54 protein-coding genes and 1 pseudogene (2 of these 55 cut by a window edge) are annotated in these 56,072 nt (G+C 72.6%); 33 read left to right on the top strand and 22 right to left on the bottom strand.

Annotated elements, in window-relative coordinates; genetic code table 11:
* From GGQ69_RS10600 to GGQ69_RS10585, 4 genes are all read right to left on the bottom strand, one after another.
* Nucleotides 1-457: the start of a YihY/virulence factor BrkB family protein gene (locus GGQ69_RS10600; protein ID WP_183527828.1), read on the bottom strand. It extends 683 nt beyond the left edge of the window; the window shows 457 of its 1,140 coding nt (coding positions 1-457); it begins with the start codon at nt 455-457; its stop codon lies beyond the left edge, outside the window.
* A gap of 28 nt (nt 458-485) precedes the next feature.
* Nucleotides 486-1,280, bottom strand: coding sequence for an amino acid ABC transporter ATP-binding protein (locus GGQ69_RS10595; protein ID WP_255459478.1), 795 nt, complete (start codon nt 1,278-1,280; stop codon nt 486-488).
* Between the two features lie 34 nt (nt 1,281-1,314).
* Nucleotides 1,315-2,079, bottom strand: coding sequence for an amino acid ABC transporter permease (locus GGQ69_RS10590; protein WP_183528575.1), 765 nt, complete (start codon nt 2,077-2,079; stop codon nt 1,315-1,317).
* A 119-nt stretch (nt 2,080-2,198) separates the two neighbouring features.
* Nucleotides 2,199-3,017 (bottom strand): ABC transporter substrate-binding protein, encoded by an 819-nt coding sequence (locus GGQ69_RS10585; RefSeq protein WP_183527826.1) that lies wholly within the window; start codon nt 3,015-3,017, stop codon nt 2,199-2,201.
* Between the two features lie 250 nt (nt 3,018-3,267).
* Between GGQ69_RS10585 and clpB the strand changes: the two genes are divergently transcribed.
* The gene (clpB, locus tag GGQ69_RS10580) at nt 3,268-5,871 is read left to right on the top strand and encodes an ATP-dependent chaperone ClpB (RefSeq protein ID WP_183527824.1); all 2,604 of its coding nucleotides are present in this window, start codon (nt 3,268-3,270) and stop codon (nt 5,869-5,871) included.
* A 3-nt stretch (nt 5,872-5,874) separates the two neighbouring features.
* On the opposite strand, the gene GGQ69_RS10575 is transcribed toward clpB, so the two are convergent.
* Entirely contained in the window at nt 5,875-6,519 is a 645-nt protein-coding gene (locus GGQ69_RS10575; RefSeq protein WP_183527822.1) for a hypothetical protein, read from the bottom strand.
* A 234-nt stretch (nt 6,520-6,753) separates the two neighbouring features.
* On the opposite strand from GGQ69_RS10575, the gene GGQ69_RS10570 reads away from it, so the two are divergent.
* Both GGQ69_RS10570 and GGQ69_RS10565 read left to right on the top strand, forming a co-directional pair.
* Nucleotides 6,754-6,963 (top strand): DUF3073 domain-containing protein, encoded by a 210-nt coding sequence (locus GGQ69_RS10570; RefSeq protein WP_029138985.1) that lies wholly within the window; start codon nt 6,754-6,756, stop codon nt 6,961-6,963.
* A gap of 77 nt (nt 6,964-7,040) precedes the next feature.
* Complete coding sequence (locus GGQ69_RS10565; RefSeq protein ID WP_183528574.1) at nt 7,041-7,964, top strand: Sir2 family NAD-dependent protein deacetylase; 924 nt, start codon at nt 7,041-7,043, stop codon at nt 7,962-7,964.
* Nucleotides 7,965-8,025: 61 nt separating this feature from the next.
* On the opposite strand, the gene purM is transcribed toward GGQ69_RS10565, so the two are convergent.
* The 6 genes from purM to GGQ69_RS10535 all read right to left on the bottom strand — a co-directional run bounded on the left by purM (nt 8,026) and on the right by GGQ69_RS10535 (nt 13,080).
* On the bottom strand, nt 8,026-9,225 hold the full coding sequence (purM, locus tag GGQ69_RS10560) for a phosphoribosylformylglycinamidine cyclo-ligase (protein WP_183527820.1): 1,200 nt from the start codon (nt 9,223-9,225) through the stop codon (nt 8,026-8,028).
* Nucleotides 9,222-10,799, bottom strand: a complete 1,578-nt coding sequence (gene purF / locus GGQ69_RS10555) for an amidophosphoribosyltransferase (protein ID WP_183528572.1) — start codon at nt 10,797-10,799, stop codon at nt 9,222-9,224. Before purF ends, purM begins: the two co-directional genes overlap by 4 nt.
* Nucleotides 10,789-11,214 carry a hypothetical protein gene (locus GGQ69_RS10550; RefSeq protein ID WP_183527818.1) on the bottom strand — a complete coding sequence of 142 codons (426 nt, stop codon included), beginning with the start codon at nt 11,212-11,214 and terminating at the stop codon, nt 10,789-10,791. The genes purF and GGQ69_RS10550 overlap by 11 nt, the downstream gene beginning before the upstream one ends.
* Before the next feature lie 75 nt (nt 11,215-11,289).
* On the bottom strand, nt 11,290-11,676 hold the full coding sequence (locus GGQ69_RS10545; RefSeq protein WP_183527816.1) for a sterol carrier family protein: 387 nt from the start codon (nt 11,674-11,676) through the stop codon (nt 11,290-11,292).
* A gap of 4 nt (nt 11,677-11,680) precedes the next feature.
* Nucleotides 11,681-12,733 carry an asparaginase gene (locus tag GGQ69_RS10540; RefSeq protein ID WP_183527814.1) on the bottom strand — a complete coding sequence of 351 codons (1,053 nt, stop codon included), beginning with the start codon at nt 12,731-12,733 and terminating at the stop codon, nt 11,681-11,683.
* 74 nt (nt 12,734-12,807) lie between these two features.
* The gene (locus tag GGQ69_RS10535) at nt 12,808-13,080 is read right to left on the bottom strand and encodes a hypothetical protein (RefSeq protein WP_183527812.1); all 273 of its coding nucleotides are present in this window, start codon (nt 13,078-13,080) and stop codon (nt 12,808-12,810) included.
* A 36-nt stretch (nt 13,081-13,116) separates the two neighbouring features.
* On the opposite strand from GGQ69_RS10535, the gene purD reads away from it, so the two are divergent.
* Nucleotides 13,117-14,406: a phosphoribosylamine--glycine ligase gene (gene purD / locus GGQ69_RS10530; RefSeq protein WP_183527810.1), complete on the top strand. Its 1,290-nt coding sequence runs from the start codon at nt 13,117-13,119 to the stop codon at nt 14,404-14,406.
* A complete protein-coding gene (locus GGQ69_RS10525; protein ID WP_183527808.1) occupies nt 14,406-15,317 on the top strand; it encodes a phosphoribosylaminoimidazolesuccinocarboxamide synthase in 912 nt (303 codons plus the stop codon). Before purD ends, GGQ69_RS10525 begins: the two co-directional genes overlap by 1 nt.
* On the opposite strand, the gene GGQ69_RS10520 is transcribed toward GGQ69_RS10525, so the two are convergent.
* Nucleotides 15,281-16,591: a condensation domain-containing protein gene (locus tag GGQ69_RS10520; protein ID WP_183527806.1), complete on the bottom strand. Its 1,311-nt coding sequence runs from the start codon at nt 16,589-16,591 to the stop codon at nt 15,281-15,283. The genes GGQ69_RS10525 and GGQ69_RS10520 overlap by 37 nt on opposite strands.
* A gap of 54 nt (nt 16,592-16,645) precedes the next feature.
* Between GGQ69_RS10520 and GGQ69_RS10515 the strand changes: the two genes are divergently transcribed.
* Nucleotides 16,646-17,422 (top strand): alpha/beta fold hydrolase, encoded by a 777-nt coding sequence (locus GGQ69_RS10515; protein ID WP_183527804.1) that lies wholly within the window; start codon nt 16,646-16,648, stop codon nt 17,420-17,422.
* A gap of 46 nt (nt 17,423-17,468) precedes the next feature.
* Here the strand turns inward: GGQ69_RS10515 and GGQ69_RS10510 are convergent, their stop codons facing one another.
* The 4 genes from GGQ69_RS10510 to GGQ69_RS10495 form a co-directional block, all read right to left on the bottom strand.
* The gene (locus GGQ69_RS10510) at nt 17,469-19,310 is read right to left on the bottom strand and encodes an ABC transporter ATP-binding protein (RefSeq protein ID WP_183527802.1); all 1,842 of its coding nucleotides are present in this window, start codon (nt 19,308-19,310) and stop codon (nt 17,469-17,471) included.
* The gene (locus tag GGQ69_RS10505) at nt 19,307-21,193 is read right to left on the bottom strand and encodes an ABC transporter ATP-binding protein (RefSeq protein ID WP_183527800.1); all 1,887 of its coding nucleotides are present in this window, start codon (nt 21,191-21,193) and stop codon (nt 19,307-19,309) included. The genes GGQ69_RS10510 and GGQ69_RS10505 overlap by 4 nt, the downstream gene beginning before the upstream one ends.
* 83 nt (nt 21,194-21,276) lie before the next feature.
* Entirely contained in the window at nt 21,277-22,212 is a 936-nt protein-coding gene (locus tag GGQ69_RS10500; RefSeq protein ID WP_183527798.1) for a metallophosphoesterase, read from the bottom strand.
* 11 nt (nt 22,213-22,223) lie between these two features.
* A complete protein-coding gene (locus GGQ69_RS10495) occupies nt 22,224-24,437 on the bottom strand; it encodes a transglycosylase domain-containing protein (protein WP_183527796.1) in 2,214 nt (737 codons plus the stop codon).
* Between the two features lie 64 nt (nt 24,438-24,501).
* Between GGQ69_RS10495 and GGQ69_RS10490 the strand changes: the two genes are divergently transcribed.
* The 3 genes from GGQ69_RS10490 to GGQ69_RS10480 are packed head-to-tail and all read left to right on the top strand — an operon-like array spanning nt 24,502 to nt 26,103.
* Nucleotides 24,502-24,654: a hypothetical protein gene (locus GGQ69_RS10490; protein ID WP_010143091.1), complete on the top strand. Its 153-nt coding sequence runs from the start codon at nt 24,502-24,504 to the stop codon at nt 24,652-24,654.
* The gene (locus GGQ69_RS10485; RefSeq protein ID WP_183527794.1) at nt 24,651-25,124 is read left to right on the top strand and encodes a RidA family protein; all 474 of its coding nucleotides are present in this window, start codon (nt 24,651-24,653) and stop codon (nt 25,122-25,124) included. Before GGQ69_RS10490 ends, GGQ69_RS10485 begins: the two co-directional genes overlap by 4 nt.
* 19 nt (nt 25,125-25,143) lie before the next feature.
* A complete protein-coding gene (locus tag GGQ69_RS10480) occupies nt 25,144-26,103 on the top strand; it encodes an NUDIX hydrolase (RefSeq protein ID WP_183527792.1) in 960 nt (319 codons plus the stop codon).
* A gap of 4 nt (nt 26,104-26,107) precedes the next feature.
* Here GGQ69_RS10480 and GGQ69_RS10475 read toward each other — a convergent pair whose 3' ends face one another.
* Nucleotides 26,108-26,785 carry a Crp/Fnr family transcriptional regulator gene (locus GGQ69_RS10475; RefSeq protein WP_010143094.1) on the bottom strand — a complete coding sequence of 226 codons (678 nt, stop codon included), beginning with the start codon at nt 26,783-26,785 and terminating at the stop codon, nt 26,108-26,110.
* Between the two features lie 160 nt (nt 26,786-26,945).
* On the opposite strand from GGQ69_RS10475, the gene GGQ69_RS10470 reads away from it, so the two are divergent.
* From GGQ69_RS10470 to GGQ69_RS10460, 3 genes are all read left to right on the top strand, one after another.
* Nucleotides 26,946-28,136: a MarP family serine protease gene (locus GGQ69_RS10470; RefSeq protein WP_298044146.1), complete on the top strand. Its 1,191-nt coding sequence runs from the start codon at nt 26,946-26,948 to the stop codon at nt 28,134-28,136.
* 171 nt (nt 28,137-28,307) lie between these two features.
* Entirely contained in the window at nt 28,308-29,951 is a 1,644-nt protein-coding gene (locus tag GGQ69_RS10465) for a sodium-dependent transporter (protein ID WP_183527782.1), read from the top strand.
* Nucleotide 29,952: 1 nt separating this feature from the next.
* Nucleotides 29,953-30,093, top strand: a complete 141-nt coding sequence (locus GGQ69_RS10460; RefSeq protein ID WP_083843252.1) for a methionine/alanine import family NSS transporter small subunit — start codon at nt 29,953-29,955, stop codon at nt 30,091-30,093.
* A gap of 60 nt (nt 30,094-30,153) precedes the next feature.
* Here GGQ69_RS10460 and GGQ69_RS10455 read toward each other — a convergent pair whose 3' ends face one another.
* On the bottom strand, nt 30,154-32,190 hold the full coding sequence (locus tag GGQ69_RS10455) for an acetate--CoA ligase (RefSeq protein WP_183527780.1): 2,037 nt from the start codon (nt 32,188-32,190) through the stop codon (nt 30,154-30,156).
* Nucleotides 32,191-32,387: 197 nt separating this feature from the next.
* On the opposite strand from GGQ69_RS10455, the gene GGQ69_RS10450 reads away from it, so the two are divergent.
* The 10 genes and pseudogenes from GGQ69_RS10450 to GGQ69_RS16865 all read left to right on the top strand — a co-directional run.
* Nucleotides 32,388-33,404, top strand: a complete 1,017-nt coding sequence (locus GGQ69_RS10450; RefSeq protein WP_183527779.1) for a hypothetical protein — start codon at nt 32,388-32,390, stop codon at nt 33,402-33,404.
* Nucleotides 33,401-34,180, top strand: a complete 780-nt coding sequence (gene nth, locus GGQ69_RS10445; protein WP_183527777.1) for an endonuclease III — start codon at nt 33,401-33,403, stop codon at nt 34,178-34,180. The genes GGQ69_RS10450 and nth overlap by 4 nt, the downstream gene beginning before the upstream one ends.
* Nucleotides 34,177-34,959 (top strand): CoA pyrophosphatase, encoded by a 783-nt coding sequence (locus GGQ69_RS10440; RefSeq protein WP_183527775.1) that lies wholly within the window; start codon nt 34,177-34,179, stop codon nt 34,957-34,959. Before nth ends, GGQ69_RS10440 begins: the two co-directional genes overlap by 4 nt.
* Before the next feature lie 102 nt (nt 34,960-35,061).
* Complete coding sequence (locus GGQ69_RS10435) at nt 35,062-36,039, top strand: hypothetical protein (RefSeq protein ID WP_183527773.1); 978 nt, start codon at nt 35,062-35,064, stop codon at nt 36,037-36,039.
* Nucleotides 36,036-37,277, top strand: a complete 1,242-nt coding sequence (locus GGQ69_RS10430; protein ID WP_298045139.1) for a TadA family conjugal transfer-associated ATPase — start codon at nt 36,036-36,038, stop codon at nt 37,275-37,277. Before GGQ69_RS10435 ends, GGQ69_RS10430 begins: the two co-directional genes overlap by 4 nt.
* Entirely contained in the window at nt 37,261-37,872 is a 612-nt protein-coding gene (locus tag GGQ69_RS10425) for a type II secretion system F family protein (RefSeq protein ID WP_183527771.1), read from the top strand. Before GGQ69_RS10430 ends, GGQ69_RS10425 begins: the two co-directional genes overlap by 17 nt.
* Nucleotide 37,873: 1 nt before the next feature.
* Nucleotides 37,874-38,278, top strand: coding sequence for a type II secretion system F family protein (locus tag GGQ69_RS10420; RefSeq protein ID WP_183527769.1), 405 nt, complete (start codon nt 37,874-37,876; stop codon nt 38,276-38,278).
* Between the two features lie 196 nt (nt 38,279-38,474).
* On the top strand, nt 38,475-38,744 hold the full coding sequence (locus GGQ69_RS10415; protein ID WP_183527761.1) for a DUF4244 domain-containing protein: 270 nt from the start codon (nt 38,475-38,477) through the stop codon (nt 38,742-38,744).
* Nucleotides 38,745-38,819: 75 nt separating this feature from the next.
* The gene (locus GGQ69_RS10410; RefSeq protein WP_183527759.1) at nt 38,820-39,191 is read left to right on the top strand and encodes a TadE family type IV pilus minor pilin; all 372 of its coding nucleotides are present in this window, start codon (nt 38,820-38,822) and stop codon (nt 39,189-39,191) included.
* Nucleotides 39,116-39,460, top strand: a pseudogene (locus GGQ69_RS16865) (Rv3654c family TadE-like protein); the annotation flags it as partial. The gene GGQ69_RS10410 and the pseudogene GGQ69_RS16865, both read left to right, overlap by 76 nt.
* An 8-nt stretch (nt 39,461-39,468) precedes the next feature.
* Here the strand turns inward: GGQ69_RS16865 and GGQ69_RS10405 are convergent.
* Nucleotides 39,469-41,832 (bottom strand): DEAD/DEAH box helicase, encoded by a 2,364-nt coding sequence (locus tag GGQ69_RS10405; protein WP_183527757.1) that lies wholly within the window; start codon nt 41,830-41,832, stop codon nt 39,469-39,471.
* Nucleotides 41,833-41,915: 83 nt separating this feature from the next.
* On the bottom strand, nt 41,916-42,629 hold the full coding sequence (locus GGQ69_RS10400; RefSeq protein ID WP_183527755.1) for a GNAT family N-acetyltransferase: 714 nt from the start codon (nt 42,627-42,629) through the stop codon (nt 41,916-41,918).
* Between the two features lie 136 nt (nt 42,630-42,765).
* On the opposite strand from GGQ69_RS10400, the gene GGQ69_RS10395 reads away from it, so the two are divergent.
* From GGQ69_RS10395 to proC, 7 genes are all read left to right on the top strand, one after another.
* Nucleotides 42,766-43,662: a rhodanese-related sulfurtransferase gene (locus GGQ69_RS10395; protein ID WP_183527754.1), complete on the top strand. Its 897-nt coding sequence runs from the start codon at nt 42,766-42,768 to the stop codon at nt 43,660-43,662.
* A 5-nt stretch (nt 43,663-43,667) separates the two neighbouring features.
* Complete coding sequence (locus tag GGQ69_RS10390) at nt 43,668-45,245, top strand: methyltransferase (RefSeq protein WP_183528568.1); 1,578 nt, start codon at nt 43,668-43,670, stop codon at nt 45,243-45,245.
* Between the two features lie 45 nt (nt 45,246-45,290).
* On the top strand, nt 45,291-45,938 hold the full coding sequence (locus GGQ69_RS10385) for a MarR family transcriptional regulator (protein WP_183527752.1): 648 nt from the start codon (nt 45,291-45,293) through the stop codon (nt 45,936-45,938).
* Nucleotides 45,939-46,013: 75 nt separating this feature from the next.
* Nucleotides 46,014-48,761, top strand: coding sequence for a type I DNA topoisomerase (gene topA, locus GGQ69_RS10380; protein ID WP_183527750.1), 2,748 nt, complete (start codon nt 46,014-46,016; stop codon nt 48,759-48,761).
* A 2-nt stretch (nt 48,762-48,763) separates the two neighbouring features.
* Nucleotides 48,764-49,792 (top strand): Ppx/GppA family phosphatase, encoded by a 1,029-nt coding sequence (locus GGQ69_RS10375; RefSeq protein ID WP_183527748.1) that lies wholly within the window; start codon nt 48,764-48,766, stop codon nt 49,790-49,792.
* A gap of 208 nt (nt 49,793-50,000) precedes the next feature.
* Entirely contained in the window at nt 50,001-50,864 is an 864-nt protein-coding gene (locus GGQ69_RS10370; protein ID WP_221243722.1) for a sugar phosphate isomerase/epimerase, read from the top strand.
* 8 nt (nt 50,865-50,872) lie between these two features.
* Complete coding sequence (gene proC, locus GGQ69_RS10365; protein WP_183528564.1) at nt 50,873-51,682, top strand: pyrroline-5-carboxylate reductase; 810 nt, start codon at nt 50,873-50,875, stop codon at nt 51,680-51,682.
* On the opposite strand, the gene GGQ69_RS10360 is transcribed toward proC, so the two are convergent.
* Both GGQ69_RS10360 and GGQ69_RS10355 read right to left on the bottom strand, forming a co-directional pair.
* Entirely contained in the window at nt 51,679-52,350 is a 672-nt protein-coding gene (locus tag GGQ69_RS10360) for a TrkA family potassium uptake protein (RefSeq protein ID WP_010143119.1), read from the bottom strand. The genes proC and GGQ69_RS10360 overlap by 4 nt on opposite strands.
* Nucleotides 52,343-53,767 carry a TrkH family potassium uptake protein gene (locus GGQ69_RS10355; protein ID WP_370577168.1) on the bottom strand — a complete coding sequence of 475 codons (1,425 nt, stop codon included), beginning with the start codon at nt 53,765-53,767 and terminating at the stop codon, nt 52,343-52,345. Before GGQ69_RS10355 ends, GGQ69_RS10360 begins: the two co-directional genes overlap by 8 nt.
* Nucleotides 53,768-53,939: 172 nt before the next feature.
* Here GGQ69_RS10355 and GGQ69_RS10350 point away from each other — a divergent pair, with 172 nt between their 5' ends.
* From GGQ69_RS10350 to GGQ69_RS10335, 4 genes are all read left to right on the top strand, one after another.
* Nucleotides 53,940-55,169 carry an acetoin utilization protein AcuC gene (locus tag GGQ69_RS10350; protein ID WP_183527744.1) on the top strand — a complete coding sequence of 410 codons (1,230 nt, stop codon included), beginning with the start codon at nt 53,940-53,942 and terminating at the stop codon, nt 55,167-55,169.
* Nucleotides 55,170-55,338: 169 nt separating this feature from the next.
* Complete coding sequence (locus GGQ69_RS10345; RefSeq protein ID WP_050813571.1) at nt 55,339-55,530, top strand: helix-turn-helix domain-containing protein; 192 nt, start codon at nt 55,339-55,341, stop codon at nt 55,528-55,530.
* Between the two features lie 137 nt (nt 55,531-55,667).
* Nucleotides 55,668-55,766, top strand: coding sequence for a 30S ribosomal protein bS22 (locus tag GGQ69_RS10340; RefSeq protein WP_005504750.1), 99 nt, complete (start codon nt 55,668-55,670; stop codon nt 55,764-55,766).
* 77 nt (nt 55,767-55,843) lie between these two features.
* Nucleotides 55,844-56,072, top strand: partial view of a glutaredoxin family protein gene (locus tag GGQ69_RS10335; protein ID WP_298045142.1) — the 5' portion only. Its footprint extends 26 nt past the window's final position; 229 of the gene's 255 nt are visible here — the first part of the coding sequence; the start codon lies at nt 55,844-55,846; its stop codon lies off the right edge, out of view.

The following is a 56,072-nucleotide window of genomic DNA, read 5'->3' as shown; positions in this document are numbered from 1 at the left end:
CGAAGATCACGGTCCGGAACCACAGGAACCTGCGGCCCTCGCGGGTGTCGTGGATGCGGTGCATGGCCCGGTGGAAGGAGGCGAACACGTTGGAGGCGGCGATGATCGAGCCGACCAGCCCGAGCACCACGCCCGGCACGCCGCCGTCGGTGTTGGCCAGGGCCAGCAGCGCCGCCGTGACCACGTCCGGGTTCAGGCCCGGCAGCAGCTCGTGCAGCAGCTCGGCACCGGTGTGCACCGTCTCGTCCTCGAGGCCCAGCAGGGACACGATGGACACCACGGCGATCGCGGCCGGCACCACGGACAGCAGCGAGTAGAAGGCCATGGACCCGGCCACGTCCCAGACCTGCATGTCCACCAGCTTCATGACGGTGCGCCGGACCACGTGGAACAGGGTCACCCGGGGGCGCCGGTAGGTGCGCTCCGGCGCCGGGCGGCGGAACAGGTGACTGGGCATGGGACGAGCGTAGCCCGCCGAAGCCCGCTCAGAACTCGACGTCGGTGGGATTCAGCACGCGGGCCAGGAAGTCCTGGGTGCGCGGCTGCTGCGGGTTCCCGATGACCTGGGCGGCCGGGCCCTGCTCGACCACTACGCCGCCGTCCATGAACACCACGCGGTCGGCCACCTCGCGGGCGAAGCTCATCTCGTGGGTGACCACGAGCATCGTCATCCCCACGCCGGCCAGCCGGCGCATCACCGCCAGAACCTCGCCGACGGTCTCGGGGTCCAGCGCGGAGGTCGGCTCGTCGAAGAGCATCAGCTGCGGGTCCATGGACAGCGCGCGGGCGATCGCCACGCGCTGCTGCTGGCCGCCGGAGAGCTGGTCCGGGTAGCGTCCCTCCATCCCGGCCAGCCCCACGCGCTCGAGGTTGGTCCTCGCGACGTCGGCGGCCTCGGCCTTGCCCCGGTGCAGCACCTTGACCTGGGCGACGGTGCAGTTCTCCAGGACGGTCAGGTGCGGGAAGAGGTTGAAGTGCTGGAAGACCATGCCCACGTGCCGGCGCATGGCGTTGAGGTCCACGTCCTCGTCGGTGGCCTCGAACCCGCCCACGGTGACGGTCCCGGAGTCGGGGACCTCCAGCAGGTTCACGCAGCGCAGCAGGGTGGACTTGCCGGAGCCGGACGGGCCGATCAGGCAGACCACCTCGCCGGGGGCGACCGTCAGGTCGATCCCCTTCAGCACGTGGTTGGAGCCGAAGGACTTGTTCAGTCCGGTGATGGAGACGCCGGAGGCGTGGACGGTGCCGGCGGCCGGGGAGGCGGGGGAGGGATTCGTCATGGGATCGGCTTTCTCGGGATCGTCGTCCGGGCCGTCAGGACCGGGAGCGGCGAGCCCCGCGGGACTCGAAGCGGCGGGCGAGCAGGGACAGCGGCACCGTGATGATGAGGTACATCAGCCCGGCCACCAGCACGGGGGTCAGGCCGGCGCCCAGGGCGGTGATCCCGTCCCGGCCGAACTTGGTCAGCTCGAACTCGTGGGCGGCCAGGCCCAGGACGTAGACCAGGGAGGAGTCCTTGGTGAGCAGGATGACCTCGTTGGTCAGCGGCGGCAGCACGAGGCGGAAGGCCTGCGGGATGACGATCGTGACCATGGCCCGCCAGCCCGGCATGCCCAGCGAGCGGGCGGCCTCGTACTGGCCCTTCGGCACGGCCTGCAGGCCGGCCCGCAGCGTCTCCGAGATGTAGGCGGCGGACACCAGGCCCAGCGAGGCCATGACGACGACCGGGATCGGCCACTGCACCCCGAAGGCGAAGGGCACGCCGTAGCCGAAGGCCAGGAACACCAGCAGGGCGGGCACGCCGCGGAAGAACTCGGTGTAGACGGTGGCCAGCCAGCGGTAGGGCGGGAACGCGGACATCCGCATCAGGGCCAGCACGATGCCGCCCACCAGGCCCACGGCGAACGAGGTCGCGGTGTAGAGCAGCGTGTTGCCGAACCCGATGAGGATGATGTCCGGGAACATCGGGGCCACCGCGGCGAAGTTGAACACCGACTCGCCCACGGTCTGCCAGTCGACGGCCAGCAGGACGACGATGATCGCCGCCACGAAGACCGCCGCCTGGATGCCCAGGGAGATCCGGCGACGGCGGCGCGCGCCACCCGGCCGGGCGGCGTCCGGGTCCCGGGACGTCGCCGGGGCGGAGCCGGCGCCGGGCTCCGGCTGCGGGACCGGGGCGTGCCCGGGCTGGTTCTCACTCACTGCGCGGCCTCCTCGCCGAACCAACGGACCCGGGACTCGTTCAGGGTGCCGTCCTCTTCCATGTCGAGCAGCGTCTGGTTGACGAAGCTCAGCAGCAGTGCGTTGTCCGGGGAGATGCCCATGCCCAGCTGCTCACCGGTCTCGAAGGTCTCCACGACCTCGTAGGCCGGGTCGTCCTTGAGCTGGTAGAGCAGCACCGATCCGTTGCCGAGCACGGCGTCCGCGCTGCCGGAGCGCAGGCCCTCGACCTGCATGCCGCCGTCCTCGAACTGCACGATGTCCAGGCCGTTCTCCTCGGCGAAGAACTCGCCGGTGGTCGCCTGCTGGACGCCGATGCGCTTGCCCTGCGCGGACTCCAGGTCCGTGATGCCCGAGTCGACCGGGGCCACGAGTACGAGGTCGTCGTCCAGGTAGGGGATCGAGAAGGCCATCGTCTGCCGGCGCTCGTCCGTGATGGTGATCGAGGAGATGTTCACGTCGCAGCCGGTCAGCGAGGCGCCGGACTGGATGGCCTCGAAGGAGGAGTCCACGATGCTCAGCTCCGCGCCGAGGTCGTCGGCGATGCGCTGCACGATGTCGATGTCGTAGCCCACGGTCTTGCCGCCCTGCTGGAACTCGAACGGGGGGTAGGGGATGTCCGAGCAGACGGTGAGCTGGCCGGGGTTCAGCAGCGGGACGGACTCGTTCACGGCGACCTCGCCGCCGTTGCCGGTGCCGCCGGAGTCGGCCGGACCGAGCACCGCGCACCCGGACAGGGCCAGGGTGCCGGCGCAGAGGGCGGTCGCGGCGAGTCGCCGGACGCGTGAGGGGGGCATGATCGGCCTTCCGTGGAGCGGGGATGGTCCAAGGCAGTCAGGATAGTGCCCAGTGGGTCCGCCGTCGACGCGCACCGCCGTCGGGGACCCCGGGACAGCCCGGTACCGCGCGCGTACGGTGGTGCCGATGGCCGCCTGAACCGGGGAATAGCGCGGTGCGCGGCAGGGTTGAGTCAAGTACACTCAAGTTCGAGTAGGAATCCACGTTCCGCCAGTGACCGCCCGGGGGACCGGGAGGGAGGAGTACGCCATGGACGCGAAGTTCACCACGAAGAGCCAGGAGGTGCTGTCCGCCGCGGCCATGCACGCCTCGACGGCCGGCAATCCGCAGATCGAGCCGGCCCACCTGCTGAAGGCGCTCATGGACCAGCGCGGCTCCGTCGCCGTCGCGGTCCTCAAGGCCGCCGGCGTCGACCCGGACGTGGTGTCCACCGCCGCGTCCACCGCCATCAAGCAGATGCCCGCCACCTCCGGCACCTCCGTGGCCCAGGCGCAGCTCTCCCGCCAGGGGCTGCTCGCGGTGCAGGCCGCCCAGCAGCAGGCCGAGGCCCTTGGGGACGACTACGTCTCCACCGAGCACCTGCTCCTGGGCCTGGCCGCGGACGCCGGCCGGGCCGGGGCGGCCCTGCGGGACGCCGGTGCGAGCCTCGAGGCCCTGTCCGCCGCGGTCAAGGAGGTCCGGGGGGACACGCGCGTGACCACCCCGGACCCGGAGAACACCTTCCAGGCGCTGGAGAAGTACGGGACCGACCTCACGGAGATCGCCCGGGCCGGCACGCTGGACCCCGTCATCGGCCGTGACGCCGAGATCCGCCGCGTGGTCCAGGTGCTCTCGCGCCGGACCAAGAACAACCCCGTGCTCATCGGCGAGCCGGGCGTGGGTAAGACGGCCGTCGTGGAGGGCCTGGCCCAGCGGATGGTGGCCGGGGACGTCCCGGAGTCGCTGCGCGGCAAGTCGCTGATCAGCCTGGACCTGGGATCCATGATCGCCGGGGCCAAGTACCGCGGTGAGTTCGAGGAGCGGCTCAAGGCCGTGCTGGAGGAGATCAAGGCCTCGGACGGGCAGATCGTCACGTTCATCGACGAGATCCACACCGTGGTCGGCGCCGGGGCCTCGGAGGGCGCCATGGACGCCGGCAACATGCTCAAGCCCATGCTGGCCCGCGGCGAGCTGCGCCTGATCGGCGCCACCACCCTGGACGAGTACCGGGAGAACATCGAGAAGGATCCGGCCCTGGAGCGCCGTTTCCAGCAGGTCTACGTGGGCGAGCCCTCCGTGGACGACACGATCGCCATCCTGCGCGGCCTCAAAGAGCGCTACGAGGCGCACCACAAGGTGGCCATCGCCGACTCGGCCCTCGTGGCCGCGGCGAACCTCTCCGACCGGTACATCTCCGGCCGGCAGCTGCCGGACAAGGCGATCGACCTGGTCGACGAGTCCGCCTCCCGGCTGCGCATGGAGATCGACTCCGCCCCGGAGGAGATCGACCAGCTGCGCCGCTCGGTGGACCGCCTGACCATGGAGGAGCTGGCCCTGCAGGACGAGACCGACCCCGCCTCGGTGGAGCGCCTGGCCGCGCTGCGCGAGGAGATGGCCAACCAGAAGGAGCAGCTCGCCGCGCTCAACGCCCAGTGGGAGTCCGAGAAGGCCTCCCTCAACCAGGCCGGTGACCTGCGCGTGCGGCTGGACGAACTGCGCTCGGCCGCGGACAAGGCGCAGCGCGACGGCGACCTGGCCGAGGCCTCCCGCATCCTCTACGGCGAGATCCCGGCGCTGGAGAAGGCACTGCAGGCCGCGGTGGAGGCCGAGTCCGGCGCGCCCAGCGGCGAGCAGGCGATGGTCTCCGAGGAGGTCACCGCCGATGACATCGCCGAGGTCATCTCCGCCTGGACCGGGATCCCGGCCGGCCGCATGCTCCAGTCCGAGCAGGACAAGCTGCTGACCATGGAGGACCACATCGGCGAACGGCTGATCGGCCAGCGCCAGGCGGTGAGCTCGGTGTCCGACGCGGTGCGCCGCTCCCGGGCCGGGATCTCCGACCCCGACCGGCCCACCGGCTCGTTCCTGTTCCTCGGCCCCACGGGCGTGGGCAAGACCGAGCTGGCCAAGGCGCTGGCGGAGTTCCTGTTCGACGACGACCACGCCATGGTGCGCATCGACATGTCCGAGTACTCGGAGAAGCACACCGTCTCCCGGCTCGTGGGTGCCCCTCCGGGGTACATCGGCCACGAGGAGGGCGGCCAGCTGACCGAGGCCGTGCGGCGCCGCCCGTACTCGGTCATCCTGCTGGACGAGGTGGAGAAGGCCCACCCCGAGGTCTTCGACATCCTGCTGCAGGTGCTCGACGACGGCCGCCTCACCGACGGCCAGGGCCGCACCGTGGACTTCCGGAACGTGATCCTCATCCTCACCTCGAACCTGGGGTCCCAGTTCCTGGTGGACCCGGCGCTGGACGACGCGGCCAAGCGCGCGGCGGTGATGAAGGTGGTGAACGCGTCCTTCAAGCCGGAGTTCCTCAACCGGCTGGACGACATCATCATGTTCGACGCGCTGTCCATCGAGGACCTGACCCGGATCGTGGACCTGCAGGTCGCCTCGCTCGCGCGGCGGCTGGCCTCGCGCCGGCTGAGCCTGGAGGTCTCGGACGCGGCCCGGGAGTGGCTGGCGCTGACCGGCTTCGACCCGGCCTACGGCGCCCGCCCGCTGCGCCGGCTCGTGCAGCGGGAGATCGGCGACCAGCTGGCCCGCGCCCTGCTGTCCGGAGAGATCGCGGACGGGGACACGGTGACGGTGGACCGGACCGGGGACCAGGGCTCGGAGCAGGACCGCCTGAGCGTGGCCCGCAGGGGCTGAGCGTCAGGACCCCGCGGCGCCCGGGGTGCTCCAGTCCTGGAACGCGGGCTCGTCGACGAGGGAACCGGTGAGGGTGCCGTCATGGGCCACCGCCACGCAGTCCACGCGGCGGTCACCGGCGGCCCAGGTGCCCTCGGTCGGGTGGGAGATCTCGACGACGACCTGGGCGTCACCGGTCTGCCCCAGCTGGATGGTCCCGCAAAACTCCTCGGCCTCCGGCCGCATCCGGTCCCCGGGGAACTGGCCGTCGGCGGGCCACAGCTTGCGTCCCACCAGCTCGGCCTCGTGCTCGCGGCTGCACTCGACCACCGTGGCCGGCTCCGGCACGGCGGTGAAGTCCGTCAGGCAGTCACCCGGCTGGACCTGGCCCGGGGGCACGTCGCGGGCGATGATGCCGTCCAGGCCGGGGTCCGCGTCGCGGGACACGGAGGGCTCGGGGGTGCCGGCGTCCCCGGTGCGCGGGTCCAGCTGGGAGGAGACGAGTGGCCACACGACGAACAGGGCCAGCGCCAGGACCACCGCCGCGCCGATCGCCACCCACCAGCCGCGGCGTGGCCGCTGCGGGGGGACGTCCTCGGACGGCCTCGGCGGCAGGTAGGGGACGGAGCCGGACCCCTGCTCGCTGGGGCGGTCCTCGTTCGTGTCCATCAAGGGGTCCTTCCGTACCGGTGGGACACCCCCGTCGGCGCGGCCGGCGGGCCCGCGCGGCCGGCGTCGTGTGGTCGCCGGCGTGAGGGGGCGGACGTCACGTTCCGGGCGGCGCCAAGGGGTGCTGAAACATGTTAACCTAGTGAGCACGAACCATCATGACAGCGCATACTCCGGTCCAGCCCTGCCTAGAAGCTGACCACCCGGAGACGGAGAACAAAGGGGGTCACGCTCATGGGGCGCGGCCGTCAAAAGGCTAAAGCAACCAAGCAGGCCAGGGACATGAAGTATTTCTCCCCGGCCACAGACCTGTCGGCGCTCGAACGTGAGCTCGCCGGCAGCCGTGGTTCCAGCCGTGACGATGACCAGTACATCGCCTACGCGGACAAGTACACGGACGTCGAGAATACCGAGGAGGACGACGATCCCCGTTACGCGGGTTGATGGTCGTCATGACTGCTGAAGGACCCCAGGACCCTGACCTCACGACGCCGACCGGCTCCGTGAGGTCAGGGTCCTCCTTGCGCCCCGGGCATCCCGCGGCCGACGGCCATCGCGCCGCCCTGCGCTCGATCGCCCGCGTGGTGGAGGACTCCGCCCCGCTGCAGGACCCCGAGGTGGCCCGGGCCGGGATCCGGGAGCTGCTGGCCGGCGCCGCGCCCCTGGTCATCACGGGTGCCGGGGTGTCCACCGACTCCGGGATCCCGGACTACCGCGGGCCCGGCGGCTCGCTGCACCGGCACCGCCCGATGACCTACCAGGAGTTCCGGCACGACGACGGCGCCCGGCACCGCTACTGGGCGCGGTCCTTCGTCGGGTGGCGGCAGATGGACACCGCGGAGCCGAACGAGTCGCACCACATCCTCGCCGGCTGGCAGCGCGAGGGCCTGCTGGCCGGGATCGTGACCCAGAACGTGGACGGGCTGCACACCGCCGTGGGGACCCCGGGGCTGGTGGCCCTGCACGGGGACCTGGACCGGGTCGTCTGCCTGCACTGCGGCGCCGTGGAGGACCGGCGTGACTTCGACGCGCGGCTGGTGGCCGCCAACCCCGGCTACCTCGAGGCCGTGCGGGTGGACCCGGAGCTGGTGAACCCGGACGGGGACGTGACCCTGGGCCAGGAGTGGGTGGACCGGTTCACCATGGCCGGCTGCCGGGAGTGCGGCTCCGTGGAGCTGAAGCCGGACGTCGTGTACTTCGGGGAGAGCGTGCCGGCCGAGCGCAAGGCCGCGGCCCGCGAGGCCTTCGAGCGCGCCGGCGCGGTGCTGGCGATCGGCACGTCGCTGGCGGTGATGAGCGGTTTCCGGTTCGTGCTGGACGCGGAACGGGCCGGCAAGCCGGTGGCCGTGATCAACGGCGGCCCCACCCGGGGGGACACCCGGGCCACGTTCCGCTGGCGCACCCGCGTGGCCCCGGCCCTGGCCTGGCTCGACGCCCGGCGCTGATCAGGCGCTCCGGGACCTGGTCGGGGCCGACGGTGGCCCGGCCGGGCCCGACGACGCCCGATCAGGACTGGGCGTAGGCTCCCGTGAGCAGGACGGCGCCGCCGTCCACGCCCTTGGCGCCCTGCATGAAGTCCTCGCCCGCACCGGCGGCCTCGTCGGTCAGCGTGCCCACGGTGCCGGCGACCCAGGACCTCAGGCCGCGTGAGTGCAGTCGGGCCACGGCCTCGTCGGCGGCCTCGGGGGCCACCACGGCCACCATGCCCACGCCCAGGTTCAGGGTGCGCTCCAGGTCCGCCAGCGGCACCCGGCCCAGCTGGGTGATGAGCTCGAAGACGGCCGGGATGGCCCACGTGCCGCGGTCCACGGTGGCCATCAGGCCCTGGGGCAGCACGCGCGCCAGGTTGGCGGCCAGCCCGCCGCCGGTGACGTGGGAGAAGCCGCGCAGGGCCGGCTCCCCGGAGGCCGTCGTCACGGAACCGGCCGAACCGGTCACGGGATCGCCGTTGAGGTGGCGCACCAGGTCGAGGCAGTCGCCGGCGTAGATGCGGGTCGGCTCGAGCAGCTCCTCACCGAGCGTGCGGCCGAAGTCGGTGACCTCCCGGTCGAGGGACCAGCCGGCGGAGTTGATGACACGGCGCACCAGCGAGTAGCCGTTGGAGTGGATGCCGGAGGAGGCCATCGCGATCACGACGTCGCCCTCGCGCACCCGCTCCGGGCCGAGCAGGGCCGAGGCCTCGACCACGCCCGTGACCGCACCGGCCACGTCGTACTCGTCCACGCCCAGCAGTCCCGGGTGCTCGGCGGTCTCCCCGCCCACCAGGGCGGCGCCGGCGATGGAGCAGCCCTCGGCGATGCCCCGCACGATGTCCGCGATGCGCTCCGGGACGACCTTGCCGCAGGCGATGTAGTCGGTCATGAACAGCGGCTCGGCGCCGACCACCACGATGTCGTCCACCACCATGCCGACCAGGTCGAGGCCGATGGTGTCGTGCTTGTCCAGGGCCTGGGCGATGGCGACCTTCGTGCCCACCCCGTCCGTGGACGTGGCCAGCAGCGGCTTCGAGTACTTCAGCAGGGCCGAGACGTCGTACAGGCCGGCGAAGCCGCCGAACCCGCCGACCACGTCAGGACCGTGGGTGGCCTTGACGGCCTCCTTCATCAGGTCGACGGCGCGGTCACCGGCCTCCACGTCCACACCGGCGGCGGCATAGGTGATGCCAGCGTGGCTGGCGGACTCGGCGGGGTTCACGGCATCGGTCACAGCGGGGTCCTGTCGGTCTCGGTCAGCAGGGGTTCCAGGGAGGCTCCGGGGCCCGGGTCCTCACCGTCGGCACCCGGCCGCTCGGCCGGGTCCACCGTGGGGGCCGGTCCGGCGGTGGCCTTCTCCAGCAGGTGCTTGCCGCGCTCGTCCTCGACGGGCAGCGCGATGGGGTAGTCGCCGGTGAAGCAGGCGGTGCACAGCCTCTCGCGGGGCTGCTCGGTGGCCTGGATCATCCCCTCCTCGGAGATGTACTTCAGCGAGTCGGCGCCGATGGAGGCGGCGATCTCCTCCACCCCGGCGCCGTTGGCGATCAGTTCGGCCCGGGAGGCGAAGTCGATGCCGTAGAAGCAGGGCCACTTCACCGGCGGGGAGGAGATGCGCACGTGCACCTCGCGGGCTCCGGCCTCCTTGAGCATCCGCACGATGGCCCGCTGGGTGTTGCCGCGCACGATCGAGTCGTCCACGACCACCACGCGCTTGCCGGCCACCACGGCCGGCTGCACGTTGAGCTTGAGCCGGATGCCCAGCTGCCGCAGGGTCTGGGAGGGCTGGATGAAGGTGCGTCCCACGTAGGAGTTCTTGACGAAGCCCTGGCCGAAGGGGATGCCGGACTCCGTGGCGTAGCCGACCGCCGCGGGGGTGCCGGACTCGGGGACCGGGATGACGACGTCGGCGTCCACCGGGTTCTCCCGGGCGAGCGCCCGGCCCATCTCCCCGCGGGACTCGTACACGGAGCGGCCGTTGATGGCGGCGTCCGGGCGGGCGAGGTAGACGTACTCGAAGACGCAGTGCGCGGGGGTGGGCTCGGCGAAACGGGTCGAGCGGATGCCCTCCTCGTCGATCGCGATCATCTCGCCGGGGGAGACCTCACGGATGAACCCGGCGCCCACGGTGGCCAGGGCGGACTGCTCGGAGGCGACCACCCAGCCGCGCTCCAGCCGGCCCAGCACCAGCGGGCGCACCCCGTGCGGGTCGCGCGCGGCGTAGAGGGTGTGCTCGTCCATGAACACGAAGCTGAACGCGCCGCGGATCTGCGGCAGCAGCGCCACGGCGGTCTCCTCGAGGGTGGATCCCTCCTCGCCCTGCAGCAGCGCGGTGACCAGGGCGGTATCCGTGGTGTTGCCCTGGGCCAGCTCGCCGCGGGTCTGCCTGCCGTAGCGCGCCTCCACCATCCGGAACAGCTCGGCGGAGTTCACCAGGTTGCCGTTGTGCGCCAGCGCGACGGTACCGGCCGACGTCGCCCCCAGCGTGGGCTGGGCGTTGGCCCAGTTGTTCCCGCCGGTGGTCGAGTACCGGCAGTGCCCGACGGCGATGTGCCCGGTCAGGGTGTTCAGGGTCGCCTCGTCGAACACCTGCGAGACCAGGCCGAGGTCCTTGTAGACGGAGATGCGCTGGCCGTCCGAGGTCGCGATGCCCGCGGACTCCTGGCCGCGGTGCTGCAGGGCGTAGAGGCCGTAGTAGGCCAGCTTGGAGACGTCCTCCCCGGGTGCCCAGACGCCGAAGACGCCGCACTCGTCCTGGGGCCCCTTCTCCTGGGGATCGAGGTCGTGGGTCAGCCTGCCGTCACCGCGCATCGTCGTCACGTCCCTCATTGTCCCACTTCTCCCGCCACTGCTGCAGGTCGGAGGGGTCCACGGCGTAGTCGGCCTGCGCCGGGTCCGTCACGGCCCGGGCGTGCACCGTGCGGGCACGCGCGCGGGACCGCCGGTCCAGGACCAGCCAGACCAGTCCGGCCACGCCGACGCCGATGATCCCGAAGACCACCACGAAGTACCCGAAGACGGACCCGAAGGTGAACTCCGGGTTCTGCCGTCCGGTCAGGGAGACCGCCAGGGCCGCGAGGACCCCGAGCGCGGCGCCGCCCAGCAGGAAGACGTGCACCTTCGGGGCACGCCGGACCACCAGGTCGCGGTGTTCCAGGGCGTCCGGGTCCGGCCGCATCGGGGTGGCGGCGGGATCGTCCGCGGGGCCGTCGGAGGCAGAAGTCATGCCGTCCATGGTACTGGGGTGCGGGCGGGGGCCGGGCCGTGCGTCGCCGCCCGCGGCGCCGGTCCCGCGCTGACGCTACCGGGCCAGCGGCAACCAGGCGGACAGGTCGGCCCGGGACCCGGAGGCCAGCACCCGCCCGTCGGCGACGGCGGCGTCCCAGCCGATCAGTCCCGTGGCCAGGTCCAGCCAGGTGGCGGGGTCCGTCTCGATCACGTTCGGCGGGGTGCCGCGGGTGTGCCGCGGACCCTCGATGCACTGGCACACCCCGAACGGCGGGACACGCACCTCCACGGAGTTGCCCGGGGCCCGTTCCGCCAGTTCCTCCAGCAGGTACCGCACGGCCGTGGCCCGGGTGGAGCGGGGCAGGGCGGCGGCCTCCTCGGGCCCGTCCCGGCGGGCGGCGGACCAGGCACCGACGGCGGCGCGGCCGGCGTCGGGGGCGATGCGGCGCTTGACGGACACGGCCTCAGTCCAGCAGGTCCAGCACGGGCCGGGCCAGCTGCACCCGGCCGACCGGTTCGCCGCGGCCCAGGATCTTCGGGACGACCGTCTCCAGCACGCCCGGCAGGGCCTCGAGGTCCACCTGCCCGGGGGCGAACTGGGCGAGCAGCACCAGGGCCACGAGGTTGCCGGCGCGCGTGCCGCCGTCGAGCGCCTTGACCGCCACCGAGGTGCCGTCCGGGGCGGCCATGGCCATGACGCCGTCGGCGCCGAGCTTGGCGAGCAGGCCCAGCTCCCGGATCACCACGGTGTTGGTGTTGGTCTCCCCGTGGACGGCCCAGGGGTGCTCGAGCATGGCGGTGGCCACCGCGGCGGCGTGCACCTCGGCGTCCCGGCGGTCCGGGGCGGCCGCGACCGCGCCGAAGCCGCGCGCGAGACCGGTCAGCGACAGCACCGGGGCCGGGGCCCCGCACCCGTCCACGCCCCAGCGGGTCACGGGCTCGCCGCAGTACTGCTCCAGCACGGCGGCGACCTCGCCCTGGACCGGATGGTCCAGGTCCAGGTAGGTGGCGGGGTCGTGCCCGCCGTGCTTGCAGGCGGAGAGGAAGCCGGCGTGCTTGCCGGAGCAGTTGTAGGCCAGCGGGGTCTGCACCGGGCCCTCGGGGCCGGCGTCGCGGGCCAGCTGGATGATGCCGGCCGGGTCCGCGGGCCAGGCCGGCGGGCACTGCAGGAAGGACTCGTCCATGCCCGCGTAGGACAGGATGGTCGCCGCGGCCTGGCGGTGCCGGGCGGTGCCGCGATGGGAACCGCAGGCCAGGGCGATCTGCTCGTCCACCAGCCGGGCGCCCTGGCGCAGCGAGGCGATGGCCTGCAGCGGCTTGAGCGTGGAGCGCGGGTAGATGAGCGCCTCCGGCGCCCCCAGGGAGGCCAGCACGGACCCGTCCGGGGCGGTGACCACGGCGGAGCCGGTGGTGCGGGACTCGATGAAACCGTTGCGGACCACGTGGACCAGTTCCACGGCCTCGGCGGGGGAGAAGGTGGCGGAGGGCGACTGACGCGCGGCGGACTTCTGGGGCATGGTCACCACTGTAGGCGCGCACCCGGCGCAGGGCCTCCCGGACCGGCCGGTCAGAGTCGTTCCCGTCGGCGCCGTCAGCGCCGGCGGCGCCGGACCCAGGCGGTGATCGCGATCGCGGCGGCCAGCGAGCACGCCAGGGACACCACCGCGACGGTCACGTCGCCGCGCTCGAAGCCGAACAGCCGGCTGCCGAACCACATGATCAGGGCCGTCGTCATCCACACCAGCACGAACGTGTAGACCGTGGACAGGGTGCTGGCCCCGGCGCCACCGGTGCGGGGCGCCCGGCCGTAGAGCCGGCCGTAGGAGAAGTCGTCGTCATCCGGGCCGCGGGACGGGGTGCTCATGGGTTCAGGCTACGGGACCGTCTAGGCTTGGGCACCGTGAAGATCCTCGTCCTCGGCTCCGGCGGCCGTGAGCATGCCATCGTCCGCGCCCTGCTGCGCGACCCCTCCGTCCGCGAGGTCCACGCGGCACCCGGCAACGCCGGCATCGCGCTCGACGTCCCCGTCCACCCGGTGGACGCCACGGACGCCACGACCGTCACCGAGCTGGCCGGCGAGCTGGGGGCCGACCTCGTCGTCGTGGGGCCCGAGGCCCCGCTGGCCGCCGGCGTCTCCGACGCCCTGCGCGAGGCCGGGTTCACCGTCTTCGGCCCCTCGCGGGCCGCGGCCGAGCTGGAGGCCTCGAAGTCGTTCGCCAAGGACGTCATGGCCCAGGCCGGCGTCCCCACCGCCGCCGCGCACTCCTGCGCCACCGCCGAGGAGGCCGCCGCGGCGCTGGACGAGTTCGGCGCCCCCTACGTGGTCAAGGATGACGGGCTGGCCGCCGGCAAGGGCGTGGTGGTCACCTCCGACCGCGACGAGGCCCTGGCCCACGCCCAGGCCTGCTTCGCCGCCCACGGCACCGTGGTCATCGAGGAGTACCTGGACGGCCCCGAGGTCTCCCTGTTCGTGCTCTCGGACGGCACCAACGCCGTCCCGCTGGCCCCCGCGCAGGACTTCAAGCGGATCGGCGATGCCGACACCGGTCCCAACACCGGCGGCATGGGCGCCTACACCCCGCTGGACTGGCTGCCCGAGGGATTCGTGGACGAGGTCATGGACCAGGTGGCCCGCCCCGTCATCGCCACCATGGCCGACCGCGGCACCACGTTTGCGGGCGTCCTCTACTGCGGACTGGCCCTGACCGCCCGCGGGATCCGCGTCATCGAGTTCAACGTGCGCTTCGGGGACCCCGAGACCCAGGCCGTGCTGGCCCGGTTGCGCACCCCGCTCGGCCGGCTGCTCATGGACGCCGCCACGGGCTGCCTGGCCGGGGTGCGGGCACTGGAGTGGTCGGACGAGTACGCCGTGGACGTCGTCGTCGCGGCCGAGGGCTACCCCGAGGCCCCCGTCAAGGGCGGCCCCGTGACCGGGGTGGAGGACGCCGAGGCCCTGGAGGGGGTGTCCGTCCTGCACGCGGGCACCGGCCCCGGGCCCGACGGCGGACTGGTCGCCGCCGGCGGACGCGTCCTGGCCGTCGTCGGGCTGGGACAGACCCTGGCCGCGGCGCGCGAGCGCGCTTATGCGGGCGTGGAACGGATCACGCTGCCGGGGTCCCGGCACCGCACGGACATCGGGCTGAAGGCCGAACGCGGGGAGATCACCGTTCCCGCGGGGGAGGCGCTCTGATGGCCGACTACTTCAAGGGGCTCGGCGCGACGGTTCTGGAGCTGCCCGGCTGGCGGCACGTCTACTCGGGCAAGGTCCGGGACCTGTACGAGCCGGCCGACGCCGCACCGGGGCAGTCCGCGACGCTGCTGGTGGTGGCCTCGGACCGGATCAGCGCCTACGACTTCGTGCTGGAGACCGAGATCCCGGACAAGGGCGCGGTCCTGACCCAGCTGTCCCTGTGGTGGTTCGAGCAGCTGGACGTGCCGCACCACGTGGTCTCCGTGGACGTCCCCGCGGCCGTGGCCGGCCGGGCGATGGTCGTCAAGCGGCTGGACATGTTCGAGGTCGAGTGCATCGCGCGCGGTTACCTCACCGGCTCCGGCCTCGCCGAGTACCGCGAGTCCGGGACGGTGACCGGGATCCGGCTGCCCGCAGGGCTCGTGGACGGCTCGCGGCTGGCCGAGCCCATCTTCACCCCCTCGGCGAAGGCGGACGTGGGCGAGCACGACGAGAACATCACCTTCGCGCAGATGTCCCGGCTGATCGGGGAGACCCCGGCGCAGCGACTGCGGGAACTGACCCTGGACGTGTACACGCGGGCCGAGCGGATCGCCCGGGAGCGCGGCATCATCCTGGCGGACACCAAGGTCGAGTACGGGCTGGACGCCGACGGCCGGATCGTGCTCGGTGACGAGGTGCTGACCCCGGACTCCTCCCGCTTCTGGGACGTCGGGGACTACGAGCCCGGCCGCGCCCAGCCGTCCTTCGACAAGCAGTTCGTCCGCGACTGGCTGACCTCGGCCGCATCCGGCTGGGACCGGCACTCCGGCGAGGCGCCCCCGGCGCTGCCGGCCGACGTCGTGGCCAGGACCCGCGCGCGGTACGTGGAGGCCTACGAGCGGCTGACGGGACGGGCGTTCACCGCCTGATCCCGCATCCGGGCCACCAGGTCGTCCAGCCAGGTCCCCACGTTGCGCCGGGCCTCGTGCGTGTCCGGGTAGCGGCAGCGCAGGTGCACGCCGGTGCCGTCGATGATGAACCACAGCATCACCCCCGTGGTCCGGATGGCGGCGCTCACGTACTGGGCGTTCAGCGCGTGTGAGTCGACCTGCACCGGCAGGCGCCGCAGGTCCAGCCAGGAGACGGCGAGCATCCCGGGGGCCTCCGGCATGCCGCCCCACGGGGCCATGATCCCGGCCAGCGGCCAGGATCCCAGCCGGATGGCCTCCCGCACGGCCCCCGCACACGCGCCGGGATCGGGATCGGCGGACTCGAGCACCGAGTTGGTGATGAACCAGCCCACCGCATCGTGCCACCGCTCCTCGTAGCGGCTGTGCACGGGGAACACCGCACGCAGGTCCGCGCCGGCCACCTCGCGGGTGGTGACGGTCAGGACCGACACGGTCATCGCCAGCGTGGACACGCCGGCTTCCCGCGCCCGGGTGGCGAAGGCGGTCATGCCCGTCACGTTCAGCACGTCCCGGACCTCCACGCGTTCCGGCTGCGGGGCCGGATCCCCCAGGGGCAGCGGGAACCGGGGCATCACCCCGCCCCCGGCCTCGATGACCTCCGCCCAGCGGCGGTGGACCTCGGCGGGGGCCCCGGGCCGGTCCAGCAGGCACCGGCTGTGCTCGGCGAAGGCCGGGGCGCCCGTCAGCCCGGGGTCCAGGCCGTCCGCCAGCCGGTCGAGGGCGGTGAGCAGGTCGCGGGCGATGACCAGCAGGGACCACATGTCCACGTGGGCGTGATCGGCGCCGACCACGATGGTCGGCCCGTCGGCGGTCTCGATGACGCAGAACCGGTGCGAGGGCCGGGCGAAGGGCGTGCACCCGGCGTCCAGGACGGCGCGCAGGGCGTCGTGCATCGCCTGGCCCGGGGCCACCTCGTGCCGGACCCACGTGCCCGGGCCGATGCCGGCCTCGCGCAGGGTGGGGGCGCCGTCGTCGTCCCGGACGAAGACCGTGCGCAGGGTGCCGTGCGCGGTGACGACGGCGCGCCAGGCCGCCGCGAGGTGATTCCGCGGCACCGGGGCCGGCAGGCTGAAGGCCAGCGCCATCCAGGAACCGGGCCGGTCCCCGCCGCCCACGTGCCGGGCCTGGTCGAAGGACACGGGGAGGATGCCCTCCGCGGGGGACACCGCCAGGTCGTAGGAGAGCAGCGGACCGAACGGCAGGCGCAGGGACGCGACATGCGTGAGGCGCATGGCAGTACTGTAGCCTGCTGTCCTCTCAGGACGGCACGGGAGAACGGAGCTGACATGCACAGGTTCACGGTGCCGGGCGCCGAGATCGCCTGGTCGTTCAGCGATGAGTCCGGCCATCCGGTCGTGCAGCTGCACGGGCTGACCTCGAGCCGGTCACGGGACCGGGTCCTGGACCTGGACCTGGGCCGCGGACTGTCCGGCACCCGGTTGTTGCGCTACGACGCCCGGGGACACGGCCACTCCACCGGCCGGCGCGAGCCGGAGGACTACCGCTGGCCCGCGCTCGCCGAGGACCTCCTGCGCCTGCTCGACCACTGGTTCCCGGGAGAGGCCGTGCACGGGGTGGGCCCCTCCATGGGTGCCGCCACCCTGTTGCACGCCGCCGTCCGGGACCCCGACCGGTTCAGCGGGTTCACGCTGCTGCTGCCCCCGACCGCCTGGGACACCCGCACCGCGCAGGCCGGTGACTACCGGCGCCTGGCGCGGTTCATCGAGGACCACGGGGTGGAGCGGTTCGTCGCGGCCAGCCGGTCCATGCCGCGGCCCCCGGCCACGGTGGGCACGCCGGACACGGTGCCCCACGTCAGCGGTGACCTGTTGCCGTCCGTCTACCGGGGGGCGGCGATGAGCGACCTGCCCACCCGGGAGCAGGTGGCGGGGATCGGGGTTCCCACGACGGTGCTGGCCTGGGCGGACGATCCCGCCCATCCCCTCTCCACCGCCCGGGCGCTGGTCGAGCTCATGCCCCGGGCCACGCTGCAGGTCGCGACCACCCCGCAGGACGTGTCCCGCTGGCCGGCCGTGCTGGCCGAGGACGTCCCCCGCGCCTGACCGCCCCCCCACGCGGCCCCGCCCCGCGGGCGCCGGAAGGCGGGGATCACCCGACCAGGGAGTCCTGCCAGGCGGCGTGGAGTTCGGCGAAGCGGCCTCCGGCGGCGATCAGCTCCTCGGGGGTCCCGTCCTCGACGATCCGCCCGTCGTGGACCACGAGCACGCGGTCGGCGATCTCCACGGTGGAGAGCCGGTGCGCGATGATCAGCGCCGTCCGGTCACCGAGCAACCGCTCCAGGCCGGACTGCACCAGGCGCTCGCTGGGCAGGTCCAGGGACGAGGTCGCCTCGTCCAGGATCAGGACCGCGGGGTCGGCGAGGAACGCGCGGGCGAAGGACACGAGCTGCCGCTGCCCGGCGGACAACCGCCCGCCGCGCTTGGTGACGTCCGTGTCATAGCCCTCGGGCAGGGACAGGATGAACTCGTGGGCACCCACGGCCCGCGCCGCCGCCTGGATCTCCTGGTCCGAGGCATCGGGCCGGCCCAGCGCGATGTTCTCGGCCACCGAGCCGGAGAACAGGAACGCCTCCTGCGTCACCATCACCACGTTGTGCCGCAGGTCGGCGGCGGAGAGCTGGTCCAGCTCCACCCCGTCCAGGGTCAGCGAGCCGGAGCTCAGGTCGTAGAAGCGCGCGATGAGCTTGACCAGGGTGGACTTGCCGGCGCCGGTCTGGCCCACCACGGCCACGGTCTGACCGGCCGGGATCGTCAGGTCGAACGCGGGCAGGATCACCTCGCCCTGGCCGTAGCCGAACTCGGCGTCGCGGAACTCCAGGCGCCCCTGGGCCCGGGGCAGCGGCACCGGGGTGGGGGACTCCCGCACGGTGGGCGCCTCCTCGAGCAGCCCGGAGACCTTCTCCAGGGCGGCCGTTGCGGACTGGAAGGAGGAGTAGAACATCGCCACCTGCTCCATCGGCTGGAACACGCGCTTGCCGGCCAGCAGCAGGGCCACCAGCACGCCCACGGCCAGGGTCCCGTCCAGCACGCGGAACCCGCCGAGGACCAGCAGCGCCACCACGGTCAGGTTGCCGGTGACCAGCAGGGTCGGCTGCAGCACGCCGAACAGGTTCAGCGAGTGCACCATGTCGTCGCGGTACCTCGAGGCCAGCCGGTCGTAGGTCTCGTCGTTCGTCCGCTCCTTGCGGAACGCCTGCACCGCGCGGATGCCGGTCATGGTCTCCACGAAGTGCACGATCATCCGCGCGGAGGACACCCGGGACCGGCGGTACACCGCCTCCGAGCGCACCTGGTACCAGCGCACGGCGATCGCCACGGGCACGAAGGCCCCGAGCAGCACCAGCCCGGAGCGCCAATCCAGCACGAAGACCGAGACGGTGGTGAACAGCATGAACATCAGCCCGGACACCAGCGAGGACACGCCCTGGTCCAGCAGTTCCCGCAACGAGTCCAGGTCCGAGGTCTGCCGCGAGATCACCCGGCCGGAGGTGTAGCGCTCGTGGAACTCCAGGCTGAGCCGCTGCGTGTGCCGGAAGACCCAGACGCGCAGGTCCAGCAGCATCGCCTGGCTCACCCGGGCGGTCAGCCAGGTGTAGGTGCCCAGCAGCAGCCCGGCCGTCAGCGCGGCCGCCACGTAGGTCCCCCCGACGGCGGCCAGCACGGGGGCGGGGGAGTCCCCGTCCCGGAGCGTGGAGACGACCTGCGGCAGCCCCCAGTCGATGCCCCAGGCGATGATCAGCGGGAACGACGCGCGGGCGGCGTTGGAGACCACCACGAGCACCACGGTCAGGAGGAGCTTCCACCGGACCGGCCGGGCGAGGTCCTTGAGCAGCGTCCAGGACCGGGCCCGCACGTAGCGCCGCTCGGCGGCATCCAGGTCCAGGCGCTCCTCGCCCCGGGTGCCCAGGAGGGTGGCGTCCCGGCGGCTCATGCCCGGTCTCCCTCGGTGCCGGTCATCGCGGTGATCCCCCCGGAGTCCATGACCGACTCGATGGAACGGTCGGCCTCGAAGCTGGAGATGATGAAGCGGTAGTCGGCGGAGCGGGCCAGCAGCTCGGCGTGGGTGCCCACGTCCAGGATCCGCCCGTCCTGCAGCACCGCCACCCGGTCGGCCAGCGCCACCGTGGAGGGCCGGTGGGCCACGATCAGCGTGGTGGTCCCGGCCAGCACGCTGCGCAGCCGGCGGGTGACCGCCTCCTCGGTGCGCACGTCCAGGGCGGAGAGCGGGTCGTCCAGCACGAGGACCTCGGGCCGCGCGGCGATGGCCCGGGCGAGGGCGATGCGCTGGCGCTGGCCACCGGACAGGCTCAGCCCCTCCTCGCCGATCTCGGTGTCGAGTCCCTCCGGCAGCCGACGGGCGAACTGGGCCTGGGCGGTGTCCAGGGCCAGGTCCAGCAGCTCCTGGGCCGCCGCCGGGTCCGCGAGCACCTGCTCGGGTGCGCCCAGCAGCACGTTGTTCCGGATGGAGTCCGAGAACAGGGTGGAGTCCTCGAACGCGATCGAGACCCGTCGCCGCAGCTCCACCAGCTCGTACTCCCGCACGTCCCGGCCGCCCACCAGCACCTGCCCGGCGGTGACGTCGTAGAGCCGGGGGACGAGCTGGACCAGGGTCGACTTGCCGGAACCGGTCAGCCCCACCAGGGCCATCGTCTCCCCGGGGCGCAGGTCCAGGGTGATGTCCCGCAACAGCGGCTCGGCGCCCTCGGGGACATCGGGGTAGCGGAAGCGGACGCCGCGGAAGGCGAGGGCCCCGGGGATGCCGGTGGCACCGCCGGTTCGGGGTGCCACCGGATCCGCGATGTCGACCGGGGTGTCCATGACCTCGGCGTGCCGGTCGATGGCGGTCTTGGCGGACAGGGACATGCCCATCAGCTGCCCGACGGACTCCACCGGTCCGGCCAGCACCGCGGTGGTGGCGAAGAACCCGGCCACGGCGCCCACCGTGAGGTCCCCGGTGGCCACGAGGTAGATGCCGACGCCCAGGGACAGCCCGATGACCGTCTCCGGCAGGGCCACGATCAGCGAGATGAACTTGGAGAGCACGGCGGCCTTGTGGACCTCGGTGCCGCGCAGGGTGTCGGCTTGGCCGCGGAAGCCCTCCAGCGCCTCCCCGCCGCGGCCGAAGGCCTTGAGCACCCGGATGCCGTGCACGGACTCCTCGACGGTGGTCGCCAGGTCCCCGGCCTGGTCCTGGGAGAGCCGGGAGGCGGCGCGGAAGTCGTTGCGGAAGTGGAAGGAGCGCCACATGATCGGCACGGCCCCGGCCAGGTAGATCAGCGCCAGGACCCAGGAGGTGGCGAACAGCAGCACCAGGCCCACCACGATCGTCACGATGGAGACCACGAACATCACGGTGCCGAACGCGATCCACCGCCGCAGCAGGGACAGGTCACCCACGGACCGGGAGAGCAGCTGCCCCGAGGGCCAGGAGTCGTGGAAGGACACCGGCAGCCGCTGCAGCCGCCGGAACAGGGCGACCCGGGCACGGTTCTCCACCCCCGCGGCCGGGGGCAGGATGAAGACACGGCGCAGGTAGACCAGCGCTCCCTCGGCCACGCCGAGCACGGTCATGATGGCCACCGCCGTCCACACGTCCGAGGCGTCCCCGCCGGGGCGCAGCACGGAGTTGACCAGTTGCTGGATCACCTGGGGGATGGCCAGGGCCACGAGTCCGGCCAGCATGGCGGAGGCCAGCCCGGCTCCCCAGCGCCAGCGGATGCCCTCCAGGTAGGGCGAGAGCCGCCGGAGGGCCTCGGCGAGGCTGCGCTCCTCGCCCCGCACGCGCCGCAGGGATGGACGGGCGGACGTGGACACGGCGGGACCTCCGGGTCGAGGGGGTGGGCGATCCACCATCCTACGGGCGCCCGGGACGTTCTGAAAGACTCCTTTGACGCAGGTCAGCGCGCGACGACGTCCAGCACCACGGCCTCGGGCCGGCAGGCGAACCGGAAGGGCGCTGTGGGGGAGGTGCCGATGCCCGCGGAGACCTCGAGGGGGACGGTGCGGCCGTCGAGGCTCCACTGCGTCAGTCCCGAGGCCTGCCACGTGGGCAGGTCGCAGTTGGTGACGAGGGCGCCGTACCCGGGCACGCAGACCTGGCCGCCGTGCGTGTGCCCGGCGAAGATGACGTCGGCCCCGTCCGCGACCATGGCGTCCAGCACCCGCCGGTAGGGGGCGTGGGTGACGCCGATCCGCAGCGACCGGGCCGGCGTCGCACTGGAACCGCGGAAACCGGGCCAGGCGTCGCGGTCCAGGTGCGGGTCGTCGGTGCCGGCCAGGTCCAGCCGGATCCCCTGCAGCACCACGGACGTGTTCCGGTTGGCCAGGCCGGTCCAGCCGCGGGCCTCGAAGGCGCTGAACAGCTGGTCCGCGGGCAGCCGGACCCGGTCCGGGTCCTGGCGGGACGGTCCGGCGAGGTAGCGCAGCGGGTTGGCCGGCGTGGGCGCGTAGTAGTCGTTGGAGCCGGGGACGAAGACCCCCGGCACGTCCAGCAGTGGGCCCAGGGCCTGCAGCAGCGGACGGATCGAGGCGGGGGAGGCGATGTTGTCCCCGGTGTTCACCACCAGGTCCGGCTGGAGCGTGTGCAGCGTGGACAGCCACCGCAGCGTGTCCGCGTGGGCCGGCATCAGGTGGATGTCGGACAGGTGCAGGATCCGGAACGGCCGGCCCCCGGGGGGCAGGATCGGCAGCCGCTCGGTGCGGACCGCGAAGTTCCGGGCCTCCACCAGGGTGCCCCAGGCCACGGCCGCCGCGGCGGACAGGGCACCGGCCCCGGCCACCGCGGCCGGGATCGCCCACGTCCTGCGCGGACCGGTCACCTTCTCAGCCCCCACGGCGGGCCTCCTCACTCCGTCGAGACGACGGTGTCGGGATCGTAGTACGGACGGGGTCCACCGTAGTTGCCGACCGGGATCCGCTGTCCACCCTCGCGCGACCCCTCGGTGCGCGGATCCGAGCTCGGGCCGTCGAACGCGGTGAAGTCGTCGGTCGGGTAGTTCCCGGCCACGTCGCGCATGTAGTCGGCCCACATGGGCCCGGCGATGATGGAGCCCCAGACGTCGTCATAGGTGATGCCGGCGATCCGCTTGCCCTCCAGGGAGACCTGGTTGCGGAAGTTCCCGACCCACGAGGCCGTGGTCAGGCCGGTGGTGGAGCCGATGAACCAGGTGGACGAGGACCAGTTGTTCGTACCGGTCTTGCCGGCGATCTCGAACGGCATGTCCGTGGCGATCCGCTCGGAGGCGATCGCCTTGAGGGTGTTGTTCAGTTCGGCCACCTCCTGGGAGTCGGCGACCTTCTCGCACTCCACCGGGGGCACCTGGTAGGTGTTGCCCCGGGTGTCGGTCACCTCGGAGATGACGCGGGGTGCGCAATAGTTGCCGTCGTCCGCGAGGGTGGCGTAGGCGGCGGCCATCATCAGCGGCGACACCTCCTCCGAGCCCAGCACGAAGGACGGGTTCCGCGGGTCGATGGACTCGCCCGTGCCGGCGTTCTGGATGCCCACCCGGTCCAGGAGCCCAGTGATGGCGCACAGGTCCTGGGTGTGGGCCGCCGCCACGGTGGCGGTGTTGATGGACCAGTACAGCCCGTAGTCCGCGCGCATCGGCTTGTTCATGTCGGCGATCGCGTTGCGGACGGTCCAGCCGTTGCCGTCGACCAGGAGCGGGATGGTCCCGCCCTCGCCACAGGAGCCCTTGAACCGCGTGTAGGTCGGGTACTCGTTGATCCGCGCGTCGAGGGTGTCCGTCATGGAGTGCCCGGACTCGATGAACGAGAGGAACACGAAGGGCTTCATGGTGGAGCCGGCCTGGAACCCGGCGCCGCCGCCCATGGTCTTGTTGACGTTGAAGTTGATGGTGGTGCCGCCCTCGGACTCACCCGGGTCATAGGTCGTGTTCTGGGCCATGGCGCGGACGTTGCCGGTGCCCGGCTCGACCGTGACGAGGGAGGCTCCCAGCTCGCCGACCGTGCCGCGGTCGCTCTCGAAGGTGGTGTACGGGGCGTTCTCGCGGGCGACCTTCTCCGCCTCCTTCTGAAGGGTGGAGTCCAGGGTGGTGGTGATCTGCAGCCCGCCGCGGTCCAGCAGCCGCTGGCGGGACTCGAGGTCCGGGCCGAACGCCTCGGAGGACTCCACGGTGCGCTTGACGTAGTCGCAGAAGTAGTTGCCGAAGTCGGCGGACATGCACCCGGAGGACAGCGGGGTGACGTCCAGCGTGATCTCCGTGGCCACGGCCTGGTCGTGGGTGGCCTGGTCGATCTTGCCCGTGCGCAGCATGGCGGCCAGCACGGTGTTGCGGCGCTCCAGGGCGCCGTCCGGGTTGTTCACCGGGTTGTAGCCGTTGGGGGACTGCACCATGCCGGCGAGCAGGGCCGACTCCGGGATGGTGAGGTCCTTCGCGTTCTTGTTGAAGAAGTAGCGGGATGCGGCCTCCACGCCGTAGACACGGCCGGAGAACAGCACGATGTTCAGGTAGCCCTCGAGGATCTCGTCCTTGGTCATCTCCTTCTCGATGGCCACGGCGAGCTTCATCTCACGCAGCTTGTCCGCCACGTTCTTGGTGCCGGAGATGGTGGTGCGCTCGTTGTTGAGGTACTGCGCGTTGACGAGCACGTTGTTCACGTACTGCTGCGTGAGGGTGGAGGCGCCCTGCGTGGTGTCCGAGGTGGCGTTGTTCACGAGGGCGCGCGTCAGGCCGCGGGGGTCCACGCCACCGTGCTCGTAGAAGCGCTCGTCCTCGATCGCGACGATCGCGTCCTTCATGTTGTCCGAGATCTGGTCCAGCTCCACCGGGACCCGGTTCTCCGCGTAGAAGGTGGCCAGGACGTTCCCGTCCTTGTCCAGGACGCGGGAGGGCACCGAGAGCGGCTCCTCCTTCAGCTCCGCCGGCAACTGGTCCAGCATGTCCCCGCCGGCCGTGGCCGTGGCCCCACCCATCGCGGCGGCGGGCAGCAGCAGCCCCGCCGCGAGCACGCCGCACAGGGCGCTGACGCCGAGGAAGGCGACGATCTTGCCCAGCGTGGTGGCAGTGTCGAAGAAGGGGGACGTGCGGTTGACCATGGGGGCGATTCTACCGGCAGCATTCTCCCCCGCGCGCGAGGGAGGTCCGGCTAGGGTGGAGCCCATGACAACCTGGGAATACCTGATCACCCCGCTGCCCCTGCACACCCCCAAGCAGGTCCTGGACCTGCACGGCTCCGAGGGCTGGGAGCTGGTCACCGTGATGACCGGCCCCGAGGGCGGCGCGGTGGCCTACCTGAAGCGGCCGAAGCAGTGACCGGCGCACAGTCGGCGGTGGAGACCCGCCTCGCCGAGCTCGGGCTGACCCTGCCGCCGGTGACCGCCCCCGTGGCCGCCTACGTGCCCGCGATCCTCGACGGGGACCGGGTGCACACCTCCGGCCAGCTGCCGTTCGAGGGCGGACAGCTCGGCGCCACCGGCAAGGTCGGCGCGGAGGTCGACCCGGCGCGGGCCGCCGAGCTGGCCGCCGTCTGCGCGGTCAACGCGCTGGCCGCCGTGAAGTCCGTGATCGGTGACCTGGACCGCGTGGAGCAGGTCGTGAAGGTGGTCGGGTTCGTCGCCTCCGACCCCTCGTTCACCGGTCAGCCGCAGGTCATCAACGGTGCCTCCGAGCTGCTGGGCAAGGTCTTCGGCGACGCCGGCGCCCACGCCCGCTCCGCCGTCGGGGTGGCCGTGCTGCCGCTCGACGCGCCGGTCGAGGTCGAGATCTCCGTCCGTATCCGCTGAACCGCACCGGAGGGCGCACATGACCGAACCGTATGCCCCGCGCACCGGCATGGCGGTGGGGCACGGTCCGGTCCACCGCCCGGTCCGGCCGCCGCGACGCCGCACGTTCGAGCTGCCCGAGGACCAGCAGGCCGCGGCCCGCAGCTGGCTGGTCCACGGGGAGCGGCGGCCGCGGGCGGCCCGGCGGGCCTCCTCGGTGGCGATCGTCCGGGACGGGCTCAACGGCGTCGAGACCCTGTTGCGCTACCGGGCCGGGGCCACGCCGCTGGGCGCCGTGGCCTTCCCCGGCGGCTCGCTGGAGCCGTCCGACGAGGACGAGTGCGACTGGTACGGCCCGACGCCGGCCCAGTGGGCCCGGGTGCTGGGGCTGGAGGACCACCGGCTCGCCCGCCGGCACGTGGCCGGGGCGATCCGTGAACTCTTCGAGGAGACCGGCATCCTGCTGGCCGGCACGGACCCGCACTCGGTGGTGGAGAACCCCGGGGGAGGGGAGTGGATGGAGGCCCGCCGGGCCCTCGACGAGCAGCAGACCACCCTCCCGGCGCTGCTGAACCGGCGTGGGCACGGGCTGCGCACGGACCTGCTGCGGGCGGTGGGGCGCTGGCACAGCCCGCACTTCGCGCACCGCCGCTTCGACACCCAGTACTTCGCCGTGGCCGTGCCGCACGGCCAGGACGCCACGCTGCTGGCGGGCAAGGGACTGTGGGCGGAGTGGATGCCGGCCGGCCTGGTGCTCGCCGGCCGGCGGGGCACGCGGCTGGGGGACGGGATCGGCCGGCCGGAGACCGTCGGCCGCCGGCTCGGGGCGCTGACCGTCCCCGCGGTGGAACTGCTGCTGGAGCGGATGGCCACCGCGGGGTCGACCGTGGAGTTCCTGATGGGCCTGACCATCCGCGGCGGCGTCCCCGAGTACACCCCGGAATTGCTGGAGACCCTGGAACTGGAGGTCACCCTGCCGGGCGGGCGGTGGGGACGCTAGGCCCTCAGCGGGAGCGCTGGCGCAGGCGCTGCAGGTCCAGGACGACGACGGCGCGGTTCTCCAGGCGGATCCAGCCGCGCTGCACGAACTCGGCCAGGGCCTTGTTCACGGTCTCGCGGGAGGCGCCGACCAGCTGGGCCAGCTCCTCCTGGGTGAGGTCGTGGGCCACCAGCAGGCCGTCGGCGGCCGGCCGGCCGAAGCGGTCGGCCAGGTCCAGCAGGGCCTTGGCCACGCGGCCCGGCACGTCCGAGAAGACCAGGTCCGCCAGGGACTCGTTGGTCTTGGACAGGCGCTGGGCCAGGGCCCGCAGCAGCTGCATCGAGACCTCGGGGGTGGACTGGATGACCTTGCGCAGGTTGTCGTGGCGCAGCCCGGCCAGCCGGGTGGCGGAGACCGCGGTGGCCGAGGCGGTGCGCGGCGCCGGGTTGAACAGCGCCATCTCACCGAAGATCTCGCCCGGGCCGAGGACGGCCAGCAGGTTCTCGCGGCCGTCCGGGGCCGTGCGGCCGAGCTTGATCTTGCCGGACATGATGACGTAGAGCTGGTCGCCCTGGTCACCCTCGTGGAAGGCGGAGGCGCCCCGGGAGAGCTCGACCTCCGTCAGCTCCGAGGTCAGGGCCGAGAAGACCTCGTCATCCAGGTTGGTGAACAGCGGGGCCTTGCGCAGTACCTCGAGATCCATGTGTCCTTCGTCCTCACTGTTGACAGGCGTGTACGGGCATGCCGCCGGAAACGACATGCAATGACTCACGGACCATTCTGCCCCATGCCCGGCCATCGTGACGGTAAAATGAGTTCTCACGCGTGCGCCGGTGGCGGGACGCAGGATGGAGGGGTGCTTGGTGCTCGGACTGACCTGGCTGGACTGGGTGCTGCTCGTCGTCCTGCTGGTCTTCCTCCTGGCGGGGTACCGCCGGGGCTTCTGGGTGACGCTCGGCACCATCGTCGGGCTGGTCGCCGGTGCGGCCGCCGCGTTCTTCTCCATCCCCCTGGTCTCGGACTGGGTGCCGGATCCGTCGTGGCGCCTGATCGCGATCATCGCCGCCGCCCTCGTGCTGGTGCTCATTGGCCAGGCCGTCGGCGCCGGGATCGGCCGCGCCATCCGGTTGCGCATGGCGCTGCCGGCCCTGCGCACCGCCGACCGCCTGGCCGGGGCCGTGGTCAACACCGCCGTGGCGGCCGGCCTCATCGCCTTCGTGGCCTTCTCCGCGTCCTCCATGGGGCTGCCGCCGGTGACCGGCGCCATCTCCCAGTCCCGCGTCATCACGGTCATCAACGCCGGGGTCCCGGAATCGGCCAAGACGATCATCGCCCAGGTCCGGTCCACCGTCGCCGGTTCCGACGTGGTCCCCGAGCTGGAGGAGCCGATCGTCCACGCCACGCCCACCGCCGACCCCACGGCCCCGGAACCGGACAACGCCATCGACCTGGCCCGGGCCTCGGTGGTGCGGATCAGCGGCACCGCGTTCGTGTGCGGGCAGAACCAGACCGGTTCCGGCTTCGCCGTCACGGATGACCGCGTGGTGACCAACGCCCACGTGGTCTCCGGCCTGACGGAACCGGCCGTGGAGGACGCGGAGGGCACCGTCTACGCCGGCCGGGTCGTGCACTTCGACGCCGCACGGGACCTGGCCGTGGTGGCGGTGGACGACGCCGACCTGCCCACGCTGGACACCGGGGCCCAGATGACCGACGGTGACAGCGGCTACATCATGGGCTACCCCTCCGGGGGCCCGTTCTGGATGGGTCCGGCCGAGGTCCAGGCGCGCGGGGAGGTCACCGTGAACAACATCTACGGCGGGGACCCCGGTCCGCTGGACATCTACCAGCTCAACGCCGACGTCCAGCTGGGCAGCTCCGGTGGCCCGCTGCTGGACGATGCCGGTGACGTGGCCGGCGTCGTCTTCGCCCGGGCCGCGGGGGACGTCAAGGTCGGCTACGCCATCACCGGCGAGGAGGCCGAGGCGGTGCTCACCGGCGCCGGGCAGATGGAGGAGACCGTCTCCACCGGACAGTGCATCCAGGGCGGCTGAGCACCCGGACCTGACGTGCGGGTCTGGGGGCGGGAAGTGTACGCGCGCACAAGGACTGCATTAGTGTGGTCGCCACCACTTTCCGCACCGCAGCGCAGGACCGCACCGTCCCTCCATCCTCACGGGGCGGACCGTGACCCTGCGCGGCCGAGGTACTGACCGGGAGGGACCGTGTCGTCCACCACCGCATCACCCCAGAAGGCGAGCCGCGAGCAATTCGCGGGCCGCTGGGCGTTCATCTTCGCCGCGATCGGGTCCGCCGTCGGACTCGGCAACATCTGGCGCTTCCCCTATGTCGCCTACGAGAACGGCGGCGGCGCCTTCATCGTCCCGTACCTGGTCGCCCTCCTGACGGCCGGCATCCCGCTGCTGTTCTTCGACTACGCGATCGGGCACCGCTTCAAGGGCTCGCCCCCGCTGGCCTTCCGGCGGCTCAGCAGGTGGACGGAGTCGATCGGCTGGTGGCAGGTGCTGATCTGCTTCGTCATCGGCGTCTACTACGCGGCCATCATCGCCTACGCGGCGATGTACACCTGGTTCTCCTTCGACGAGCGCTGGGGCGATGACCCGGAGGCGTTCTTCTTCGGCGAGTACCTGCGGGTGGCGGACGACGTGGCACCGAACCTGGAGTTCGTCCCGTCCGTGTTCTGGCCGATGCTGGTGGTCTGGCTCATCCTGCTGGTGATCCTGGGGGTGGGCGTCAAGAAGGGCATCGCGATGGCCTCGCTCATCGGGATCCCGGTGCTGGTGGTCATGTTCGTCATCCTGGTGGTCGTGGCCCTGTTCCTGCCGGGTGCCCCCGAGGGGCTCAACGCGCTGTTCACCCCGAACTGGGAGGTGCTCACGAATCCCCAGGTGTGGATCGCGGCCTACGGCCAGATCTTCTTCTCCCTGTCCGTGGGCTTCGGCATCATGATCACCTACGCCTCGTACCTCAAGCGCCGGACCAACCTGACGGGCTCGGGCCTGATGGTGGGCTTCTCCAACTCGAGCTTCGAGATCCTCGCCGGCATCGGCGTCTTCGCGGCGCTGGGCTTCATGGCCCAGGCCAACGGCGTGGAGGTGGCCGAGGTGGTCACCAACGGCATCGGCCTGGCCTTCATCGCCTTCCCGACCATCATCTCCGAGGCCCCGGCCGGGGCGCTGATCGGCGTGCTGTTCTTCGCCTCGCTGGTCGTGGCGGGCTTCACCTCGCTGATCTCGATCCTCGAGGTGGTCGTCTCCGCGGTGAAGGACAAGCTGGGCTGGAGCCGCTGGACCACGGTGATCGTGGTGGTCGGGACCTCCGGGCTGATCTCCCTGCTGCTGTTCAGCACCACCTCCGGCATCAACGTCCTGGACGTCACGGACGCCTTCGCGAACAACTTCGGCATCGTGGGCGCCGCCCTCGTGGCGGTCGTGGTGGTGTCCTGGCTCCTGCGACGCCTGGACAACATGGTGAACCACCTCAACGCGGTGTCCTCCTTCCGCGTCGGCCGGGCCTACAAGGTCCTCGTGGCCGTGATCCTGCCCATCGTGCTGGCCTACATGTGGGTCTCCGACGTGGTGCTGAAGGCCACCGAGGGCTACGGGGACCTGCCGTCCTGGTTCGTGGGCACCTTCGGCTGGGGCATGTCGATCGCGCTGATCGTGGTCGCCGTCCTGCTGTCCCTGCTGCCGTGGACCCAGAGGTCGGCCCTGCACAGCGAACTGAACGACAACCTCGAGTCCGAGGACCTGCCGGAATACCCGGAACACGAGGGCACCGGCCCCGGCGTCCAGTGGGACACCGTCGGCCAGCACCATCACGCCGAGCACCCGAGAAAGGGGCACTGACATGGACCCGATCGCCATCCTGTTCTTGGTCGTCGCCATCGTGGTGGTGTGGGGCGGCATGGTCGCCTCGCTCATCCACCTGCTGAAGAACCCGGACCACCTCTCCGGCGAGGAGGGCATCGCGCCCGGCCCGACGACCTGACACCTCCGCCAACGACGAAGGCCCCGGACCTCGCGGTCCGGGGCCTTCGTGTCACCGCGGTTACGTGCGCAGCGACTGGGCGATCTGCTGCATGATCGTCGGGTCGGACAGGGTCGAGGCATCGCCCGGGTCCCGGCCCTCGGCGACGTCCTTGAGCAGGCGGCGCATGATCTTGCCGGAGCGGGTCTTGGGCAGCTCGGGCACCACCAGGATGTGCTTGGGCTTGGCGATCGCGCCGATCTCCCGCGCCACGTGGTTGCGCAGCGTCTGCTCCGTCTCGGCCTGGTCGACCTGACCGGCCTCCTCCGTGACGATCACGAACGCGACGACGGCCTGGCCGGTGGTGGCGTCGGTGGCGCCCACCACGGCGGACTCGGCCACGATCGGATGCGAGACCAGGGCGGACTCGATCTCCGAGGTGGACAGCCGGTGCCCGGAGACGTTCATGACGTCGTCCACGCGGCCGGTGACCCAGACATCCCCGTCCTCGTCCCGGCGGGCCCCGTCCCCGGCGAAGTACATGTCCTCGAACCGGGACCAGTAGGTGTCCTTGTAGCGCTCGGGGTCACCCCAGATGCCGCGGAGCATGGCCGGCCACGGATCCCTGATCACGAGGAAGCCGGCGGAGTCGTTGGGCAGGGAGTTGCCCGCCTCGTCCACCACGTCCACGGTGATGCCGGGGACGGGCACCTGGGCGGAACCGGGCTTGGCGGCGGTGACGCCGGGCAGCGGGGCGATCATGTGCGCGCCGGTCTCCGTCTGCCACCAGGTGTCCACGATCGGGGCAGGGTCCTGCTTGCGCGGACCCGGGGTGACGGAGCCGTCGTCGTTCTTCGTCCCGGCCCCGGCGTTCGCACCGATGACGTCCCGGTACCACAGCCACGCCTCGGGGTTGATGGGCTCGCCCACCGAGCCCAGGACGCGCACGGAGGACAGGTCGAAGGAGTCCGGGATGGACCGGCCCCACTTCATCATGGTGCGGATCGCGGTGGGCGCGGTGTAGACGATGGTGATCCCGTACTTCTGCACCAGCTCCCACCAGCGGCCGTTGTGCGGGAAGTCCGGGGTGCCCTCGTAGAGCACCTGGGTGGCGCCGTTCACCAGGGGGGCGTAGGCGACGTAGGAGTGCCCGGTGACCCAGCCGACGTCGGCGGTGCACCAGTACACGTCCGTCTCGGGGTGCAGGTCGAAGGTGTCGCGGTGGGTCACGGCGCCCTGGACCAGGTATCCGCCGGTGGTGTGCAGGATGCCCTTGGGCTTGCCGGTGGTGCCGGAGGTGTAGAGGATGAACAGCGGGTGCTCGGAGTCGTGCCAGACCAGTTCGTGCTCGTCGGAGGCGGCCCGGAGCGCGTCGTGCCACCACAGGTCCCGGCCGTCGGTCCACTCCACGTCCTGCTCGTTGCGGCGGACCACCAGGACGTTGGACACGGCGTGGCCGGGCGCGGACAGGGCCGCGTCCACGGCGGGCTTGAGCATCGAGGGCTTGCCGCGGCGCCAGGAGCCGTCGGCGGTCACCACGAGCTTGGCCTCGGCGTCGTCGATGCGCGAGCGCAGGGCGTCGGCGGAGAAACCGCCGAACACCACGGAGTGCACCGCGCCGATGCGCGCACAGGCGAGCATGGTGATGACGGCCTCGGGGATCATCGGCAGGTAGACGGCCACGCGGTCGCCCTTGGTCACGCCGAGGGACTCGAAGGCGTTGGCGGCGCGACGCACCTCGGCGGCCAGCTCGGCGTAGGTCCAGGTCCGGGTGTCCCCGGGCTCACCCTCGAAGTGGATGGCCACGCGGTCACCGTGGCCGGCCTCCACGTGGCGGTCCAGGGCGTTGTACGCGGCGTTGGTGGTGCCGCCCACGAACCACTTCGCGAACGGGGCGTCCGACCAGTCCAGGACCTCGGTGAAGTCCTGCTCCCAGTGCAGCACCTCACGGGCCTGGTCGGCCCAGTAGCCCAGCCGGTCGGCCGCGGCCTGCTCATAGCGCTCGGCGGTGGCCACGGCCTGCGCGGCGAACTGCTCGGAGGGCGGGAAGGTGCGCCTCTCCACCAGCAGGGGGTCCATGGAGCCGGAGGCGGATTCGCCGGAAGTGGACGTCGACATGCGTACTCCTTCGGTGCGGAAGATCTCGTACCGGGCCACGCCTGAGTCGTTGGTGTAACGCCCATCACAGGGCCCGCAGGGACAGCCTAACGTCCGAGGCCATCGCGTGCAGAGCATTGCGCGCGAAGACTGATTGAATGGTTCCCGAGAAGAACACGGGCCTGAGGGGGCCCGAAGGGGACACCAGGAGGACGCACATGAGCATCGCATCGCACCGTGGCCGGAAGGCGCCCGCGCGTACCGGCGGAGGACTGCGGCTGGACCGCTGGGACCTGGGCTTCTTCCTCGCCGTCCTGGTGATCCTCGTGGGCTCCGTCGTGCCGCTGGGCACCCTGCGGCAGAACCTGTGGAACACCCCCGGCGTGTTCTTCCTGGGCGTGGGCGTCGTGGTGCCCCTCGTGGCCGCCGGCCTCGTGCTGTCCCGGGGCGTCAGCGGCCTGGACGGACCCCGCGTGGGATCGCTGTCCACCGAGCAGTTCTGCCACGTGGCCTCCTGGCTCGCGCTGGCCTTCTTCTTCAGCAGCGTCGTCACCACGCTGAACCCGGTCTTCCTGATCGGGCTGCTCGGCGCGCTCGGCATGGTCCTCACCTCGCCGCTGCGCGGCGTGATGACCCGCGTGCTCGCCTCGTCCGCGGCGCGCCGTCCCCGGCCGGCCGCCGTCGCGGCCCCCGAGACCCCGGCGCCCCGTGAGGCCCCCGAGGCCGCCGAGGGCACGACGTCGGCACCGCAGCCGGGTGGGACGGCCTCCGGCCCGTGGCCCACCCCCGCCGCGGTCGCCCACGCGCAGGACACCCACGCGCAGGAGACTCCGGAGCCCGGGGCGGAGCCGGGACAGCCCTCCGGGGCCGAGATCGACGAGGACCTGGGCGCGACGCGGTTGCGCCCGCGGACCACGGAGGAGGCCGAGGCCTCCGCGACCGCCGCCTTCGGTGCTCCCGGCACCGAGGTGCCGGAACCCGTCGAGGAGACGGAGGAACCCCTCGGGGAGCCGGCCGCGCCCCGCGGGACCGAGCCGGCGGGCTACGAGGCGTTCTGGTTCGCCGTCGGGACCCCGCGGTGGACCGTGAACCCCGAGGACGGCAGCCCCGCGTTCGGCCTCGAGCCCGGCGGCTGGATCCTCGCGCTCGAGGACCGCGGCCACGAGTTCCTGGTGCAGAACACCGACGGACGGACCGGGGTGCTGAGGGACCTGTCCGACATCGAGCGGGCGTGAGCGAGACCCGGCTCGGCCTCACCCGCCGGGCCCGCAGGATCAACCGGGTCCTGGCGGAGGCCTACCCCTACGCGGTCGCCGAACTGGACTTCACCACGCCCTTCGAACTGCTCGTGGCCACGGTGCTGTCCGCCCAGACCACGGACGTGCGCGTCAACGCGACCACCCCGGCGCTGTTCGCTCGGTTCCCCGACGCCGAGGCGATGGCCCACGCGGACGAGCGCGAGCTCCAGGAGCTCGTCCGGCCGCTGGGGTTCTACCGGAACAAGGCGGCGGCCATCCAGGGGCTGTCCCGGGTCCTCGTCGAACGCCACGGCGGGGAGGTCCCCGGCCGGCTGGACGACCTCGTGGCGCTGCCCGGGGTGGGCCGCAAGACCGCCTTCGTGGTGCTCGGCAACGCCTTCGGTGTCCCCGGGCTCACCGTGGACACCCACTTCGGCCGGCTGGCCCGGCGCCTGGGGTTCACCGCGCAGCAGGACCCGGTGAAGGTGGAGCAGGAGGTCGCCGCCCTGTTCGAGCGCCGGGACTGGACCATGCTCTCCCACCGGCTCATCTTCCACGGCCGCCGGGTCTGCCACGCCAAGCGTCCGGCCTGCGGCGCCTGCCCCGTGGCGCGGTGGTGCCCCTCCTACGGGATCGGGGAGACGGACCCGGTAGCGGCGGTGGGACTGCTGAAGTACGAACTGGCCCCGGGGCGCGAGGAACTGCACGCGCGGATGCTGGCCGGGGCCACGCGGGCACAGCTGCGGGCCGAGGGATACAGTCTGGGAGCATGATGGAGATCGACGGTGCGCTGGCGGACCTGCGAGCGCTGGTGGCCCGGTACGGCGTCCTGGGGCCCGGCATGGCCCGGGGCGACCGGCCGAACCGGCTTCCCGACGACGGCCGCGGCTGGGACTTCGGCGTGGACCTGGAGCCCGGGGCGGGGGTACCGGCCGAATCGGCCGTCCTGGTGCTCTTCGGGGCCCTGGACCGGCGGCCCTCGCACTTCCACACCGACGCCGTGCCCGAGGACCTGGACCTGCTGCTCACCCAGCGGGCCCTGCACCTGCGCAAGCACCCCGGGCAGGTGGCCTTTCCCGGGGGCCGGAAGGACCCCGAGGACGCCGACCACGTGGCCACCGCCCTGCGGGAGGCCCAGGAGGAGACGGGACTGGACCCTCACGGGGTCCGGGTGCTGGGGAGCCTGCCGCCGGCGCCGTTGACGGTGACGAACTTCCGGGTCACCCCCGTGGTCGGCTGGTGGGACCGGCCCTCAGACGTGTTCGTGGTGGATGAGGGGGAGGCCACCCGGGTGTTCCGGGTGCCCGTGGCCGACCTGGTGGACCCGGCCAACCGGATCACGACCAGTCGCAGCGCCGAGCCCTCCGTGGGCGCCCGCCGCTTCCGCAGCCCCGGGTTCCTCGTCTCGGACACCCTCGTCTGGGGCTTCACCGCCATCGTCCTCGACCGGATCCTCGAACTGCTCGGCTGGGCCCAGGACTGGGACCGGGAACGGGTGATCGACATCAGCGGCTGGGACGCCTCCCAGCCGGTCCCCGTGCACCGGCCCTGAGCACCCCGCCCGCTCCTGCACAGGGGCCCGCCCCCGGGGAGCCGTCCCCGGGGCGAGGCGCCCGGCCTGCACCGCACCGGCCCGGACGGGCACGCTCGGACCATGACCAGTACCGCTGCGGTCCCGCTCCCCGTGCTGTATCTGCCACCCCCCGAATCCGGGACGCTCGCGACCCGGCTGCTGCACGAGGTCGCGGCCTGCGTGGCGGCCGTCGGGCACCGGTTGCACGTGCAGTCCCCTCAGCCGGGGACCGTCCCCGACGCCCTCGCGCAATTCTCGTCCGCCCACGGACGGGAACCGGTCATGGTCATCAGCGGCCACCTGGCGGGCGGGCCCACGACCGGGCCGCGAACCAGCGCCGTCGGCGTGGCCGCCGTGACGCTGGACGGGACGGCATCGACGAACCCGGATCCGTCCACCCTGACGCTGCCCACCCGGTCACGGCCGCTGTGCCGCATGCTGGCCCGCAGCGTCGACCCCCACCTGCCGGGCCGGGCGCTCATCCTGGCCCACCAGGGTGACGGCCCCGGTGGTGATGACGGCTGGCCCGGCCTGCCGTGGGGACTCACCCTGCTGCTGGGCGGGCCCGGCCGCGGGGTGCTCGTGGACCTGCGGGGCACCGGGGGCGGGCTGGACGCCCGCCTCCGGGCGAACTCCGAGGCCTCCGCCCTGACGGAGGTCCTGGGACCGACGCCCGGCCCCGCCCTGGCCGGCCGGCTCCCGGTGGCCGGCGGGGTGCGCTGGGGGAGCATGACGGGTCCTCCCGCGCAGCTGCTGCCCGTGATCGATGCCACCGTCGACACCTTCCGCTGGACCGTGCTCGACGTGGGCCGCGACGCGCACCTGGCGACGACGCTGGCCGCCGAGGGGTTTCCCCTGCTGTCCGTGACCGGCCAGGGAGGAACCTGCTGTCTCGAGGTCCCGGGCCGGCCCCCGGCGCGGTTGGCCCTGGACCCCTCCCTGTGGGGCGGACCCACCCCCGCGTCCTGGGCCCGGTCCGCCCGCCGTAGGGTCTCCCTCGACCTGGCCGCGCGGCTGGCCTCCCTGCTGTCCCGTGATCCCGCCGGGGTCCGGCGGTGAGCCGCGGCTGGGCGCCGTCGCGGCCGCCGTCGCCGTCCCGGCAGGAGAGGGCACGTCGCTGGCTGGCCGCGCGCGTGGCCGCGTCCGGGACCCGGCAGTCCGGCTCCGGGGGCGTGGACCTGCCCCCGGAACTGCTCGGCGAGGCCGTCCGGCGTCACCTGCCCGTCCACACGCCCGAGGAGGCTGCCCGGCAGATGACGGTCCTGGCCGACGGGCTCACCGGCCTCGGTCCGCTGGCGGAACCGGCACGCGGTCCCGGAGTCACGGACGTCCTGGTCGACGCGGAGGGGGCCGTGTGGACGGACGGGGCCGAGGGTCTGCGGCGCACGGGACAGAGGCTGGCCCCCTCCGAGGCCCGGCAGCTGGCGGTGCGACTGCTGGCCCAGGACGGGCGCCGCCTGGACGAGGGACAGCCCTACGGGGACGCTCAGGTCGCCGGTGCCCGGGTGCACGCGGTCCTGCCCCCGATCACCACCGGCGGACCCCAGATCAGCGTGCGACTGCCAGCGCCCGAGCCGCCGGCGCTGGACCGGCTGGCCGGGCGGTGGCCCCACGGTGAGCGGTGGCTGTCCGTGCTGCGCCACGTGCTGGCGGTCCGGGCCAACCTGCTCATCAGCGGGGCCACGGGGTCGGGCAAGACCACCCTGCTCGGCGCCCTGCTCGCCGAGGTCCCCGCGGACGAGCGGATCATCACCGTGGAGGACACCCGGGAGCTGCGGCCGGCCCACGGTCACGTGGTCTCCCTGCAGGCCCGCCCCGGCAACGCCGAGGGCTCCGGTGCCGTCAGCCTGGCCGACCTCGTCCGCCAGGCGCTGCGGATGCGGCCGGACCGGCTCGTGGTGGGTGAGTGCCGCGGTGCCGAGGTGGCCGACTTCCTGGCGGCCATGAACACCGGACACCGCGGTGCGGCCGGCACCGTGCACGCCAACTCCGCCCGGGACGTCCCGGCCCGGCTCCAGGCCATGGGCGCCCTGGCCGGGCTCGGACCCGAGGCGACGGCCCTGCAGGCCGCCAGCGCGGTCGACGCCGTCCTGCACGTGGAGCGCACAGCCGCCGGCCGCCGCCCCGTGGAACTGGCCGTCCTGGACCGCCCGGAGGGTGCGGAGGCCCGCACCCTGCGCGTCGTGCCGGCGATCACCGCCACCGCGGAGGGATTGTGCTTCGGCCCGGGACTGGATGCGCTGGAGGCCCTGACCGGGTCCACCCGGAGCGGAGGACGCCATGCGCTGGACCGGTGAGCCGCTGCGTCGCCTGCTCCCCGGCGCGGCCCGACGGCGGCGCGAGCACCAGACGGAGGAGTTCATCACCCTGCTGCGCCAGGCCGCGGCCCTGCTGCAGGCGGGCCGGAGGACCGAGGGTGTCTGGGCCGAACTGGCCGGACTCCACGATCCCTGCCGGTCGGGCACCCGGCGCCCCGGGTGCTGCCTGCACCACGCCCTGGTGGACGCGGACACCGCGGTCCTGCTCGGCCGGCCGCCCGGGCACGAGGAGGCCGGCCGGCACTGGGAACAGCTCACCGGGTGCCTGGCGGTCTCCCGGGAGGCCGGGGTTCCCCTGGCCGGGCTGCTGGAGCGGCTCGCCGACGCCTTGGAGGACGGTCAGGACGCCCATCAGGCCCGTGAGGCGGCCTCGGCCGGTCCGAGGTCCACGGCCCGGTTGCTCGGGCTGCTGCCCGTGGCGGGCCTGGGGCTGTCCGCGCTCGTCGGGGCCCCGCCCACGGAGCTGTTGGCCGGCCCGCTGGGCTGGCTCGTGGTGGGCACCGGGGCGGCGCTCGCCGTCGTCGGGCACCTCTGGACCCGTGCCCTGGCCCGCCGGGCAGAGGACGGGGCCTGACGTGGACGCGGCGCTGGCCCTGGACCTGCTGGCCGGACTGCTGGAGAGCGGGCAGGGGCTCGTTCCCGCCCTGGACCTGCTGGGGGCGCACCTGCCCGGGGCGGCACCGCTGCGCCGCGTCGCCGCCCTGTTGCGCCTCGGCGTGGACTGGGACGAGGCCTGGGAGACGCAGGACGAGGACCTGCGGGAACTCGCCCGGGAACTGCGCTTCGCCCACCACACCGGGGCCCCGACCGCGGCCCTGCTGCGGTCCACGGCCACCTCCCTCCGGCGCAACCGGCGGCGCAGGGCCGAGCAGCGCGCTGCCGAACTGGCCACGCGCCTGGTGCTGCCCCTCGGGCTCTGCCAGCTGCCCTCCTTCCTGTGCCTGGGCATCGTCCCCCTGGTGCTGGCACTGCTTCCCTAGGGGCGGTCTGGGGACTGACCGCTCCTCCACACCGCACCGGTGTCCGCGACCCGTCCAGAACCGGCGCCCCTGAGGACCCCACGCCGGAGCCCCCGCCAGCAGTCTGGAGGCGGGCGGCCGAATCCACCCGTCCCATCCACCGCGACACACCCCAGAAGAACCCAAGATGAACCCACGAAGAACCCAAGGAGACACCATGAACCCCTCACCCGCCACCGCGGACATCGCTCCGGGCACGGCCCCGGGCCCCGCCCACAACCCCGCCCACAACCCCGCCCAGACCCCCGCGCAGGCCCCCGTGCCTGTGCTCGACTGGTCCGACGAGACCGGGGCACAGACCGCCGAGTACGGCATCGTCACGCTGGCCGCCGTGGGCTTCGCCGGAGTCCTCGCCGTCGTCCTGGCCGGCGCCGACGTCCAGGGCCTGCTGCTGGACATCGTCAAGAACGCCCTCAGCTTCGGCTGACGGACCACCGCCACCGCTCCCGTGGTCCTCCGGCCCGCGCCGGAGGGCCACGGAAGCCCAGCCCGGGAGGCCCTCGTGCATCCATCACCGTCCGAGCGAGGATCGGTCACCGCCGAGTACGCCGTGCTGCTGCCGGGTGCCGCCGTGGTCCTGGCCGGGGCCCTGCTCGCCGGGGCCGCCACGCTGCAGCAGATCCGCCTGGAGGAGGCCGCTGCCGCCACCGTGCGCGAACTGGCCCGCGGGGAGACGGACGCCCAGGCCATCGGCACCGCCCGGCGCATGGCCGGTGACGGCGCCCGGCTGAGCAGTTCCCGCACCCCCGGCTGGGTCACCGTGACGCTCGCCCACACCCCACCCGGTCCGCTGGGCTGGTGGGACGGCTGGCAACTCGAGGCGACCGCCCACGCTCCGGACCAGTGGGTCGTGCCTCCCGCTGGAGCGCCGTGATCACCGGCGACCGGGGCGCCGGTGCGGTGACGGTGCTGCTCACCGTGTTCACCACCCTGGTCCTGCTGGCCGCGGCGACCGCGCTGGGCACGGCCGGCGTCGCCGCGGCCCGGGCCTCGGCCGCCGCGGACCTCGCCGCCCTCGCCGCCGCAGACGCCGCGCGAGGGCTGGTCGCGGCGGACCCCTGCGCGCTCGCGGGGGAGGTCACCGGGCGTCACGGCGGCCGGCTCACCGGGTGCTCGAGGGCCGACGGCGGCACCGTCCTGGTGCGGGTCCGCTACGCCTCGCCGCTGCCCTGGCCCGCCGAGGGCGTCTCCCGGGCCGGCCCGCCACCGGTCGCCTGGGAGTCCTCGGCCTCTCCGACGCCTCCCGCCCCGTCGACGTCCTCGACCGGATGACCCCGCAACCGGTCCAGGACGAAGGCCAGGAGCGTGCCCGCCCCGTCCTTGTCCAGGGGATTGTTGCGGTTGCCGCACTTGGGGGACTGCACGCAGGACGGGCAGCCGTCGGCACAGGCGCAGGAGCGGACCGTGTCCAGGGTCGCCCGGAGCCAGACCTCCGCCTGGGCGAACCCCCGCTCCGCGAAGCCGGCACCCCCGGGGTGGCCGTCGTAGACGAACACCGAGGGCTCGCCGGTGTCCGGGTGCAGTGCCATGGAGACCCCGCCGATGTCCCAGCGGTCGTTGGAGGCCACCAGCGGCAACAGGCCGATCATCGCGTGCTCGGCGGCGTGCAGGGCGCCGGGCAGCCGGTCCATCGTCAACCCGGCGGCCACCAGGTGCTCCGACGGGCAATGGAACCAGACCGCGGTGGTGAACAGCTCCCGGGCCGACAGCTCCAGGGGCTCCTCGCCCAGCACCTCGCCCGAGACCAGCGCCTTGCGCTGGAAGGAGACCACCTGGGTGGTGACCTTCACGGGCCCCGTGCACCACTGCAGGTCACCGCCGTCGCGACGACGGACCGTGTCCAGGACCTCGATCTCCGTGATGTCCCGGGCCTGGGTGTAGTACTCCGGCCAGGCCCGTGTCACCAGGACCGCGTGGGCGTCCTCGTCGAGGTCCTCCACCAGGTAGGTCCGGTCCTGGTGCACGTACACCGCCCCGGGGTGCGCCTGGTAGTGGGTCTGCGGCGAGCCCATGGTGCCCAGCACCGCCCCGGTGTCCGCGTCGATGATGTCCACCGGGCCGCCGCCGTCGTCCCGCAGGGAGACCAGGGCCGCCGCGTGCTCGGGATGGGTCCAGAACCAGCCGGCCGGCCGGCGTCGCAGGTAGCCCTCCGCCACGAGCCGGTCCACGAGGCCGCGCACGTGGCCGGGCTCTCCGAAGGCCGCCAGGCCGTCCGGGACCAGCGGCAGCTCGGCGGCCGCGGCACACAGGTGGGGGGCCAGGATGTGCGGGTTGGACGGGTCCGTCACCGAGTCCTCCACGGCGAGCTCGAACACCGCCTCCGGATGGTGCACCACGAAGGTGTCCAGGGGGTCGTCACCGGCCACGTACACGGCCAGGGACTCCTGGCCGGCCCGGCCCGCCCGCCCCACCTGCTGGAAGAACGAGGCCCGCGTCCCGGGCCAGCCGGCCACCAGCACCGCGTCGAGCCCGGCGATGTCGATGCCCAGCTCCAGGGCCGGGGTGGAGGCCACCCCCAGCAGCCGTCCCGTGCGCAGGGCGGTCTCCACCTCGCGACGCTCCTCCGGCAGGTAGCCGGCGCGGTAGGCCGCCACCCGCGGGGGCAGGGACGGGTCCACCTCCGCGAGCTCCCGCTTGGCGGCGGAGGCCATGGCCTCCGCACCGCGCCGGGACCGGATGAAGGCGATGGTCCGGGTCCCGGCCACGGCGAGGTCCGCCATCATCCCGGCCGACTCCGCGGTGGCCGAACGGCGCACCGGGGCACCGTTCTCACCGCGCGCGTCCGTCAGCTCGGGTTCCCAGAACCCGACCGTCACCGCACCGTGGGGCGAGGCGTCCTCGGTGACGGCCACGGCGTCCGCCCCGATCAGCCGGGTGAACGACCCGGCGGGGTCCGCGCTGGTGGCGGAGGCGCCGATGAACACCGGCCCCGCACCGTAGTGCGCGCAGACCCGGGCCAGCCGGCGCAGCAGCACCGCCACGTGGGAACCGAACACCCCCCGGTACACGTGCGCCTCGTCCACGATGACGTACCGCAGCCGGCGGAAGAACCGGCCCCAGCGCTCGTGGTGGGGCAGGATCCCGATGTGCAGCATGTCCGGATTCGTCAGCAGCACGTTCGCGTGGTCCCGGGCCCAGGAACGGTCCGCCGGGGCGGTGTCCCCGTCATAGGGGGACGGGCGCAGCCAGCCGGCCCCGTCCCGGGCCAGGGCGCGCCAGGCGACGAGCTGGTCCGCGGCGAGGGCCTTGGTGGGGGAGAGGTACAGCACGGTCCCGGCAGGGTCATCGGCCAGGGCGGTGCCGGCCGCGAGCTGGTAGCCCAGGGACTTGCCGGAGGCGGTGCCGGTGGCCAGCACCACGTGCCGACCGGAGGCGGCGAGCCGGGCGGCCTCGACCTGGTGGTGCCACGGCTCGAGCACGCCCGAGCCTCCGAAGGCCTGCACCAGGCCCTCCGGGGTGCCCTCGGGCCACGGCTCGGTCCGCGCCGGACGCTCCGGAAGGTAGCGCACGTGCACCAGCTGGCCGGGGACGGACGGCCTCCCCAGGGCCCGGGCCAGGGCCTCGGCGTCCCGGGGATCGTCGGTCCGGACGGGAGGGTTCAGCTGAGGTCCGAGTGGGAGGGGTTCTCGGTGTGGTCCTCGAGGGCCCCGAAGACGGTGACGTCCGCCAGCTCGGTCCAGCCCAGGTGCCCGTACAGGGCCTGTCCCTCGGCGCCGGCCACCAGCAGGCCCTCCTGCACGTCGTGCTCGAGGGCGAGGGAGGCCAGGTAGCGCATGACGAGCGAGCCCAGGCCCTGACGGCGGAACTCGGGAGAGGTCCAGATCCGGTCGAACACCGCGTAGCCGTCCACGGCGGCCACCCGGCCCCGGGCGGCCACGGCGCCGGCCCCGGCGGAGTGCTGGTCCGTGGAGGTGATGGTCAGCAGGAACCAGTCCGGCTCGTTGCGCTCGATCGCGGCCTCGAACTCCTCCGGCACGATCGGTGCCTCGACGTCCTGGCCGGTCATGTCCACCACCATGAGCTTCTCGCCCGTGGAGACCCGCTTCAGCGGCACGCCCTCCGGGATGGCCGGGGCGGTGCCCACCACGGTGAGCAGCCGGCCCGGGTGCTGCTGGACCTCGACCGAGGCGGCCGTCAGGGCGTCCTCATCGGGATTGGCGAGAACGTACTCCCAGTCCTGGCCGTCCGTGGACTGGTGCCCGGTGCGCAGCGAGGCGTGGACGGGGCCGTCGTGGCGTACCTCGTAGTCGCGGCACCGGGACCACCCGGTGACCCACGTGCTGACCAGAGCGTCGTTCAGGGCAGAAGTCATGGCAAGAGACTATCCCGTGACGTCGGGGGACCGCACGGGCATAACCTCTCCCGGTCCAAAACGTCACCTGGGGGTAGTCTGCAGCCCGCCGCCGACCCTGGCAACCACCCGGCCGCGTCCCACTACCCTTGGAGCGGTGAGCCAGTCCAAGATCGCCCTCTACTACCGCTTCGCCCCCGTGGCCGACCCCGAGGCCGTGCGACTCTGGCAGCACGCCCTGGCCGAACGCTGGGGACTGACCGGCCGGATCATCGTGGCCCCCCACGGCATCAACGGCACGGTCGGCGGGCCGATCGACGCGGTGAAGCAGTACGTCAGGACCACCCGGACCTATCCGCCGTTCGCCGGCCTGGAGGTCAAGTGGTCGGACGGGTCCGCCGAGGACTTCCCCCGGCTCTCCGTGAAGGTCCGGCCCGAACTGGTCGCCTTCGACGTCCCCGGGGAGGTCACCGTCACCGCGGACGGGGTGCGGGACACGGGCACCCACCTGGACCCACAGGCGCTGCACCGCCTCGTCGCCGAGAAGCGCGACGCCGGCACCCCCGTGGTGTTCTTCGACGGGCGCAACGCGGTGGAGGCCAAGATCGGCCGGTTCCGCGACGCCGTCGTGCCGGACACCACGACCACGCGCGACTTCGTGGCCGAACTGGACTCCGGCAAGTACGACCACCTCAAGGACCAGCCGGTGGTCACCTACTGCACCGGCGGCATCCGCTGCGAGGTGCTGACGGCCCTGATGCACCACCGCGGCTTCGGCGAGGTCTACCAGCTGGATGGCGGGATCGTCCGCTACGGCGAGGCCTTCGGGGACGCCGGGCTGTGGGAGGGCTCGCTGGCCGTCTTCGACCGCCGGATGCGCGTGGAGTTCTCCGACCAGGCCGCCGTCGTCGGCCGCTGCAGCCTGTGCGGGACGCCGACCGCCGAACTGCGCAATTGCGCCGATGCCTCCTGCAAGACGCTGGACACCGTCTGCGACGGCTGTGCCGAGGCCGCCCCGGACCGGGTCTGCGCGGTATGCACAATGGACGCATGACCCAGATGCACGAACCCCCGCCGCCCGGCCGGGACCGGGACGCGATCACCCGCCTCGCGGCCGGCCTGCGCGCCCTGCCCTACACCACGGACGCGGTCGGGGACCTGCTCGGGGAGACGGCCGGCGCCGCGCTGGACCGCGAGCAGGCCGAGCCTGCCCGGCGGCGCGTGGCCCAGGTGCTGGACGACGACGGCGCCCCCGCCTCCCAGCGCGCGCTCGCCGCCGTCGTGTCCTGCTGGATGCTCGGCGACGCGGTGCCGGTCGCGGCGCTGGACGCCGCGCTGCCCTCGCTGGGCGCCGGCGGGGCGGTGGGACTGAACCTCGGCCGGATCGGCGAGGGGCACTTCCACCCCGTCGTGGACCTGTCGCCCTACTCCGCGGATGACCTCGGCGAGGCGTGGATCGCCAGCGACCAGACCGCACTGCAGACCCGCGGCGTGCTGCCGCCCTGGCACGTCCTGGGCATCGGGCGGGCCTCGTTGACCCTGGCCGGGAACGTCATCCGCCGGCCGGTCGCCCGGGCCCTGGACCTCGGGGTCGGCTGCGGCATCCAGACCCTGCACCTGCTCGCGCACGCCGGGCACGTCACGGCCACGGACCTGTCCGGGCGCGCCCTGGACTTCACCGCCTTCAACCTGGTGCTCAACGCCGGGGCGCTGGGCCTGGACCCGGACGAGGACCCCTTCGCCCCGGGCGGGCGGGTCACCCTCCGGGCCGGGGACCTGCTGGACCCGGTGGCCGGGGAGCGGTTCGACCTGGTGGTCTCCAACCCGCCGTTCGTCATCACGCCGCGCACGGCGGGCGACGCGGACGGCATCAACACCTACCGCGACGGCGGCCGGGAGGGAGACCGGCTGCTCGCCGACCTCGTGCGCCGGCTGCCGGGCCACCTGGAACCGGGCGGGACGGCGCAATTGCTGGGCAACTGGGAACTCCACGACGCGGACGGCGGCTGGGACGCCCGGTTGCGCGACTGGATCCCGGCCGGCACCGACGCCTGGCTCATCCAGCGCGACGTGGCCGATCCGGCCCGCTACGCCGAGACGTGGCTGCAGGACTCCTCCGAGCAGTACGACCCGGCCGGCTACGCGGCCGGTTACCGGCGCTACCTGGAGGACTTCGACGCCCGGGGCGTGGCCGCCGTGGGGTTCGGTTACCTGTGGCTGCGCCGCCCGGAGGCCCCGCGGGCCGGGCGGGTCCGGGCCGAGGACCTCCAGGGCGAGCTGCAGCAGCCCCTGGGCCCGGCCTGGGGCGCGGCGGTGCAGCGGTGGGACCTCGTGGAGGGGCGGCCCCTGGCCGGACTGCACGTGCGGGTCCCGGCGGACGTCACGGAGGAGAGGCACCAGCGGTTCGGCGCCGAGCACCCCGAGGTCATCCTGGCCCGCCAGGGCGGCGGGTTCCGCCGGGTGGCCCACCTGGACACCGCCACCGCCGGTTTCCTCTCGGCGGCGGACGGCGAGTTCACCGTCGGCCAGCTGACCGGGGCCGTCGCGGGGCTGCTGGAGCTGGACGCCGAGGCCGAGGGTGCCCTGACGGAGGCCGTGCGGCACCTGCTCCTGGAGGGGTTTCTCGAGGCAGTGTGAAGCACCTCACGCGAAATGTGAAACACCTGCCTAGAATGTCTGTCCATGACCGAACTTGAGACCGCTCCGGCCCCCGGGAGCGAGTCGGACCAGGGCGGGCGCCGGCCCGTCGTCATCTCCGACCCGCAGGCCATCCGGGCGCTGGCCCACGAGGCCCGGCTGGAGGCACTCGAGGAGCTGTACGCGTCCCAGTCCACCCGCACGGCCACCGAGCTGGCCTCCCGCTGCGGTCTCTCGCCCTCGGCCATGAGCTACCACCTGCGCGCCCTGGAGAAGTACGGCTTCGTCGAGCGTTCGCCCTCGGAGGGGGACGGCCGGGAGCGGCGGTGGAAGGCCGCCGGGTACTCCCTGCTGGTGGACTCGCTGAACCACCCCCCGACCTCCAAGCTGGCGTTCATCGACGTCCAGCTCAACACCTTCCGCGACCGGATCATGAAGGAGGTCGCCCGCCGCGAGGCGGAGGACAAGGAGGCCGAACGGTCCGCGGAGGTCCGCCGTCCGCCGGTGCTGTCCACCGGGATGATCTTCGTCGACTCGCAGCAGCGGGCGGAGTTCCAGTCCCGCCTGGCGGCCCTGATCGACGAGTTCGAGGAGCTCAACCCCGCCTCGGAGCGTTCCGTGGACGCCGAGCGCGTCTACTACCTGGTCTCCGTCCTCGCCGACGCGGCGCCCGGCCCCGCCGACACGGCCTGATCCGGCAGCGGTCGCCGGTGCCGTTACATTAGAGGGGCACCGGGCGGTCCGCCCGGCGACCGAGAAGGAGCCTGAGTGTCAGAGAAGGTCGACGGGACCAAACTCGTCATCGTGGAGTCCCCCGCCAAGAGCAAGTCCATCGCCAAGTACCTGGGCGAGGGATGGGTGGTGGATGCCTCGGCCGGTCACATCCGGGACCTCCCGCAGCCCTCGGACCTGCCGGCCGACATGAAGAAGGGCCCGTACGGCAAGTTCGCCGTGGACACCACCAACGGCTTCGAGCCCTATTACGTGGTGTACCCGGACAAGAAGAAGCGGGTCACCGAGCTCAAGCGCGAGCTCAAGGACGCCTCCGCCCTCTACCTCGCCACGGACGCCGACCGCGAGGGCGAGGCCATCGCCTGGCACCTGCTGCAGGAGCTCAAGCCCAAGGTCCCCGTCTACCGGATGACCTTCACGGAGATCACCAAGGAGGGCATCGCCCGCGGCCTGGAGAACATCCGCGAGATCGACGCCGACCTCGTGGACGCCCAGGAGACCCGCCGCATCCTGGACCGGCTCTTCGGCTACGAGATCTCCCCGGTGCTGTGGCGCAAGGTGGCCCGTGGCCTGTCGGCAGGTCGCGTGCAGTCCGTGGCCACCCGGCTCGTCGTCGAGCGCGAGCGCGAGCGCATGGCGTTCGTCCCGGCCTCGTACTGGGACCTGGACGGCACGTTCACCGCACAGGAGGGCCCCGGCGCGGGGGAGTCCTTCACCGCCCGGCTGGCCACCGTGGACGGCCGGCGGATCGCCAGCGGCCGGGACTTCACGGACCGCGGGGTGCTCAAGGACTCCGCCGAGGGCAAGGTCGCCACGCTGACCGAGGCCACCGCGACCGCCCTGGCCGAGGGCCTGCAGGGCGCGGCGTTCACCGTGGACTCGGTGGAGGACAAGCCCTACACCCGCCGCCCGGCGGCCCCGTTCACCACCTCCACGCTGCAGCAGGAGGCCTCGCGCAAGCTGCGGTTCTCCTCGCGGGTCACCATGCAGGTGGCGCAGCGGCTGTACGAGAACGGCTACATCACCTACATGCGTACGGACTCGGTGATGCTCTCGGACGAGGCGATCACCGCGGCCCGCCGGCAGGCCACGGAGCTCTACGGCCCGGAGTCCATCCCGCAGGCCAAGCGCGTGTACAAGGCGAAGAACGACTCGGCGCAGGAGGCCCACGAGGCCATCCGCCCCGCCGGTGACTCCTTCCGCACCCCCGGCCAGGTCTCCGGTGCGCTGCGCGGGGACGAGTTCCGCCTCTACGAGCTGATCTGGAAGCGCACCATCGCCTCCCAGATGGCCGACGCCAAGGGCTACACGGCCACCGTGAAGCTCTCCGGGACCGCCACCGGCGGCGAGGTCGCCGGGTTCACGGCCTCGGGCACGGTCATCACCTTCCCCGGCTTCCTGGCCGCCTACGAAGAGGGCCGGGACACCGAGTCGGAGAAGCCGGAGGGCAAGGACAAGCGCCTGCCGGACCTGGCCGCCGGCCAGTCCCTCACGGGCCGGGACGTCATCGCCTCCGGCCACGAGACCAGCCCGCCGCCGCGGTACACCGAGGCGTCCATCGTCGCCGAGCTGGAGAAGCGCGAGATCGGCCGGCCGTCCACCTACGCGCCGACCATCTCCACGATCATGGACCGCGGTTACGTGACCAAGCGCGGCAACGCCCTGGTCCCGTCCTGGACGGCCTTCAGCGTCATCCGCCTGCTCGAGGAGCACTTCGGCCGGTACGTCGACTACGACTTCACCGCCCGTATGGAGGACGACCTGGACCGGATCGCCGCCGGTGAGCTCCAGCGGGAGGCCTGGCTGCAGGCCTTCTACTTCGGCGCGGAGTCCGGCACCGAGGGGCTCAAGGCCGTGGTGGACAACCTGGGCGACATCGACGCCCGGGCCGTGAACTCCATCCCCGTGGCCGAGGGCATCACCCTGCGCGTGGGCAAGTTCGGCCCCTACCTGGAGAAGGACCTGCCGGCGGACGCCCCGGAGGGCACCGACCCGGAGCGCGCCAACGTCCCCGAGGACCTGGCCCCGGACGAGCTGACCCCGGCCAAGGCCGAGGAGCTGTTCGCCACCGCGGGGCCCTCGGAGCGCGTGCTCGGGGTGGACCCGGAGAGCGGGCGCACGATCGTGGCCAAGGACGGCCGCTACGGCCCCTACGTCACCGAGGTCATCGAGGAGATGACCGAGGAGCAGCTGGAGGCCTGGATGGAGGCCCAGCCCACCGAGTACTACAAGAACGGCAAGCCGAAGCCGAAGAAGAAGCCGGCCAAGGTCAAGCCGCGCACCGGCTCGCTGTTCAAGTCCATGTCCCTGGAGACGATCACCCTCGAGGACGCCCTGAGGCTGATGAGCCTGCCGCGCGTGGTGGGCCAGGACGCCGAGGGCACCGAGATCACCGTGCAGAACGGGCGTTTCGGCCCCTACCTGAAGAAGGGCACGGACTCCCGCTCACTGGAGTCCGAGGACCAGATCTTCACCATCACGCTCCAGCAGGCGCTGGACATCTACGCCCAGCCCAAGCAGCGCGGCCGCGGGGCGGCCAAGCCCCCGCTGGCGGAGTTCGGCGAGGACCCCGTCTCGGGGAAGAAGGTGGTCGTCAAGGAGGGCCGCTTCGGGCCCTACGTGACGGACGGCGAGACGAACATCACCGTGCCGCGGGCGATGGACCCGGAGTCGCTGACCGCCCAGCAGGCCTACGAGCTGCTGGCGGACAAGCGGGCCAAGGGCCCGGCGAAGAAGCCGGCGCGCAAGCCGGCGGCGCGGTCGAAGAGCACGGCGAAGAAGTAGCCATGCGCCTGGGTGTGCTGGACATCGGCTCGAACACCGTCCACCTGCTGCTGGTGGACGCCCACCCGGGTGCCCGTCCGTCCGCCTACGCGGACCACAAGCGCTCACTGTCCCTGCTGCAGCACCAGGACGATCAGGGACGGATCAGGGCCTCCGGCCAGGACGCCCTGGTCACCTTCATCCAGGAGGCGGTGCGCTTCGCCGTGGCCAACGGGGCCGAGGACCTGATCGCGTTCTGCACCTCGGCCATCCGCGAGTCCGCCAACGGCGCCGAGGTCCTGGACCGGGTCACCCGCGAGACCTCGGTGCACCTGACCGAGCTCTCGGGGGACCAGGAGGCGGCCATGACCTACTTCGCGGTCCGCCGCTGGCAGGGCTGGGACGTGGGGTCCATCCTGAACTTCGACATCGGGGGCGGCTCGTTCGAGATCGCCTACGGCACGGACGAGCTGCCCAGCTACGCGGCGTCCATCCCGCTCGGCGCCGGCCGCCTGACCAGGGACTGGCTGCCCGCGGACCCGCCCACCCCCAAGTCCGTCAAGAAGCTGCGCAAGTACGTCCGGGTCACCATGGCCGAGGCCGCGGGCGGCTTCCCCGCGCTGACGGCCCCCGTGCTGGTGACCGGCACCTCCAAGACCTTCCGCTCCCTGGCCCGGATCACGGGGGCGGCGCCGCTGGCCGCCGGGCCGTTCGTCAAGCGGCACCTGCGGATCGAGGACCTCAAGCTCTGGGTCAACCGGATGGCGGCCATGACGGCGGCGGAGCGGGCCGGGCTGCCCGGGGTCTCCGAGGTCCGCGCGGCCCAGATGCTCGCGGGCGGGATCGCCGCGGAGGCCGCGATGGAGCAGTTCGGGATCGCGCAGCTCGAGATCTGCCCGTGGGCACTGCGCGAGGGGCTGATCATGCGTAGGCTGGATGCCTTGGTCCAGGAGGGAATCCTGGGCCAGGAGGCGGTCCGGGGTGTCGGCAACGTCCGGCTCAACCCGGACCCGATGCTGCCGGGCTTCTCCGTGGGGGTGACCGTTGACTGAGAGCGCTGAAGAGATCGCCGCACGCGCGGAGCAGGCCGCCGCGGCCGCGGCCGCCGAGCGGGAGTCCGACGCCGAGCGCCACACCGGTCCCTGGGGCGGGGCCGTCGCCGAACGCGAGTCCCGTCCGGCCCGGGTGCGTGAGGGCGCCACCGCCACGCTGGGCGGAGCCGCCCGGCCCGCCCTCGGTCCCGGCCGGCTGGCCGCCGCCCTGGAGTCCACGCGCCAGCCGCCCGGCACGCCCGACGTCGGGCCCCAGGTGCCGCGGGACATCCCCGTCACGCTGTCCTCGTCCTCCGTGTTCCCGCTGGGCACCCAGGACGTCTTCGCCACGGCCGAGGACCTCGGCTACGACGCCGTGGAGGTCATGGTCACCCACAACTCGTGGTCCCAGGACGGGCTGCTGCTGAACCGGCTGGCCCAGAAGCACCGGATGCCGATCCACTCGATCCACGCCCCCACCCTGCTGTTCACCCAGCAGGTGTGGGGATCGGCGTGGAACAAGCTGGCCAAGAGCGCGGACCTGGCCCGGGAGGTCGGGGCCGAGATCGTGGTGGCGCACCCGCCGTTCCGCTGGCAGGGCAACTACGCCTCCGGCTTCGCGGCCGGGATCGAGGAGATCATGGACGCCACCGGCGTGAAGATCTGCGTCGAGAACATGTACCCGTGGCGCGCCGGCGCCCGCGAGGCCAAGATGTACCTACCGCACTGGAACCCCGTCTCGCAGGCCTACGAGCACGTCACGTGGGACTTCTCCCACGCGGCGATCGCCCAGGAGGACTCCCTCGAGGCCTTCCAGGTGCTGGGGGAGCGGCTGCGCCACGTCCACCTCACCGACGGCACCGCCAACGGCAAGGACGAGCACCTGCTGCCCGGTGACGGCGACCAGCCGGTGGCCGCCTGCCTCGAGTTCCTCGGCGAGACCGGCTGGGACGGCGCCATCTGCGTGGAGGTCGGCACCCGCAAGGCCAAGTACGCCGGCCAGCGCGAGGAGATGCTCGGCTACTGCCTCGAATACGCCCGCAACCACCTGGCCGTCGGCGTCGAGCGCGCGGCCGCAAGGAGTGCCCAGTGAAGATCGCGATGCTCGGACTCGGCAACATGAACGGGGCCATCCTGGCCGGCATGCTGGCCGCCGGGACGGACCCGGCCGGGGTCTGCGCCACCGTCCACTCGGAGGACAGCGCGCGCGCCGCGGAGGAGCGCCACGGGATCGCCGTGAGCTGCACCGAGCGGGATCCCGAGGCGAACCGCAACGCCGCCTCGGGGGCCGACGTCGTGGTGCTGGGCGTGAAGCCCAGGTACATCCGGACCCTGTGCCGGGAGATCTCGACCGCGCTGGCACCGGAGACCGTGGTGGTCTCCGTGGCCGCGGGGATCACCACCGCGGCGATGGAGGAAAGCCTGCCCGAGGGCCAGCCGGTGGTGCGCACGATGCCGAACACGCCGCTGACCGTGGGGATGGGCGCCGTCGGGCTGGCCGGCGGCCGGACCGCGACGGAGGAGCACCTGGAGATGGCCGAACGGCTGTTCGCCGGCTCCGGCTCCGTCCACCGGGTGGCCGAGGACCAGATCGACGCCGTGGCCGCCGTCTCCGGCTCCGGACCGGCCTACGCGTTCCTGCTCGCCGAGCTGATGGCGGCCGGGGGCGTGGAACTGGGCCTGGACGAGCCGCTGGCGAAGGAACTGGCCCGGTCCACCGTGGCCGGCGCCGGGCGGATGCTGGCCGATCCGGACGTGGACCCGGCCGTGCTGCGGCGGGCCGTGACCAGTCCGAACGGCACCACCGAGGCGGCCGTCGAGTCGTTCCTGGACGCCGGACTGGCCCGGCTGATCGCGGACGGCATGCGCGCCTCCGCGGAGCGCGGGCGGCAGATCAGCCAGGAGAACTAGGGCCGGGCCGCGAACCGCTCCAGCAGGTCGGTGTGGCCGGAGACGATCAGGGTGTCCCGGGGGCCGACCTTGGTGTCCGGCTGCGCGTAGGTGAAGTCCTCGCCCGGGGTCTTCACCCCCACGATCGTCACCCCGTACTTGGCGCGGATGTTGGACTCGGCCAGGGTGAAGCCCACGGCCTCGGTGGGCGGGTACATCTTGACGATCGCGAAGTCATCGTCGAACTCGATGAAGTCCAGCATCCGTCCCCCGACCAGGTGGGCGGCGCGCACGCCGGCATCGTGCTCGGGGAAGATCACGTGGTGGGCACCGATGCGGCGCAGGATCTTGCCGTGGGCCGGGGTGATGGCCTTGACCCAGATGTGGTCCACGCCCAGGTCCACGAGGTTGACGGTGATCAGCACCGAGGACTCGATCGAGGTGCCCACGCCCACCACGGCCGTGGCGAACTCCTGGGCGCCGAGCTGGCGCAGGGTCTCGATGTCCGTGGCGTCGGCCTCGACCACGTGGGTCAGGGACCCGGCCCACTTCTGCACGAGGGCGGGGTCACGCTCGATCGCCATCACCTCGCGTCCCTGGGCCACGAGCTGCTCGCCCACGGCCGCGCCGAAGCGGCCCAGGCCGATCAGCAGCACCGGAGCATGGGGGTCCGGACGGTTCTCAGCCAATGATCGGCCTTTCCTCGGGATACCGGAACAGGTTGCGCCGCTGGCGCAGGGCCAGCGCGGACGCGAAGGTGATCGTACCAACGCGGCCGGAGAACATCAGTGCCGCCAGCACGTACTTGCCCGAAGGCGGCAGCTCCTCGCTGAGGCCGGTGGTCAGGCCGCACGTGCCGAACGCGGACAGCACCTCGAACAGCGGCCGCTGCAACGACTCGTCGGCGATCGCCACGAGGGCCATGGTGCCCACCAGCACGAGGGTGGCGCCGAGCGCGAGGACGGCGATGGCCACGCGCAACGACTCGGGGACGATCGTGCGGCCGTGCGCGGTGACCTCCCGGTCGCCGCGGGCCTCGGCCACGATGGCCAGGAACATCACGGCGATCGTGCTGACCTTGATGCCGCCGGCCGTGGAGGCCGAGCCGCCGCCGGCGAACATCAGCGCATCGGTCAGCAGCAGCGTCTCGGGGGACTGGGCGTTCATGTCGAACACCGCGAAGCCGCCGGACCGGGGCATGACGGAGGTGAACAGGGCGTACTGGATGCGGCCGGCCGGCCCGAACTGGCCCAGGGTCTGGGCGTTGTTCCACTCGAAGATCCCGATCAGCACGGCCCCGCCCACCAGGAGGGCCAGGGTGGTGTTGACGGTGAGCTTGGTGTGCAGGTTCCACCGGGAGTAGTGCCACCGCTGCTGCATCAGGACCATGACGACCGGGAAGCCCAGGGCCCCGGCGAAGACCCCGACCATGATGGTCCAAATGATCCAGGGGTCGCCCATGAAGGACTCCAGGCCGTCCACGTGCAGCACGAAACCGGCATTGTTGAACGAGGACACGGCGTAGAAGACGCCATTCCACAGGCCCTCCCACAACGAGCCGGTGTGCACCATGAAGCGCGGGACCAGCACGAGGGCCAGGAGGCCCTCGAGCGTCAGGGAGGTCAGCACGACCACCCGCAGCAGCGAACCGACCTCGCCGATCCGGCCGGTGGTCATCCCCTCCTGGGTGATGAGCTTGGAGCGCACGCCCAGCCGCTTGGACACCGCCAGGGAGAGCAGTGCGGCCATGGACAGGATGCCCAGACCGCCGACCTGGATCGCGACGAGGATGATGGCCTGGCCGAGCAGGCTCCAGTGCTCGGCGGTGTTGACGGTGGTCAGTCCCGTCACCGAGACGGCCGAGGTGGCCACGAACAGCGCGTCGTGGAACGGGGTGACCCGTCCGCTCTGGGTGGCTGCCGGCAGCGAGAGCAGCGCCGTGAACAGCACGGTGACGAGGGCGAACGCCGACAGCGCGGCGCGCGCGGGGGAGGCGCCGGCGACGGTGGAGACCAGCCTGCGCAACCGCGTCGCGGCGCCGCGCAGCCCGGCCGGGACGTCCACGGGGGCCAACGGGCCGCGGGGCACGGAGGCCGGGCGGACCATGGGGCCGGACGACGGCGTCGGGATCCGTCCCGCGGCACGCCGCCGGGGCCTGGGAACGGGTATCTGCCGGGTCACGTCCACCATCATCCTCCATCGACCGCTCATGTCACCGGAAGGCGGGGTGAGCGTCATGACGAGCGCGTCCCAGGCCGGGAGGCCTAGTCTGTCAGTGATGACCAGCACATCCCCTGATCGCGTTCCCGCCGCCGTCGTCTGGGACGAGGCGCTGCTGAAGTATGAGTTCAGCAGGGCCCACCCGATGGCGCCGGTCCGCCTGGACCTGACGCACCGGTTGGCCGAGGCGCTGGGGCTGATGGACCGCGAGGGCCTGCGGATCATCCGTCCCGAGGTGGCCTCCGACGAGCTCCTGGCCTCCGTCCACGATCCCGCGTACGTCCGCGCGGTGCGCTCCGTGAGCTCGGGCGAGGTGGAGCACCGGCGGGACATGGGACTGGGCAGCGATGACAACCCGGTCTTCCCGCACATGCATGAGGCGGCAGCCCGCATCCTCGGCGGTTCCGTGGCCGCGGCCGAGGCGATCTGGGCCGGCGAGGTCAGGCACGCGGTCAACATCGCCGGCGGCCTGCACCATGCGGCACGCGGCCAGGCCAGCGGATTCTGCGTCTACAACGACTGCGCGGCGGCCATCCAGCGGCTGTTGGACCTGGGCGCCGAGCGGGTGGCCTACGTGGACCTGGACGCCCACCACGGGGACGGCGTGGAGTCGATGTTTTGGCACGACCCGCGGGTGCTGACGATCTCCGTGCACGAGACGGGGATCTCCCTGTTCCCGGGCACCGGCTTCGCCAACGACGTCGGCGGCCCGAACGCGCAGGGCACCGCCGTGAACGTGGCCGTGCCCCCCGGGACCGGGGACTCCGGGTTCCTGCGCGCCGTGCACGCGGTGGTGCCCCAGCTGTTGCGGGTGTTCGCCCCGGACGCCCTGGTGACCCAGCACGGGTGCGACGGTCACCGGGAGGATCCCCTGACGAACCTGACGATGTCCGTGGAGGGCCAGCGTCAGCTCGCCCTGGACGCCGCGGACTGGGCCGCCGACTTCGCCCACGACCGCTGGCTGGCCACCGGAGGCGGGGGGTACAGCCCGTTCTCCGTGGTGCCCCGGACCTGGAGCCACCTGCTGGCGGTGGCGACCGGCCGGCCGGTGCGCACGGACGCTGAGATCCCCGAGGCGTGGCGTCGGTACGCCGCCCGGGCCGCGGGGCTGGATCTCTCCCAGACCCGGGAGCAGGGCGGGATCCCGCACCTGATGTCGGACGGCGTGGACGTGTGGTGGCGTTCCTGGGAGGTCGGCTACGACCCCTCGGACGCGATCGACCAGACGATCATGGCGACCCGCAAGGCGGTCTTCCCGTACCACGGACTGGATCCCTGGTTCGACTGACCCGCCGATGAACACTCTGATCCTGTGCACGCCGTGACTAGAGTGTGGCGAGTATTCGACAGGACGCCCGAGGATGCCCCGTCTGGGAGGGGGGCGGGCGTCGGTCGACACCAGTGGAAAAGAGGAACACACCGTGGGTGATGCCGGTACCTTCGCCGAAGCGCGATTCATGACCGTCACGGAGGTGGCGGAGATGATGCGGGTGTCTCGTATGACCGTCTACCGCATGATCCACGCCGGTGAACTCCCCGCCGTCCGCTTCGGGCGCTCCTATCGGGTGCCCCAGGCCGCCGTGGAGGAGATCCTCCAGACCGGGACCACGGAGGTCCGTGTCACGGGCACGGAGGACCACCGCGGCTGATCGCCGCCGCCCCAACGCACACGGTTCGTTCCCCGGGCCCGGGTCAGGGTAAGGTGTTAGGGAACGTTTTGACCTATGACGCCGGATCGTCAGCAGTCGTCTGCTGGCGGTTCACCAACCAAGCAAGAGGTTTCCCTATGGGTTCTGTGATCAAGAAGCGCCGTAAGCGTATGTCCAAGAAGAAGCACCGCAAGCTGCTTCGCAAGACCCGTCACCAGCGCCGCAACAAGAAGTGAGCTGAGTCTCCGCTCGTTTCCGGGGCCGTCCCGCCGCAAGGCAGGACGGCCCCGTTGCGTCTGCCTACGATGACGGGGTGAAGAGTTCTCCTGATGTGGTCCTGCTGGTCAAGGACGGTTGCCACCTGTGCGCCGACGCGGTCGCCGTGGTCGAGGAGGTCTGCGGCCGGCTGGGTGTGCCCTGGCGGGAGGTGGACATCGCCGGGCAGCCGGACCTGGCCGCGCGCCATGCCGAGGAGATCCCGGTCCTGATGGTGGACGGTGTCCAGCGCGACTTCTGGCGGATCGACCCGGTCCGTCTGGAAC

Origin of the sequence: Micrococcus sp. TA1, from assembly GCF_014199555.1 — a bacterium.
GTDB lineage: Bacteria > Actinomycetota > Actinomycetes > Actinomycetales > Micrococcaceae > Citricoccus.
This window is presented reverse-complemented; position numbering and strand designations above follow the sequence as displayed.

Coding starts and splice junctions, on each gene's coding strand:
- GGQ69_RS10350 (WP_183527744.1), top strand. CDS start 53,940: ATGACCAGCACATCCCCTGATCGCGTTCCCGCCGCCGTCGTCTGGGAC.
- GGQ69_RS10415 (WP_183527761.1), top strand. CDS start 38,475: ATGAACCCCTCACCCGCCACCGCGGACATCGCTCCGGGCACGGCCCCG.
- GGQ69_RS10515 (WP_183527804.1), top strand. CDS start 16,646: ATGCACAGGTTCACGGTGCCGGGCGCCGAGATCGCCTGGTCGTTCAGC.
- GGQ69_RS10495 (WP_183527796.1), bottom strand. CDS start 24,437: ATGGTCAACCGCACGTCCCCCTTCTTCGACACTGCCACCACGCTGGGC.
- GGQ69_RS10385 (WP_183527752.1), top strand. CDS start 45,291: ATGACCGAACTTGAGACCGCTCCGGCCCCCGGGAGCGAGTCGGACCAG.
- GGQ69_RS10520 (WP_183527806.1), bottom strand. CDS start 16,591: ATGCGCCTCACGCATGTCGCGTCCCTGCGCCTGCCGTTCGGTCCGCTG.
- GGQ69_RS10375 (WP_183527748.1), top strand. CDS start 48,764: ATGCGCCTGGGTGTGCTGGACATCGGCTCGAACACCGTCCACCTGCTG.
- GGQ69_RS10585 (WP_183527826.1), bottom strand. CDS start 3,017: ATGCCCCCCTCACGCGTCCGGCGACTCGCCGCGACCGCCCTCTGCGCC.
- GGQ69_RS10340 (WP_005504750.1), top strand. CDS start 55,668: ATGGGTTCTGTGATCAAGAAGCGCCGTAAGCGTATGTCCAAGAAGAAG.
- purF (WP_183528572.1), bottom strand. CDS start 10,799: ATGCGCGGTGACGGCAGGCTGACCCACGACCTCGATCCCCAGGAGAAG.
- GGQ69_RS10355 (WP_370577168.1), bottom strand. CDS start 53,767: ATGGTCCGCCCGGCCTCCGTGCCCCGCGGCCCGTTGGCCCCCGTGGAC.
- GGQ69_RS10450 (WP_183527779.1), top strand. CDS start 32,388: ATGAGCATCGCATCGCACCGTGGCCGGAAGGCGCCCGCGCGTACCGGC.
- GGQ69_RS10345 (WP_050813571.1), top strand. CDS start 55,339: ATGACCGTCACGGAGGTGGCGGAGATGATGCGGGTGTCTCGTATGACC.
- GGQ69_RS10400 (WP_183527755.1), bottom strand. CDS start 42,629: ATGACTTCTGCCCTGAACGACGCTCTGGTCAGCACGTGGGTCACCGGG.
- GGQ69_RS10440 (WP_183527775.1), top strand. CDS start 34,177: ATGATGGAGATCGACGGTGCGCTGGCGGACCTGCGAGCGCTGGTGGCC.
- clpB (WP_183527824.1), top strand. CDS start 3,268: ATGGACGCGAAGTTCACCACGAAGAGCCAGGAGGTGCTGTCCGCCGCG.
- GGQ69_RS10575 (WP_183527822.1), bottom strand. CDS start 6,519: ATGGACACGAACGAGGACCGCCCCAGCGAGCAGGGGTCCGGCTCCGTC.
- GGQ69_RS10425 (WP_183527771.1), top strand. CDS start 37,261: ATGCGCTGGACCGGTGAGCCGCTGCGTCGCCTGCTCCCCGGCGCGGCC.
- GGQ69_RS10525 (WP_183527808.1), top strand. CDS start 14,406: ATGGCCGACTACTTCAAGGGGCTCGGCGCGACGGTTCTGGAGCTGCCC.
- GGQ69_RS10390 (WP_183528568.1), top strand. CDS start 43,668: ATGCACGAACCCCCGCCGCCCGGCCGGGACCGGGACGCGATCACCCGC.
- GGQ69_RS10570 (WP_029138985.1), top strand. CDS start 6,754: ATGGGGCGCGGCCGTCAAAAGGCTAAAGCAACCAAGCAGGCCAGGGAC.
- GGQ69_RS10460 (WP_083843252.1), top strand. CDS start 29,953: ATGGACCCGATCGCCATCCTGTTCTTGGTCGTCGCCATCGTGGTGGTG.
- GGQ69_RS10435 (WP_183527773.1), top strand. CDS start 35,062: ATGACCAGTACCGCTGCGGTCCCGCTCCCCGTGCTGTATCTGCCACCC.
- GGQ69_RS10550 (WP_183527818.1), bottom strand. CDS start 11,214: ATGACTTCTGCCTCCGACGGCCCCGCGGACGATCCCGCCGCCACCCCG.
- proC (WP_183528564.1), top strand. CDS start 50,873: ATGCTCGGACTCGGCAACATGAACGGGGCCATCCTGGCCGGCATGCTG.
- GGQ69_RS10595 (WP_255459478.1), bottom strand. CDS start 1,280: ATGACGAATCCCTCCCCCGCCTCCCCGGCCGCCGGCACCGTCCACGCC.
- GGQ69_RS10490 (WP_010143091.1), top strand. CDS start 24,502: ATGACAACCTGGGAATACCTGATCACCCCGCTGCCCCTGCACACCCCC.
- GGQ69_RS10455 (WP_183527780.1), bottom strand. CDS start 32,190: ATGTCGACGTCCACTTCCGGCGAATCCGCCTCCGGCTCCATGGACCCC.
- GGQ69_RS10475 (WP_010143094.1), bottom strand. CDS start 26,785: ATGGATCTCGAGGTACTGCGCAAGGCCCCGCTGTTCACCAACCTGGAT.
- GGQ69_RS10480 (WP_183527792.1), top strand. CDS start 25,144: ATGACCGAACCGTATGCCCCGCGCACCGGCATGGCGGTGGGGCACGGT.
- GGQ69_RS10510 (WP_183527802.1), bottom strand. CDS start 19,310: ATGAGCCGCCGGGACGCCACCCTCCTGGGCACCCGGGGCGAGGAGCGC.
- GGQ69_RS10535 (WP_183527812.1), bottom strand. CDS start 13,080: ATGAGCACCCCGTCCCGCGGCCCGGATGACGACGACTTCTCCTACGGC.
- GGQ69_RS10540 (WP_183527814.1), bottom strand. CDS start 12,733: ATGCCCCAGAAGTCCGCCGCGCGTCAGTCGCCCTCCGCCACCTTCTCC.